Genomic DNA, 56,552 nt, shown 5'->3' with positions numbered 1-56,552 from the left:
CGCCGGCGTCGACGAGCCGGTTGACGTAGCTATAGGCCGTTCCCTGGGCAAGTTCGAGGTCGTCCATCACGTCTTGGACGGTCGCCTCCCGCTCCCGAGCGAGGTACGCGTATAGCTGAGCCAGTTGTGGCTCCTCAAGGAGGTCAGCGACCGAGAGGAAGTCCTGGACGATGTCGCCGTCGGCGCGATTTGAGGTACGTGACACGGGTGGTTCTTGATTACAGTTTACAGTGAAACAGTAAAGAGTGTTTGGGCCACTCCACCAGCGTCGCGACCAGATGCTCCTCGAGGTCCCGTGTCCAATACGTCGCGAGCCCGGATGGACTACAGCGGGCGCACTGTTGTAACGGGCCTTCCAGAAACCCGAGTTCGACCCGGAACCGGGCGAGTGCCGCGAGCGTGTCGACGACCAGCCCACAGTCGTCACAGACGAATTGATCGCGCCCCGACGACTATTGGAGAGACTGTAAGAGGGGAACTCGAGTGTTTGCTACTAGATACTCCCGCTGTCATTTCTACATTGTCTAATTAGTTGTACTGTATGATCATACTAACCAGTTGTACTGAACAGTACAACTAACCATACTAACTAATTTGTCTGACGCAAATTTATGACGAATGGGTCTAACAGGTAAAACATGCTCACGTACACGACATACAGCGAAGCCGGCGGCGTCGGGAAGACGACGCTCGCGTCGAATCTCGCTGACGCGCACGGCCAGCACGATCGCGATGTTCTCGTAATCGATCTTGACCCACAGAACGGCTCGTTAACGTACTTACTCGGCGTTGACGCTCCACGAGAAGATAGTAACGCAGACAACATCGCGCGCCACCTCATCGACCGACCAAAGGGCGCATTCGAGGACCTCATCCTTGAGACGCCATTTGGATTCGACCTTGTCCCCAGTCACAATATGCTAGAAAATCTCGCCGATCTCCTTGCTCGCGCTGCCTCAATGGCAGAAGACCTCGGCGAAGAGTTTGAGCGCCACGACCAACTACGACAAGTACTGCTCAACGCGGATATCCCCGAGAAGTACGATACGATCGTCGTCGATCCGCCGGCAACCGCTGGCCCCCATCTCTACAACGCCATTGGCGCAACCCGTTCGCTGGTGATCCCGCTGGAACCAACAGGGAAAGGGATGCAATCGATAGAGGGGCTACAAGATGTTGTTCAGGGCTTCGAAGAGACGGTGGGTGTCACCGTTGGCGTCCTTGCGGTTGTGCCGAACGGCGTTGGGCGGACGACGGACCAACAACGTTACCTGACGCGTATCCGCGAGCTGGGGTACGACGCGCCGGTCGCCATTGGTGAGCGATCGTCGCTCTTCGAAGGCTGTTGGGACAAGCAGACGACAGCATTCGCGTACGTCAATGAGTATCGATCTCGGAAACGCGATCATGAAATGGAGACGCTCGAGCAGTTACACGAGCTCGCCAGCCATCTTGAGGAGGTGAGTGCCTAATGCCGAACGGCATGAAGTCCGGGAGCGGCGATGATCCGTTCGCCGAGGATGACGATGTCGACGAGGAACCTGTCGACAATGTCGCAGATGCGGACACAGATGCTGGTGATCCGTTCGATGAGCAATCAACAACGCCAGAACCGGATCCGACGTCGACGACGCTACCAGGCATTCCTGATCATCCTGCTGACGAATCGTCTCGGCTGCCGTGGATCCACCGTCGCGATGGAGTGAAAGACGATCGGGACCACAAGACGATCCACTATACGGAACACACGGTAAAGAGGGAACGTCGGGAGCTCCGGCCTGCGCTTGAGGAACAACTTGGGGATGATGTCGAACTCACTGACGCCCGAGAGGCGGCATACCTCGTCGGAATGGACCATCTAGACGAGGTCGCCGACGTACTTCGAGAGTGGGGCTACGATATCGAGTGACCGGTATCGGTACGGCCCGTGCTATCCCTCAGAGGAACATCACCGAGCGCGCCCCAATTGGGGACGCCGAACAGTTCACCTCGCAGGGCTCACAAGGTGGAATGTCCCACCGGTGTGTCGTCGATCGGCTTGACAGCGAGCGTGTGCTCGGCGGACTGACAGTCCGAAAGGACGCGGGGCGCATGATCACGCCAGCGTATAGCGTCGGTGCCGCCGGAGCGCATAGCGGTAGGAACCATACGAAACGCCGCTCGTCAACAGCAGATACGTACCGAAGAGCACGCCGAATACAGGCGTCAACACGACGTTTCCGGTGACTGCGAACCACGTCACGAACAGCCCGAGAACCGTTCCGCCACCCACGACAAACAGGTACACCATCATGACGAGCGTCGACGGGACGACCGTTTCCGTCCCCCAGAACTCGCGCTCCTCGTAGATCGGGTACGCCGAGCCGATGCCGACCGCGAACATCGCCGCAGCGAGACACATCACAACTCCGACGGCGGCGGTCGCCACCGCCTGAAGCACCGTTATCCCGAAAAGGATCGAGACGAACGAGCTGAGAACGGCGACCGGCACTCCAATCGCAACGCCGGCGAGGAGCCGTCCACGGACGAGAGCCGCGGATGATGTCTCGGTGAGAAGGAGGAACGGTAGTTGCGGCCGCTCGTCACCGAGCGGGTTCAACCCGAAGGTAGCGCCTGAGAGGTATGTCGCGAGAACGACGCCCCCCCCAGTGATGAGGGGTCCGAGGGCGTCGCCCGAAAACTCGAGAAACATCGTCCCGAACGGTGGGATAAAAAAGGCGGCAATCAGGAGATGACTCAACTCCGCCGGATCACGGCGACCGCGCACGAGAATCCCCCACGCGATACGACCGGGTTTAGTCCATGCGAACGGTCGTGGGCCAGAGAATCCGCCGCTCGATCGCCGCACCTGCGTCGACGCGTTGTTGCCGACCTGATCGGTAAACCAGAGCGTAGAAACCTGCCTGGTCGAGACGGCGAGACCGACCGGCGTGAGAGCGATTAACGCCGCCAGCACCGCCACCGCCTCCGGAGAGGTCGGTCTGGAGACCGGTGTTCCGACGAACGCGAGCGCAACGTATTCCACGAGGGGATCGAACGCTACTGTCGACAACAGCCGTTGCACTGAGAGGTCGGATTCGACGATGAACTGCCCGGCGAACTGTGACGCGACGACGAGTCCGACCATCGCGAGGATACCGACCGCTTTCAGGAGACGGCGAAGGCTGGGGAGTTTCCGCAGGAGTCGCAGCACAGCAATTCCCCCGGCGTACCCCCAGACGGCGGCACAGCAAACGAGCGGCAGCGCGACCGCCCCGCCCGAAGCAACGAGCAGCGGCGAGCCCATTCCGAGTGCGAATGTGACCACCACTGCCCCGACCGGGATCCCGAACCACAGGGAGAGCCGTCCCACCTCCGCTGTGATAAGCCCGATAACGACTGCTCGCGGGTGAACCGCCAGCAGGACGAAATCCGCACCGTCGATATGTCCGAGCCGTTCGAGGGTCCGAAACACCGATATCGACAGGAGACTGAGAGGAACGAGCGTCGCAGCGGGCGCGAAGAACGGGACCGCCGTCACGGAGCGCGCGGTTTGCCCAAGCACATACGCTGTCGGCAGCGCGAACAGGAGCGCGCCGCCGAAGAACAGCGCCGTGAGCAGGAGTCCAAGGACTCGACGGGGGTTTCCGAGGTACCCACGGAGGCTTCGGACGAACTCCGCCCGCCCAATTCGGAGCCCGTGGCGAACGTCCTGTCGGACGCTCATTCTCTCCGAGAGGCCGCGTCCGTTTCGGGTTCGCTCGTGACGGCGAGGAACGCGTCTTCCAGGGATCCACTCTCGCCAGTCTCCGCACGGGCCTGTACTTCGGTGGGCGTCCCCTCGGTGACGAGTCTCCCGTCAAACAACACCCCGACCTCGTCAGCGACGGCTTCGACCACCGGAAGAATGTGTGTTGAGAGGAACACCGTGGTTCCTGCGTCGGCGAACGCGGTGATCGATTCTCGGATGGTGCGCGCCGCTCGGGGGTCAAGCCCCGATGTCGGTTCGTCTAAATACAGGACGTCCGGTTCGTGTAGGACGCTCTGTATGAACGCGGTCTTCTGTTTCATTCCCTTCGAATACCCGTCGATCCGCCTGTCTGCGTCACCAGCTAACCCGAATTGGTCGAGGTACTCGCCGATGCGCTCTCGGGCAACGGACCGCGAAATGTCGCGAAGGTCGGCGACGTATTCGAGCTGTTCGCGGGCGCTGAACTCGTCGTACAGCGGCGGCGTCTCAGGGAGATAGCCGACCCGACCGGCGATCGCACGCCGGTCGCTCGGGTCGACGCCACAGACGCGTACCGATCCGCTGTCCGGATCGCTGAGACCGGTAAGGAGCCGCATCGTCGTCGTCTTCCCCGCACCGTTCGGGCCGAGAAAGCCGTAGACGGTCCCGTGCGGGATGTCGAGTGTGAGACTGCCGAGAGCGACTTCTGAGCCGTAGCTCTTCCGGAGATCGGTCGCCAGAATGGCGGATTCGTCGTGGGTGGAGGGCATACGTAACGGATGTCATTTCCCGAACCGGTCGTCTATGCGTTTCGGAATCATCTTCGGGTCACACGTACGGGAGTGGTGCCGCATGGGTAGATAGCGACGCGAATAGACAGCGTGATCGCTCCGCCGAACTCTCATTTTGTATAGCGATATATGATACATTACTCTTGAGCATTCTCTGTCCGATAAGTTGCTTATTTCGCGTGTCTCCAACGGACACGCGCATAACCAATACTATTATACTACTGTCAAATAGACGCTACCCCATGAGATCACCACGCTTAGAATTACTACAGGGGGCAGCACGCGGGGTTCTCCCCCGGGATCTCCGTGAGTGAGCAAACCTACAATTGGTCAAGGAAATCACTCGACGAACTCGGCGATTTCTACGAGCGCGAAATCGCTCCTGAACGCCGGCAAGACGGATACGATCCAAACGAGATCCCCTCCTACCAGTGGCTCGTTGACCACGGCTTTAGCGGTCTCCAGTACACCGTTCGGGAACATCATGAAATGACACTCACCGAGTTCTTCGAACAGGCTGTTGGACTTGGTGACGACACCCCACCGGAGACTCGATCGTGGCCAATCGATAACGAGCAGATGATCGAGTACCTCGAACAGTACTTCCGGTCACAACAACGGGGGTCGGCTGCGGAGACCACCCTCCAGTCAAAGCGCTCGCGACTCGGTCAGTTCCTTCGCCATTACGATGACCTCCACGGGACGGCCGCCATCGTCTCTCGTATCACCGATGTCGCTGACCAACCTGAAGAGATTCAGCGCGTCACAGCGGTCTTCGATGTCCTTGATGAAGAGCTCGAGAGTAATGATTCGAAGCGTCGGTACCGGTCTGATATTGACGATCTCTACAGTTGGCTCGTCGATCGCGGCTATGGTGCGTTCAACCCTGTTCGATACGACCACGAGTGGGACGTTGCTAAGCGCGATAACCCCGCGCTTGCGCCCGCACAGGTTGGATCTCTTGCGGCTGCGGCTGAGAACATCGAAGAGCGATTGATCGTCTTAGGGCTGTGCGCCTGGGGCTTGCGACGGAGTGAATTAGCAACCCTCCACGTCGAGAATGTTGAACTCCAAACTGAGTCACCGTATCTCTCCTTCGACACGCGGAAGAATGGTCCCGGAACAGTGGCATTGATCTACGGCCAAGATGCCCTTGCGGACCGGATCTCACAGCTGTCGGATCGGCAGGGATGGGATGGCTATCTGTTCCCCTCGCCAGACGCTCGACGTGATCATGTGACCGGCGAGACGCTCAACCGGCGGTTCAAGTCGATCGCCACGCGTGCGGATGTGCGAGTTCGCGGTGAGCTTCCGACTTCGAAGATGGGACGTCGGTTTTGGTACAGCGCGTACGCTGACGCCGTCGAGATGGTGATAGAGCGCCTCCAGAGTGTCGCTCACGAACAGGGCAGCAGCGATCCGATGGTCGTGTTTCGGAACTATCTCTCCGAAGAGAAGCGTCGTGAGTATCTTCGCGACGCAATGTATGAGCGGCTTGCTGAGGCGTTCGAGGACGCTGCTACCCAATAGTCTGGAGTCACAATCTCCTACAGAAGAGCGTCGGACATAGATCACTCAGAAAATCAGTCGCTTCATCCTTCAATTCTAATCTGAACAGTGCGCCGGTATTCCCCCCCCCAAAAGACTCATTTAACCCGGTTGTGTCGAATTTTTTATCGTGGGTCAAGAAGACAATCATCCGAAAGACAGCCCTCCATCACCTGGAGGACCGACCGATCCAGACGAACCTTCTGAGGGACAGGAATCTCGCTTTAATGAGACTTCCGACAGTATTGTCGACAGCAGCTCATCGGCACCAGATGAAGAGACAAATGAACTATCCAACAAGCAGGAAGGTGCTCCCACTCCAGAGGTAGATCAAGGCGGCTTTGACCTCTTCGAAACCGGCCCTGATGAGGAATATGATGAAGACGATCTCAACATTCCTGCGGATTACGAATCCACAGTTGACCCGTCACTAAGCGGGACGCTAGACGCTGATGAGGCAGAGAACTTCATTGAAGAGATCCAGTCTGGACAAGAATACATTCGGATCACGCCTGTACGCGAGGAGGTAAACTCAGAGACCGTCACACGGGAGCTGTACGGACTCCATCGATCTGGCAACGGACGGAAGCTCCCACTCGATATGGATCTCCATATTCCCGGCATCGAATCCTCCCCTAACTTTGAGTTCATCATCTACAAGCCGGAGGATGAAGCTCAGTTCAAGTTTTTCATCGGACCGGGAGAGTACGGAGATGTCACCTGTGACCGTCTCGAAAGTACAACACGATCGCAGTATCCAGAGGACTTCGAGTTCGGTCGAGAAAACTTCGACATCACGGACATCTTCGATGACGTTCCTGATATGGTTCGTTGGGAAGGCGTCGAAGAAAAACGACGGGACTGGATGACGACGCTCTCGTCGTTCGACAACGAAGCGATTGAACGCTCACCACTCTCCAATCTCCTCGAAACCATCATCCAATCAGACGGCGCAGTCCTCTTTCAGGCAGTCTTCGGGCCACGCGCAGACTGGTCTCCGAAGGCCGAACGGCAGAAAGGAAACCTCAAGCAAGGCGTCCACACGACCGGCGGGCTCTTCCTTCGGACTCTTCTCGACGGGGTCCTCGGCGTCTCTGATGAGGAAAAACAGGAGCGCCACCGGAGCGACACGCCCCACGAAATCGGCGGCTCAATCCACGACTCACAGACCGCAGGCTACCGCTCAGGCACGGGACGGATGGGTCAGATCGACCTGAAAGATCCATCTCACACCTATAACGTCACCCTCCGAGCGGCCACCTCAGACACCGAGTGTGCCCGGAATCTCCAAGATTCACTCAACCAGCTCAGTGGGAAGTTCTACTCCATCGAGGGGAACTACCTCGGTACGAACGAACCTGAGTATAAGCGGATGCTCAGCCACGGCATCACCTACCCGAACGGGTTCGAATCCTTGACACGCCGAAAGCCGATCTTCGTCTGTAACATCAACGAGCTCTCAAACTTCATCACAGTTCCGTCAATCGACACGCTGCCGAAAGCGAGCCGAGGTGGGACCGGTGGGAGACCGACGGCGCAGTCGCCGCTCACCTCACCGAACGAAGAAGTATTCAAAGAGTTCTCGACCGGCATGACGATCGGTCACGCCGTCACCGCACTCCGAGATGACTCCGAGGAGCCAGACAAGATCAGCACCATCGAGAGCAAAAACGAGTGGTGGGACCACCTCGCGAAGCGGGAAGCATTGTCGCTGTCAGCAGACCATCTCACCCAGCACTACATCCGTGCGGCGACCACTGGGAGCGGGAAGACAGTCGCGACACTCAACGACATGCTCACCTCCCACCACAATCTCGAGGGGCCGACAATCCTCATCGATCCCAAGGACGGCGAGATGTGTGAGAACTATCTGCGGTGTCACCGGACGTTGTTCGGAAACCTCGCGGACGTCGAATACATCCAGATTCCGGAGGCGGACGGCAAGGTCCCAGGGATGCCATTCTTTGATCTCCGACCACTCACAGAGGGTGCGGGACGGACCCGAGAGACAGCCAAACAGGACATCATCGACCATTACTTCCAAGTTCTCTAGCACGAGTCAAGACATACGCAATCTATAGACATCTCTGCTCTGTTGAATCTGACGACGGCGGCCGGATCAGCGGACTAGCATCCAGCGTTCGAGCAGGAGTCAGCGACAGATAGTTGGTCTGATACGGTTTTCACTCTCCAAAATCACCCCATTGTTCGAAGTTTGCGGGTGAGAATCCGTCACTTCCAGAGTTTTGACGACCGTGTATTCAGACCCGATCCACACGCTGTCTGCGGATTCAACAGAGCAGAATGGGCGTATAGTTTTGGAGATCTATCGGTCAGAACCGTGTCCAAGATAAGCCACACCGAAGAACGTGGGTGCCTTCATCGGATCATCACTGTCTGACTGTGGATTTGTTACCGTCGTCGTCTCGCATTAGTTATGGTGAAGGTTTATCACCGCGGCCGGTAGTAGTAGTAAGTGAGCGCTGCGCGCCAGCGTGTTGAGCCCGTTCGACCATGTCCCTCGACGGACGTGGGGGCGGGAAATGGCGCTATTCCAACTTCAGCAGTTACAACTCTCGGAGTTTCTCAGCGAGGTCATCGTAGCCGTTCCGCTGGAGAGCGTTGACCACCCGCGTAACGGAGTCTGACATCGGCTCGTCCACACCCTCATGCGGCATGACGGCACCCTCGTACCAGCAATTGACTCGCTCTCGGACAGTGTTGCCTCGAAGCGCCGGGAGCGTCGGAGGGGTGTACTCAGGCGAGTTCCGATAGGTCGCGCTGATAGCCTGCCCCCAGTCCTGGCCACGATGGTGCTTCGCCCGTGGGGCCGGGATGACGAGCTCCCCTGCCCGCGGCATCGTGTCTGTGCTGTTAATCCGGTGGGCGAGGTGGTTCGAGACCAAGTCGGCGAGAAGTGCCGCCGGGTAGTAGAACTCCGACTTCTGGCAGTGAGCCACCAGCGGGCGATCGTCTCGCAGCCCTCCGAGTGCGGCGACGAACGGTTTGGCCTGCTGTTCGTTCCCATCGACGATTACCGCGGGGGGCTCGGCGACCGTGTTCAAGATGTCGTGGACGTGGATCGCGGAGTGGACCGCTTCGACCTGCTGGGTGTCCTCGTTCCCATCCAGGCTCTGGCGGTGGGAGAACACACGGATGTGCTCCGGAAATTCCTGCAGGACGGCTTCGGTGAAGTCTCGGCGGACGGCGTGTTCGTAGTCGTTCGCCTTGTTGTAGAACGGTTTGAATTCGATGCCACTCCCGTGGTCGTAGATCGCCTCCAGAATCGCCGGTTCGAGCTCCCGGGAGGCATACACGGCTGCCGTCACCGTCGTATCACCGACAGTGCTCGCGTCCATCGTCACAGACGTCGAGTAGGTGTCTGACTCGGTACGGAAGGGAAGGAGCGCCATTAGTGATTCAGTTGGTGCTGTATTCAGCCAGGTGGGCCTTCACATAAGTGTGTGTAGATTCCGCCATCATGCCTCCTCGAAATCGAGTTTCTCCTTCGCCGACCGGACCCGGTCGCTGACTGTCTGCGGGCTGGCCTTCCGATCATCAGCCCACGAAGACTGCCGAGTCGAGTAGAGCGTCTGCGTCATCCAGTAGTCCAAGGTCTCAGCGGGTGACTGGAGTTCGTTCGCCAGCACGGCGAGCTCGACCGCCGCAATCTGCCGGCCGATGTCGAGCGCGGTCAGCTCCTCTTGGTAGTCGTTGATCGCCCGCCAGCCGTCTTCGATCTTGAACTCCAAGTTGATGACGCACTTCCCATCCGCCCCGTAGACGAATCCCACATTCGCAAACCGTTCTCCGCCGATCCGGCGACGGGTGTGGATAGCGAAGTGAGGAACCGAGTCGTCTCGTACCTCCTCCAAAATGGGGTCGTCGTCGAACTTAGCCGCCAGGTCGCGGGCTTGGGTCCACGCACTCCAGAACTGCTCGTCCTCCTGGAAGATGGGGACGCCGTCGTCGCCCTCGGGCGCATACCGGCTGACCGGCGGAGTGTCGCACTCCAAGAGCTCAAGCCCGATCTCCCCGGCCTCACGGACCAGCTGAATTTTCTGATCTACTTCAGTCATACACGTAATATATAGCGGTAGGGGGATAAAAATTGGGTGTAAATACGCCTTTCACGTATCGACACCAGACGATTTGTGCGGGGATATATCGGGCCCAACGACGTACCCTCCGATGATGGCGAAAATCGTGCCCCCGACCATCCAACTACTCGGCGTGACTGGGTACTGAAGTTACGGGCGCTTCCAATAGGGATTAGTAGAGGTCTTGATGCTCTCTGAGCGCGTAGAGGTAGTATGACTCGTGAGGGTGCAAAGTTGGATGGTGTCGATCCGGAGCAGTTGCGCCAGCAACTGCGGAGGGAAACTGATGCGAAAGCGACCAAGCAACTGACGGTTGCGCTCCTCTACGATGCGGGCTTTTCTGCCTATGAAATTGAAAATCTGCTCGGTGTTCCTGCCCAAACTGGATACAATTGGTTGGAGGTAGTCGCCGAGCGCGACGTAACCGCGCTCGGCGACGCACCCAAGGCCGGGCGACCACCCCGGCTGTCCGCTGACCAGTGGACGGAACTGACGGCGACGCTACACGCGTCGCCGACAGAGGTCGGCTACGACGAGCTTGCGTGGTCACCTGAACTCCTCCGGTCGCACATCTTCGACACCTACGGCGTCGAGTACTCTCACGCGCACATGTACCGACTCCTCGAAAAGGCCGGGCTGTCACGGCAGACAGCCCGGCCGTACCACTACAAAGCCGATCCCGCTGAGAAAGCACGCTGGCGTGGTGAGTTCAAAAAAAGTGGTCGGCGCTGAAGGCTGACGGGTACACGATTGCGGTTATTGATCAGCATACGGAGGCGGTTTCGACGAATCAGAAACCGACGTGGTTTCCGGTGAACTCCCGCCCGAGACTGCCGGTCTCGGGCGGGCGAGCGGCGATCAATATGCTCGGTGTAGTTACTGACACTGGTGAGCACTTCGTCGCGCTGACGCCCGACTCGTTCACCGCTAAGGTCAGCAAGCACTTCTTGCGAGCGCTCCGTTATCGCTTCGGCAAGAAGCTCGTGATCGTCTTGGACAACGCGCCGTATTTCATCGCCAAGGATCTCAAGAAGCAGGCCGCTGGCGACGGCCTGCTTCTTGAATATCTACCACCGTATGCGCCTGAGCTGAATCCACTGGAGAACTGCTGGCTCCAGCTCAAAGCCGCTCGAAAGAACCTACTCTTTGAGACGATTGACGACGTGAAACGCTTCCTCACAGCAACAATCCCGAGACTCACTACACCAAAAGTGTATCACTACTTATGCTAATCCCTACAAGGCATCAAAGAGCGGTGACCTGGGGAATAGTGGTCACTCGGTGCCAGAACGAGAGGTTCTGTTTATCCATCATTCTGCCAAGCGGGGTACACTGAACTGCTCAGTTGAATCCAATGATGGCACGGGGATCACGATCTTTGAAGGACCGTTTACCAAAATTGAGGCGAGAATGCCCCTTCCTCCACGAGCGAGTATCGCGAGCGAGTAGGGAGGGGATGAATCGCCGCACACCAGTACAAACCATTAAATCGACATATCTCTAATCAAGAGACAGCGATGGAGTACAGTCACCGCTACCACGCCTACCCAACACAAGAGGTAGCGGAGCGGCTTGATTACCACATCGACGTTCATCGTCAAGCGTACAACTACACCCTGTACGAGTACGAAAACACAGACGCCGACGACATCGGCTCTGCGTACAAGCACCACTCTCGACTTCCCGACTGGAAAGACGAGTTTTCCATCTTCTCAGACGTCAATTCGAAGGCTCTCCAACGAACCGTCACTCGGTTTTATCAGAACCTCACCGGACTCTCCGAACAGAAACAGAACGGGAACACGGTCGGGAAGCTCACGTGGAAATCACCCAGAGACTACCAGAGCATGACGTACTCGCAGTCCGGCTTCGAGCTCAAAAACACGAGTGGCCGCACCGCGACACTCTGGCTCTCCAAAATCGGAGATATCGAGATTCGCTACCATCGCGAAATCCCCGACGAAGCAACCATCAAAGAAGTCACGGTGAAACAGGAAACGACCGGCGAGTGGTTCGTCTCCTTCGGCCTCGAAACTGACACGGCAGATCTGCCTGGAAAACCCGACGTGGAGACGCTCGATACGAGCAACAGTATCGGAATTGACCTCGGCATTCTGAACTACATCCACACGTCGGACGGCAACACCGTGGACTGGCTTGAGTTGGAAGACGAGTACGATCGTCTCCGTCGAGAGCAGCGAAAGCTCTCACGGAAGGAATACGGGTCAAACAACTACGAGAATCAGCGCCAAACAGTTGCGAAGGTCAAACGCCACATCCGTCAGAAGGTGCTGGACTACCAGCACAAGCTCACGGCGTGGCTCGTCACAGAGTACGATGCAGTGTTCGTAGAAGACCTGAACGTTACTGGGATGCTTCAAAGCGATGGGAACGCACGGAACAAGCAAGACGCTGCGTGGCGACAGTTCATCACCCTGCTCGAATACAAGGGTGAGCTGTACGGGACACACGTCGTACAAGTCGACGCAGCGGGAACGACAAAGGAGTGTGCGACGTGTGGTGTGGAAACAGCAAAACCCATCTGGGTACGAGACCACTCGTGTCCCAGTTGTGGATTTGAGTGTGACCGTGACGCGAACGCGGCGATAAACATCTTGCAGAGAGGGTTTTCTGAGCTAGGGCTGGGATGGCCCGAAGATACGTCTGTGGAGACTGCGCTCCCTACGGACACTATTTCGGTGTCTGCAAAGCGCGTCGTGGAAACAGGAAGCCCCACCCTCAACGAAGCCACGTATGTGGCTGAGTAGGGTGGGGTAGTTCACCTCGCTCTTCGTCGACGATGAATTGGATCGACCCACCAAGTGATCTCGATCCTCTCGCTCTCTCTCAAGACTCTATCTCCAAATTCACTCGGCAGCGGCTCTAAACCGAGCACAGAATGACCTGATACGGACGCCTTCTGAGGATTCAACAGAGCACAAAGTAGAGAATTCCATCAGAACTGGATCGGTAGTATCTCAAAACCTGAACACGAAAATTGTGATATGTACGACCTTACTGGGTTCCAGCGAGACCTGCTATACGTAGTTGCCGGCCTTGATGACCCTCACGGGCTCGCGATCAAAGACGAACTCGAGAACTACTACGAAAAGGAGATCCACCATGGTCGGCTCTATCCGAATCTCGACACGCTCGTTGAGAAGGGACTTGTCGAGAAAAGCCAGCGCGATCGACGAACCAACGAGTACACCATGACTCGTCGAGGCACCAGAGAAATCGAGGCGAGGGCTGAATGGGAAGCCGAGTATATTGATCACGACGGCTGACTGAACTGCCTCATACTGAGTCCCGCAAACTGACCGACGAGAATCCTACCAGTCTCAAGTGATGTTCTGAGCGCCGTGTAAGATACACAGCGCAAATACAGCGGCATCGGACCGCATCAAGGAGTCGTATATTCGTTAACAAGCTGTGTATAACTATATGTGGTAGCATAATGTTGCTAACATGGATATTAGCCAACAGGAAAGTCAGATGGCCGAAACCATGGTCAAGGAGCATCTCAAAGAGGCGTTGGATGAAGCTGATCCCCTAGAAAAAGATTATCACATTCGGTCGGCATTACAGCGCATAGTATCAGAAGAGATGAACGGTCCTAAGATGGGTTCTAACGGCTGTGTTGAATCGCTGTAAGGCGGAGGAATTCACTGTTTGACGAAGCGTTTGATGTTATAGACGACACACATCAGCGCGATTTCGCGGAACTCACGGAACCATGACCGCGCTCGCACGGCGAAGCCGAGCGAGCGCTTGACAGCCGAGTTCACGGTTTCAGTCATTGAGCGCTGATTGTAGCGGTTATCGTCGATTCTGGCGTTGTGCGCGTGGTCGTACGGTGCGAAGATGCGGTGCTTGATCAGCGGTCTGATCCCGAGCTCACGCAGACCTTCGCGGAGCGATTGCTTGTCGTAGCCCTTATCGGCCGCAAGAGACCGCAGATCGTCCGCGTTCCGGCGGGCGATCTGCTCTGCGAGGTCTGCGTCACTTCCTTCCCGATTTGTTGAGCAGTGAACGTCAAGGACGGCTTGCGACGCTGTATCGACGAGTTTCGTGACTTTCGACTTCTGAACGCGGTAGCTGATTCGCTGGCAGTAGTGGCGGCTTGCTGGTGAGCGGTCGTAGAATGTGGCGTCGATCGCAGCGTGTTCAGAGAGATCGTGCAGCTGCGCCGACTGACGCAGCAGCACTCGACAGACGCTCATGCTGATCCGGTCGAACGCCTTACACAACGTGGACGGCGCGGGGAGATCGGCCGCGCTGAGGCCGATCTCCCCCGTTATTTGTGGCATCTCTGTGAGCAGGTCGATTGTCATGCGGTATGACGTATCGAGGTAAATCCGGAGACAATGGAGGGAAACGAGTGCGTAGTCGGCGAATCCGCCGCCACCGTCCGGGGCGGCGGATTCGCCTCCATCGCCAGTAACTCTTTGAGCAACCGGCACAACTTCCCCGATGAAGCGGGAGATTTGTGTCATAGGCAACCGAGTCTTCCCGCTTCAACTCCTTTGATTTAGTGGCCTACCTCGCTGCCGTATGGCGATTCAACACAGCCGTTCTAACAGATAAATACTCTGTATCTTGTACGCCGCTACTGACATATTGTGGAAAGATCGGTGTCAGAGATCGGTACGTGAGTCGCCTGTACTGACCGAATCAAGCGATCCCTGATTTCGCTACCTCAACGTGCGATATTCGTGCCCTGTATCTTGCACGGTTACTGAAAACTATCACCAGCTGAGGATTTCAACAGATCCAATCTATCCTCTCTGAGAAAGCGAGTGAGTAGCTGTCATCCAACAAGTGATCAGATCGTACGGAAGTGGTCGTACTTCCGGAGAGTCGTCTGGAGGCTGGCGTGCCGGAGCCGGTTCCGGACAAAGTAGATATCGAAGTGGTTGTCATCCCGGTCGCGATCGTGGAGGAGCCGATAGGCGAGGCTGTGCCGGAAGACGTGAGGATGGACGTCGTCTGGGTCTCCCCGACCAAACTCGCCGCTCTCGTCGTACCTGAACGGCTGTATATCGGCCTCGTGCGCAAGCCGCTTGACGACGTTCCGGACAGAGCGGGTTGTCATCTGGTCGGACTGCCGTGAGGGGAAGAGGTAGGAACTGTCCTTCCAGCGGTTGTCGAGGTAGGTGTTGAGCGAACGCTGGGTGCCGATCGTGCCGTCGACGTCCAGATCGAGGTGGTGTGAGCGGGGCCAGTCGTCGCGACCGTTCCCTGGCTGTTTCTGGATATTTGTTGGGAGGTACAGCTCGCCGGCGTCGCGGAGGTACATCTCGGTGGTGAGTTGAGTCAGCACCTCGTTGCGGAGGCCGGTGTCGGCGAGGAGTGCGATGATGGTCTCGTTCCGAGCTCGGAGGTACTTGGCGCCGGTGTCGGTGGCGGCGTCTCGAATCGCGTCGACCTGCTCGGGCGTAAGGCAGACTCGGGCCTGCTCGCTTTGAGTTTCCGAATTCGTTGACTCGCTCATCTCTTTAAATGACTCGTAACGCTGATTGGGCCGCTTGGCCCTTTGAGTTCCCGATTTCATTACCAAAGTCAGAAACTCAAATTAGCACAGGTAGGACGATATCCACCGCCTTCAAAATGAAGACCCCGTTATCGAAATGAAATCAGATCTCTGATTGAAGCCGTTACCCTTGAGGACGAAGAAGAACTTGGGGTAGGTCACCTGTTTATTTGTTCGGTGGTCTGTCAGTTTGAATGTGTAACCGAAGGTGGACATTTCTTGAGAGGGTTACTATCGAGACCACCAATCGGAAACCATTCGTTATCCTCGATAATGCCACAAATTCGGAGACATCAACGATGTTGACCGATACAGAGTCGCTGGCTGTGCTGGACGTTTACTGCTGTATCAGGTGTGAAGATTGGATGGCTTTCACCCTGCCTCAGACGAGCGAGGGAGCATCTCACTCCTCATCTTCCCCCTCCTCTTGATTCGGTACGCACGTAACGCTGAGAGTACGATCAAGCGAGACGCTTGTTCCTGATCCGCTACCGGTCACCTCAAAGTTGAGTTCGACCACCTGTGTTGTAGAACAGGTCAGCGTAACGATGACGGTACCAGCGCTACCTCGATCGAGTTGATCGGGGGAATCGAAGGTTTTGATTGTGGGTCCAGACGAATCTGGGCGCGAAACGTCGACCTCCAATGTGTCGAGGTTAACACCGACTTGGTTGTGGTACTCTACGAGCGGTGTGGGTTCCCCTGCAGTAATATTCTCACCCCCGTCAACGAGCGGCAAATAGCCGAGATATGCATTGTCGTCCTCAGCTACGTTGATCCCAACTCCGCGGTCAGCATCCATAGTGGTGAACCCAGCGGTACCAAAAATAAGTCCGACTGCTGCTGTAAATGCGAGAAGAATGCTCAAGAGACGGAATTTCCCCACACGAATCGGCGACGTCCGACTAGGTGCTCTCATTCTCACTGATAGAGTTCAGGTGGTTTCTCCCTATTACCAAGACGGGTGCGGAGGCCGATGATGTGGTGGACAACTGACGATATTCCGAAGGCGGTGACTGTAAAAATACCCACTTCAAGCGGCTTGAGTGCTCCAAATATCGGTGCTTCAACTGTGACCGCGAGTAGGAGTGTGAGCGCGACACCTGCGAGCCCGACGTAGTAAAGGCTCCACGGGATCTCCTTGCTGCTGACAGCCTCGACATAAATATCAAGACTTTCTAGTTGAGGTGTGGGACGAACCACATTCTCTTCTTTGTCGATGGTTACGATGTTGTTCTCTTCGAGATTTGGCAAGTGGGTACGCTTGAGCGTACTGTACACGCTTCGGTGATCCTCGTACTCGACCTCGTCCGGATCTTTACCGGTTTCCCAGGCAGTGATGTGCGCCGAAAGTTCAGAGATATCGACCGGTCCTTGCTTGCGTTTGAGCGCGTGGATCACAAATCGTCGTCGTCGGTTCGATAGAACACCATAAATATCGTCTTCGGACAGTTCATTCCCATTTGAGTTTGATTCGTTTGCCGGTGTAGTGATTGGTGGCATTGGATCGACCCCCTTGTCCGCCGGCCAAGGTATCCCAGTCCCAAGCCGCCGAGTGTCAGTTGATATTTGTGAGGGTAGATATTGTAAACTACTAGCATATTTCATCTGTTATTATTTTCTATTTTATGTTATCAGGGCTTCCTTGTCAGTTGTGATAGGACTGATTGAAATGACACAGGGTCCACTCTTGGGTCTTCAAGCTCTTCTCGATTTGTCCAAAACGATACCCTGAAATCCGCGATATATGTGGATTTCAACTTCAAGCACTGCTTGATGCGAACAACGAGACGTGCTTGAACTGAATCGAGTTGGCCATTCGATTCATCGAGTGCTCCACGATGTAGCCTCGAGGATCTCATAACGAAGTAGATCCCCCAACATGCTTCATTCGAGCGCTTCCGGCCCGAACGGTCGGGTTCGGGGGTGCCAGAACACAGGTGAAATCCAACATGCAACGGCGCAAATTTGTCGTCGGACTAGGTGCATTGGCTTCAGGAAGCGCAGCTGCCGTAGGGACAGGCGCGTTCACGAGTGTGGAAGCGGATCGGAACGTGGACGTTGAGGTTGCAGGCGACGACGCAGCGTACCTCGGGCTGCGGAAGGCGGCAGGCCCGAACACTGATCCGGGTGCGAACTCGGATGCGTACTTAGATACGAGCGGTGCTGAGGTTTCCTTGGACTTCAGTAGTAGCAACGGAACTACTGATCTCGGTGATGGTTTCAACCCTAACTCCGTGACCGAGATCGACGACTTGATCGAGGTTCAGAACCAAGGAACCCAGTCGGCATACCTCAGTGTCGACCTAGCAGATCTTGATCTCACCGACGACACCGGTACTCCCGAGGGTACTGCCTATGTCGGACTAGCGGTCCGGGAAGACGAGACTACGTCATCCAACCTGAACGATAATATCGCGTTCGACAGTTCGGGCGATCCCGATCCCTGGAACGGTTCCACCGTGCCTGATCCGAGCAACGATGGTGCGTATGAACTCACTCAGGGAGAATCCGTCCACCTCGATCTCACGGTCGATACGACGGACTTCGAGGCTGCAGACGTCTCAACGAGTGGGAGTATAACGTTCATCGCCGATCAGGACAGTTCACTCTAACAAAGGTGATATGACATGAAACGTAGAGGTCTCATCGCAGGTATTGGAGCCGCCGTGGCTGGGGCAGGCGGGATGCTCGGTACTGGGGCTTTCACGAGTGTCAATGCGGATCGGATGGCAACCGTTGCTGTTGCTGACGAATCTGACTCATTCCTCGCGATCTTCCCAAGTGGTAGTCAACCAAATGCCACCTTCGCGACGGCAGATTCAGGAGATGGTGAGATCGCATTAGATTTCAATAATGCAAATGATACTTGGCAGGGGACCCCAACATCGAGTCAAGGGGTCGGCGTAGATTCGACATACATTTTCGACGACGTGTTCCGGATTGAAAATCAGGGAACCCAGGATGTCTATGTGGATATCACGTCGTTGATTGACGTCCCGCTGCAAAATGGAAGTGGAAATCCGGGCGATGTTACGTTGGAATTCATCGCGAAAGACGGAAGCGGCAACCGTACCGTGATTGATGGTACCACCGCAGACCTGACAGTTCCGGTCGGTGGACAGCGACCCGTTGGTGTACGAATTGTTACTGACGACGAATCCACCTACGGAAACGTCAACAACCCGACCGATAACAACACTACCCAAGGCGAGATGACCACGATCGTTGCCGACACCGACGATAGTGGAACGACAATCGATCCTGGAACACCTAACCTGATCGTTAATCCCTGAGTTGTCTCATCGGATGGGACGTTCCCATCTATTTGATTTTCAACCCACGCTGGTGTTTGACGGCGGTTCGATTCCGCCGGTGGGTTTCCCCCGTCAGGGGAGGCATACAGCATGAAACGACGCAACGTGTTGGCGGCGCTTGGCATGATCAGCGGTGGAGCAGCGATCGCGAGTGGAACGGGCGCGTTCACCAGCGTGGAGGCCGATCGCGACGTGGCGGTCCAAGTGGCGAACGACTCGAGTGCGTTTCTCGCGTTGAACGCTATCGGTCCGAACGCTCCGTACATGAGCACGAGCAACGGACAGTTAGGAATCGATCTCACCGGGAGTAACACGTCGGGGATATCTGGCGGGCAGGGTGTCAACACCAGCGCAGTCACGGTGTTTGAGGACATGTTCGAGGTACAGAATCAGGGTACCCAAGACGTCGAGGTGGAGATCACACCGCTCACCTTCGTTGAGACGGACTCAGGGAACACCCTGATCGTATTGATTGTCCCGGAAACCGGCTTCCCGTCAGTGACAGTCTCGCCCGGAGACGGAGAGACGTATAGCCTCGTCGTGGACGTGTTCCCTAGCGGAACGAGTCCGAATCTCGAACTCGACGATACCATGACCGTCACTGGGGAGGCACCGTAATGCCAGACAGACATGGCCCGATGAGGGTGGTTTATGAGGAGCAAGGAGAGGGAATCCCAAGTACGACCTGGTCCGACTTTGAGGGAAACGCACCGAACGATGTCCTTGATCGGATCACTAGGGGGATCCTGAATATCGATCCGGCGTGGTTGGGTTCACCCCCACTGACTTCGGGAGAAGTTACTGCGGTAGAGGAGGCGTTCGGCGTGACGATCGGCCCGCCCGACGACGGCGGTGAGCCCGAACTGCCATCTACTCGATTCCGCATCGAACAGTTTCAGGGATCGGGCAGTCCTGTCGAAGGGGGAATAATGAACCTCTTCTACAAAGTGACAGTTTCCGACGGCGACGACGACGACGATGTTACCGGATTTCGGCTCGAAGCGACCAGTGCGGACGAAAAGAACGACTCCTTCGAGAATCTCCCGGACGGACCGGACACTGGAGCAGCCGAGCGTTCGAACCCCGAAGTCGGGTTGTTCACCGAGCAAGCCGTCGAAACACCGGTCTCCGTGACTCTAAGTGCCGCCGACGAGGATTCGTCGGGCGAGTTCGTGGAACTAACCACCCAACCGTATCCAGAGGAATCCGGGACATGAACGACGTTTCGACGAACCATTCCGAATTCAGCGTGATGAACGAGAGGCTATCTAATCCATGCTAGCAATCTTCGCCTCTGGTTCGGAGGCGACGAGCGGCGGTTCGACTCCGCCGGTGGGCCTACCCGAGAAGGTGTGATGTCAGCATGAGGAGGCGACGGATCCGGACGCGCGGTCAGAGCAGGTCGAGGACGAACGGTCTCGTCGTGAACACCTCTCACGACCGAACGGACACACGAACCAGCGAAACGATTACCGACAACGAGGTGGCTTCATAGATGGCACTCACTATCGCCGACTTCATCGAACAGGAGGAGGGACTGACCGTCGACGACGTTCCACCGGAGGTACAGGAGCGCGTCAACGACGCGCTCGCGGAACTGACTGGCGGACCGGGCGGTGGCACTGCGCCACAGAACCCCGATGCGATCATCGTCAGCAAGAACCTTGACGGCCGAGCCGGATTCACGAGCATCCAGGATGCCATCGACGGTACCGGCGGACAGAACGGAGCCAGCGGTGCCACGTCCGGAGACACCATCTTCGTCGAACCCGGAACCTACGAGGAGACGGTCGTCGTCAACAAGGAGGGACTCACCCTCCAGTCGGCCCAGGGTCGCGATCAGACGTCCATCGGCGATCCGTCCGGACCGTCGCTGTCCGGACCGATCCTTCGGATCAACGCTCCCGATGTCGTCGTCGACGGCTTCGAGATCGCCGGTGCCAGCGGTGGTGGAGAGACCGGACAGGGCGTCGACGTTAACGGCAACGCCCACGACACCGACGGCACCGAACTCAAAAATCTGGCGGTACGGAACAACGACGATCGCGGACTCGTCGTCGACTTCTCCAGTGACGTCCTGATCGAGGACACGCTGGTCGAGGACAACTACGATCGCGGCGAGATGGGCGGCGATCCGCCCGAGGACGGCTTCGGCAGCGCCGGTGACGCCGACGGGATCACGCTGTGGTTCACGGACGACAGCACCCTACGGAGGGTCACCTCCCGAAACAACGGCGACAACGGTATTTACGTCAAGGGTGACGACAACACGCTCGAGGACATCACCGTCGGCGGCAACGGCGACGAAGGACTCGACCTCAGTAGCGACGACGCGGCTGGGGAAAGCGTCGACGGAGGTGCGACAGTAACGAACCTCACGACCAACGGGAACAACGCTCAGGAGGTCGAGATCGAAGGACACTCGAACGACGTCACCATTCAAGACTCGGACATTACCATCGACACGAACGGTACCCCTGAGGGGCTCGGACCGGCCGGCATCGCGGTCCCTGAGATGGACGGCGGGTCCGTGTCGATCTCCCGAACCTCGTTCGACTACGGCGACGGGCCCACGCTGCCGTACGTCCGTGACGATGCCGGTGCGGTCGATCTCGTGGCGACCATCGAGAGCAACGTCTTCGAGTTCGTCGCCGTCCAGGGTGACCTCGACGATGACGGAACCGACGAGGTGCTCGTCCCGTCGAAGTTCGTCACCGAGGGCATGAACCAGTTCGATTTCAGCGACGATGACGAGTTCGACACCGATGTCGTGGCCGCATCGCCGACAGGCGGTGAGACCACGTCCGCACACATCACGTCGGCTGGGACGCAGACGACCGACTACGCGACGACGGCGATCTCGCTTGCCCAAAGACCTGAATCGCTGACGCTCGGTGAGCTGGCCGGCGGGACGAACCTTACTTACGAGTACTACGCAGGTCCGGACAACGAAGACGCCGCACCCGACGAAGTGTATCTCCTCGTCGAGGAGACCGATGGGACGCGTCACGTTCTCTATCGGACCTCCGAAGATGGATCGCCCGCGGCAGAGGAGTGGAAAACTCGGAACGTCCACAAGGAGATCAGCGGTAATCCTGACAACAACCAGGGCTACAACTGGTTCGAGATCACCGCCACTGGTGCCACGGTCAATCTCGGTGACGGGGGGAGTACCTCCGATCTCAGCAGCGTGTACAGCGACGATGCTGAACTGCTCGCGATAGCCGCCGGTCGGGGGACGATCGGCGGTAGCGGGTCGACTGCTGACGTCTACTACAGAGACCTCCGGATTGGTTTGCTAGTGGTCGGATCGTTCCCGCCTGTCTCCGAGACGTCTCCGCCGAGCTGATAGAACCATGAAACGACGAAAACTGCTGTTCAGTATCGGAACCGTGGCGGGAACGGGCGGCATCGTCGGAACCGGCGCGTTCACGAGCGTCAGCGCCGATCGGGACGTGACCGTCGCCGTCGCCGACGACGCGAGCGGTTACCTCGGACTGGCTCCGAGTGGCGGACCCAACGGAACGTTCGCGACGACGACGGCCGACGACACGCTGGCGCTCGACTTCTCGTCGACGACCGCCGGCGGCGACGGACTGGGCACCGATTCGATCTACGACTTCGACGACGTGTTCGAGGTGACTAACCAGGGAACCCAGCCGATCTACGTCTGGGCGACCTTCGCCGGAGGGGCCGGAGGGTTCCAAGCTGGCGGGACCGATACGGACGTCTGGCTGTATCCGAACGGCGACTCTGGCGACAAACTCCGGGACAGCGACGACGACGCGCTCTACCTCGGCGTCGGGAAGTCCGCGAACGTCGGCGTCCACGTCGACACGGACGACCTCGACGAGGATCAGGCCCTGACGATGACTGTCAACGCCGACGTGGCGAATCCTGCGGGCGGGAATGTCGTCGACGGGAGCGGGACGACGATTCCAGGCCCGACTGACGGACTGGTAAGTTACTGGCCGCTGGATAGCGTCGGGACAGGGACGGTCAAGGACGTCACCGGCTCCAACGACGGGACGCCGAACGGTGTGTCGGCCACCACCGGGCAGGTTGATAATGCGGCGTCTTTTGATGGAGACAACGACTACGTCGAGGTACCGGACGACCCGAGCCTTGATCTGACAGACACGCTTAGTCTCGTAGCGTGGGTACGACCGGCATCCTCGCAGGACGATTATGCTCGGATCATTTCTCGCGAGCAGTCAGGAGCGGGAAATCGGCAGTACAATCTCGGACTAGACCCTTCCGCGACCAAACCACGGACTGTCGTTGATACGGCATCGTCGAACGGTGTCGAAGTGTCTGGGACAATACCGATCGCTGACGACAGCTGGCATCACGTCGCGATGACGTTCGATCGGAACGATGCGGTTCGGCTCTATGTTGACGGGGTAGAAGCCGCCAATACGTCCGTAAGCGACTCCCTCGTTAGCCGCCCGTCACCAGTCGTTCTGGGTTCTCCTGCCCATCTTCCCGGGAAAGATCTGTTCACGGGTCGTATTGATGACGCTCGAGTTTATGACCGAGTTCTCTCCGCACAGGAGGTAACCGACCTTTATGATACAACGAAGTAGCGCCAATTCGGTCGACGCCGGATCCCTATTGCTACCCACTTGGAGCACAGCGGTTCGACTCCGCTGGTGGGACTCCCCGAGAGGGAATAATATTGGAATGAGTACAGAACAGAGTTGGGAACTCGACCGTAGTAGGTCGAAGACGAGTAGTTTCGCCGTGAGTGCCTCTCACGACGATAGAAACGTACAGAGGAGCAAAACAGACACCGAGATAAGCTCATAAATGGCCCTCACAATCACCGATTTTGTCGAAGAGGAGGATAGTTTGACGATTGACGACATTCCGCCGGAGATGCAGAACCGGATCAACGACGCGCTGGCTGACCTAACCGGGGACCCACCTGCCAGCGGCCCCACAAAGGGAAGTCCAACGGGAATCGGGGACTGGAACGATCTTGATGAGGTTCGTGATAATCCGGGTGCTACCTACACGTTACTAAATGATCTAGATAGTAGTACTGCCGGATACGATAGCGTGGTTGATCCCGCAGGAGGTGGTTTCACTCCGATAACCCCGTTCTACGGCACCTTCGACGGCAACGGTCACGTAATTAGGGATCTAGTGGTTGATACCGACGGATTTGGTGGCCTATTTGGTCAAACTGGGGCAAGCGGATCGCCTGGTGAAATCACAGACCTCGGCCTCGAAAACGTGGATATATCGGGCGAAGGTTCGGTTGGTGCGCTTGTCGGGTCTAACTCTGCGACTATTACAAGGGTATACGTTACTGGTGACGTCCAAGGCGGAGACGGAACGCTACCTACAACAGGCGGGCTTGTCGGGACGACCGATGGCAATATCAGCAAATCGTTCTCTGCTGCTACTGTTGAAGGCCCTGACAACGTCGGTGGGCTCGTTGGGAAAAACGAGGAGGCGACAATCGAGAAGTCATACGCTACCGGTGACGTCGATGTGACTGGTGAGTATGCTTTTGGTGGTGCCCTCGTCGGAAATAATAACTTCTCTGGTTCGGTCGTTACCAACGCATATGCGACTGGAAAGGTTAGTGCTGGTCTTGGTGGTGGTGGCCTTATTGGAAACGCGGCTAACGGTGAGCTCAAAGATTCCTACTGGGATAAGGGAACGACGAATCAGGACGGCGCAGTCGGACCCGGTGGCAGTTCCGGCAGTGGTTTCGTAGGATTCGGTAGCACCAGTAACACAGAGCCTGCGAACGAGATGACTGGGGACGACGCACCCAACAATATGCGAGCGTTGGACTTCACCAATACGTGGGACACGGTTTCCGGTGATTACCCAATCCTACAATCGATTGACCAGGGTGCCCAATAAATATCACACAGAAGACCCTGCCGCTAACTGACTATATTTTTCTTATCGGCGAGCCAGCCTACCTACAACTGTCGCTAACTGGCTCAACGATAGAACCAGTCATCTCTGCTCGAGATTATCAAAAAAAGAGTAGTGTCTTTCCGTGAAAACAGGCTCCCAACGCGCCGATTCACTGACTGATGTCTGTGCCGCCAGCCGGTTCAGGCACACCTCGATACGGTCATGTGCGGCGATTTCTTATATACTAACGACAATAAGTATGGGGCGATGAGATGGCAGCGTGGGTCGACCACCCTACTCATCACAATCTCGTTAGGAGCAGTCGTCCTGCTCGTTGTCTCCAGCAGCGCAGTTGTTCTCGATCAACCGAGCGATCCGCTCAACGATGAGGTCGCACTCCAACCCGGCGACAACCCCTACGCATACCTCGATGAGAACGACGAACTCGCAGTTGATATCACTGAGAACAATCCGAACCTCGATAATGAGGGCGTAAACCCAGACGCATTCGCGGCTCAAGAAACACTCTTCTACATCACCTACGACGGAAACGAGTCCGCAGAAGCATGGATTGACCACGAGGGGACAGGCGTCACGTTTGTCATTGACGGTGAACCGATCGAGAGTGAGTCGAATGCTGTACAGTTGACTTCAGAAAACGACGCGGTTCCAGTCGGCGTCGAAGTTGACACCCGTGTGGCTGAAGTCGCCCCCGGCGATCGACTTATCGATGAAATTTCGGTCCACGCCCGTCCTGCCGGTTCAGAGGCGATTGGTGACGCAGATAACGATGGCAACAGTGACGATGATGACGATCCGGGCACAGTTACGACGGTAGAGTCACCCGACTCAACCGCCCGGAAAGTCGAAATTCTCTCGCTCGCTGCTGAGGTAGAGACTGAAATCAATCTCCGACAGCTCCATGTCGGTGACCCAGCGGTCCGACTCACCGACCTGACGTTCGTCAGTAAGGATTCCGGAAACGTCGAGTTCGAAGTAAGAGGTACTACCGACCCGCCGCCAGAAACTTCCTCCGTGCCGCTTGGTGTGGACGCGCTCGGCTACTATACAGTCGAGTTTGCGACAGCTGACCAGCCAATCAACGAGGCGACCACTGAGCTCGTTGTGGATCGTGATTATCTCGCGGAAACGGACGTTGACCCCGAACAACTCGCCGTCTACCATGAGACGGAGGCAGGCTGGAAGCGAACGAAGACGACGGTCGTCAACACGAACGATGAGACAGTCCGACTCCGAATTACCTCCACGGGGTTCTCTGCGTTCGCGGTCGCAGCCGAGCGCCCAGTATTAGTCCCGGTTGAGGCGACCCTCTCGGCCGATCAAGTCGTGGCTGGGGAGACGCTGACCGTTACTGTTAATCTCGATAACAACGGGCGGGCCCCCGCGAATGACGTGAAGGTCCAAATTGTAACCGCTGATGAAAGGGAGTTGGTGAGTGACGAGGCAGCCACAGTCAACGCTGAGGTTGGCGAGACGACGACCGAATCAATAGTTGTCCGCCTCAACTCCCCTGGAGAGTACAACCTCGTCTTGACAGGTCCAGCCCTCGAAGCTGGATCGGGCGGTTCCGGAATAGGTACCGATCAAATAATCACGCAGTCTGTTACCGTGACCGAACAACCCGATGGTGAGACGGTTGCCGAGACCAGAGGTGCTTCCAGTATTAACACTCCAAATGATGGCTCTGCCGATACGGGTGTCTCAGGCGAGACAGAAGTGGGAGATGACAGGGAAGAAGCAGTAACTGAACGTTCTGGCATCGATCTTACTGATCTTGGAGGGATTGCGTTGCTCATCGGAATTGTCCTCACAACTCTGTTCCTGTTTCGACGCGCGCCGCGATGATTACGAGCAAAAAGTCGAAGAGATAATGCTTAATGCCCGGTTTCATCAATAATCCGGACGATCGTGTGACCGTACTCGTACTCCTCGACAACCGTTTCGTCGTCACTCAGTAGTAGTCGCCTCGAGTTCCTCGCGAACAACAGATTGAATCCGCTCGTCGAGATCTTCTGCCGACCCACCTCAAAGATCATCGAGCGGTCGTAGGTTCTCTACAGATAGTAAGGCCGAGTGCCTCGGGGCTTGACCCCGAGGCAGTTCACGACGGCATTAACATCTTCATCCGGCGATGAATCTCAATGCTTAGGTGGGTGTGAGCGTCTGACGCAGTATTAAGACTCTTCGACATCTCTGCGCTCTTTGAGGGCAAAGACATCTATGAGAATTGGAGTTACCAACCAGAAGGGGGGTGCTGGGAAGACGACCACGACGCTGAACGTCGCCGGCGCGCTGAACCAGCACGGCCACGACGTGCTCGTCATCGACCTCGACCCGCAAGGCCACGCGACCGAGGGGCTCGGTTTCGAGGATCGCTATGACGATCCCGACCGCGACTCGCTGTTCGACGTCCTCCCAGATATCGACCGGATGGACGACCTCGAGCGGCTGGTCGTCGAGCATCAAGAGGTCGATGTCGTCCCGAGCCACGAGCGGATGATCAACGCCGAGGACGAACTCGCGAACGTGATGAAACGCGAGGAGCGACTTGACATGCTCCTCAACGAGAGCGACGCCGACCAGCGCTGGGACTATATCCTCGTTGACTGCCCGCCGAACCTCGGTGTCCTCACCGACAACGCGATCGTCGCAACGGGGAACGCCCTGATCCCCGCTCAGGCGAAGTCAACCAGCATCCGCGCGATCGAACTCTTGTTCAAGCAACTCCGGAGCATCGAGTCCGCGTTTGGCGAGGTCGACGAGATCGCACTTGTTGCGAACGAGGTCGGCGTCGACGGCGAAGCTGAGGAGATGATGGCATGGTTCAAAGATGTCTTTGAGGACAAAGAAAGCTGTGAGGTCTTTGAGATCAGAAAGCGTGTCGCACTCCAGCGCGCATGGAACGCTGGCGTCTCCATCTTCGAGCATGATGAGAGCTGCGACATGGAGGAGGTCTATCTGGATGTCGCCGAGCACTTGGAGGGTTACGCCGATGACTGATGGTGACGGGAAGCGGGACCGAAACCCGTGGGACGATCGCTACGACCGCGATGAAGACGATCGGGACGATGCCGCCATCGAAAGTGAGGCATCCTCAGAGACTACGGAGATGTCGGAAGCATCGAATACATCAAAGACCTCAAAGAGACAAAAGACAACAAAAATGTCTAAGAGCGAAAAGACAGCAGAGAGCGAAGAGAGCAGCGGGACCGTCCGTGAGCGGAAGAACGTGAACATGTATCTCCCAGAGGGTCTCGTCGATGACCTCCAGATGCGGTATTCGGAGTTGAATGTCGAGTGGCGACGTCGGCACGGCGAGGACATGCCGAAGAACGATGAGTTCTACCCGGCGGCGATCCGGGCGGCGCTGGGTGAGTCATCGATTGAGGAAGAGCTCGGTCTTGGCGAGTAGACGCCGAATTTCTATTGCGGTATACACTATACAAACAGACGAAATGAGGTGTCTCCCGCAAACACTCCACTATCGAAGTGTATCTTCGGCGGTCTGACCCCCTGATTCAGGACGGCAAGAACGGCTTCTCGAAGGTGTAAGCGTGGTGTATATTGGGTTTCCAGTGGTAGTATGATCAGATTCCGGGATAACTCACGCTATCTAGAACACTGACCCTATCACCCCTACCGTCCTGCGGTTTCGATCTTAACCAACGACCAGCCATCGGATTACCGACTGTTGGTTAAGACTGAGCGGAGCGGCTTTCCCGGACCACACGGATCGGTGTGTATGGGCGATATCTTCCGCGTCAACTGCCCGGGCTGTGGACAGGAGAAGGGCCCGATCACGACGCATCCCGGCACCGTTGGCATCCACTGTTCGTGCGGGGTCACCGCAACCGTCGACATCGGCGCACAAGAAATAGACGAATGGTGGGAACGGGAGGACTGACCTACCGGAGGTCGACACCTACGTTTATCCTTCACGCCGGGTAGAACGTGGTATGAGCCGTGAACTCTCCGACGCCGACATGATCTCGGACGAGGAGCTCACCGAGCTGCTCGCCGATGCTGAGGGGACGACGCCCTAGGAGATCGAGCGCGGCGCTGCTAAACTTGAGATCGCACCGCCTGAAAGGGCGACCATCGTCGATGTCGACAGGTAGCACTACTATTTCGATTTGTTTTCAGCACCACTGAGCAACAGCTACAGCTGGATTCACTGATTGGCGGTTCTATGCTCAAAAACAACTCAGATCGGCCAGATAGCGGTCACCGATGACAGTCACTTCCTTGGAGATTCACACTTTAGTGTTGGATAAGACTGTCACCGCGGAGTTCTCGTAGACATCTACCTACTGGCCATCGTACCAGGGGGGCGCACCGAACGCCTCAGCGTAGCAGTCCGGGTGGCAGGGCTCTTTTCGGTTGTCAGGCCACGCTTCATCGAGGGGAACCTGCTCTCCACACAACCCACATTCAGCACTGTGGCCGGCCTGACGGGCATCCGGCGAGAGGTTCTTCGCCTCGGTGTAGAGCTCGTGTAAGGCCCACGGAGTGAGGCGAACAGCGACACGCTCAGCAGCTGTTGGATCCCCTTCCGACGTCGCGGCCGAGAGCGTTAGAACCCAATTGTCGCCCGGCTCCCCGTCGGTCGCAGGCCCGAGTGCGATCGTTGACGCCAACTCGTCGTCGACGTAGAACCAGTCGGCATCTCGATCCACGTGATAGTGCCCATCGGGCCGGGGATTCTCAGGGTCGACATCATCAACCATTTTTTCAGTACTCAGGCGTTCGCCCTGCTCTCCCGTCCTGACGCCGATGTGAGCGGGAGGTCCGCATCGATCTCGTCGTACCACACGACAGGGCGCTTTGCGCTGCCGTTTTCTTCGAACTCGAGGAGCCCGTAGTCGGCGAGCTCGTTCACGTTGTCGAAGACCTCTGGTGGGTTCCGGTCGACAAGGCGAGCGAGTTCACGGATGCTCTCTGGCTCGTGCTCAACGATGGCTTCGAGCAGTTCGAGGTTGGTCGACCGAAAGATGCGACCGAACGTTTCGAGATCTTCGATCGACAGCGTTGGCTCGCTGGGTTCGACATCGTCGCCGGCGTCGATCGCTTCGAGCCTCTCCTCGAGGCCGCTTCGATCCGCGGACTTGATCTGGACGTGTAGTGTTCGGGTCATGATGTTGTGGGGTTGGGCTGGGGTTGTGATGATGCGTCGGTCAGCGTACTCGGGGGTCACTAGTCGGTTTATTTCTCAGTAGGAGTGCCCGCCACGCCGGGAAGGTTTGGGCGAGTCCGAGGTAGTCGATCTCGAGCCTCTCATCGGATTCATTGCTGAGAACTCATTGATGAATCTTGGGCGGGTCGAGAAACACTCCTTTTGGCTCATATTCATGATGGACGGTCCCGTCCATCTGGTATACCCACAAAAGGTAGTCGTCGATCCCCGTTTTTCCTGAGCGACTCCAATTAGTGTATTCAAATCCAACTTGCATGGCAGCCTCCCACGTTTCTGCCCCTTGCCGAATGAGATGTGCTGCTAAACTTGGTCTAAGGTTGGAGTCAAGACGATTTCGCTGGCGGTCTATTCCTGATTTTTCAGCTATTTTGTGGATATGTCTTGTCACACCTCCTCTGCCCATTGTATCGATGTCAGATATTTTTGATTTGTCATGCCACTTTAATAGTCCTTCAAGTGGAAGTTCGTGCGCTCCGTCAGAGCTAGGTGGATGCCATCTCTTCGGAATCTGGAGGACCCAGTCCTCGGTAGTTGCTATGTGTTCGGACGGCACGATAATTAGTGTGTCATGTTTATCACTATACAACCGATCGACCCACTCTGTACTGAATTCTCCCAGTAATGCTGTCGTTAGACCGGTGAAAGCAGAGAGAAGACTGATAATTTTGGTGATTGGGTTTTCATATTGAACAGCGGTTTCAACGAATGCACTGTACTCTCGCTCTTTGAGTGGCACCCTCATGTGTGGTATTAGACCTGCCCGGACGCATGCTTGCCACCACCCGAACCTGTCCTGATAACAGTGATGAGAGTACTTTCCAGAGACCTCTACTTCTCTGGGTGTTGGTGCTCTATGTCCGTTCGCAAGGCGCTGGAGGTCACGGAGTAACTGCTCATCCGAGTAATGATGGTAGGATGGGGGCTCACAGTCCGCAGCTTTGACTGCATTAGACCAAGTCCCATATCGGTTTACAATCGTTTTTACAGCGTATTTTCCTCTCTCATCGTAGCTCGGAGAGGTTGGTGCACGCCCTCGTCCGTCTGAGTGTTTGCGGATGTCAGATAGAAGGTCTGAACTAGGAATGTCTCGGAATAGATTCGGTTCATAGCCAGCTGTTCTAAGTGCGCTGTTGTAGCTCCCGAACCGTCTGTAGAGTGTGTCCGCGTGGTAGGCCCCATACTCATTATACTGCATCACAGTTGGTGTCTCTCCAACCTTTTTTTGAACTTTCTTGAGATCTTTCAGTAACACTTCGTCTGCAATATTTACTTCACGAACGGGTGTGTAGCCAGCTGCTCTGATACTCTCGTTGTAGCTCCCAAAGTGATATGTTAATGTACTAATAGAGAACCTGCCGTGAGTTCCGTATTGGTCATACGTAGGTGGGCCTCCGATCACCTTTGCAACTCTCTGAATGTCAAGTATCAGTTCAGTGTCCGAGACAGGCTGTTTTCGATTCGGCTCGTATCCGATTTCCTTCAAAGCGGTGCCGAAACTCCCGAAACGATTCCCAAGCGTACTCCCATGAAAATCTCCGTGTTCGTTGTATTGATCTCGTGTTGGTGTTTCACCGAGATTATCAGCAACCTCCGCAAGATCAGCTAACAGTTTCTCTACTGGAATATCTATCCGCGAGTTAACATCGATATCAGCGGATTTGAGGGCGTTATTGTATGTTCCAAATACATTAGTGAGACGGCCGAGGCTGTGCTCTCCGTATTCATCGTATTGATCACTGGTCGGGGTCTTACCAAGCTTTGATTCGACATGCTGCAGATCAGCGAGTAACTCATCTTTTGAGGCAGCAGTATGCCTGTTGAGATCATACTCAGCAGCTCTAAGTGCGTTGTTGTAACTTCCGAACTCACGGACAAGCGTATTTGCTGCGTGGTCTCCAAGTTTTTCGTACTGGTGTTGTGTCGGTGACTCTTTGACAAGCTCAGCAACTCTTCGAAGATCGTCAATTAATTGATTTTTTGAGATATTTAATATAGAATCACTTGGATCTGCCACCTGCTGGTTTGGTTCAAGTCCAACAGTCCTAATTGCATCGTTGTAGGACCCAAAACGGCTCAGGATAGTATTCAGACTATGATTACCGTGCTTTTGATATTCTGTCGTCGTGGGTGTTTTTTCGAGTTGATCAGCGACTCTCTGGAGATCAGAGAGCAATTGTCTCTTGGGTATTTTACGGCCCGGCATCTGTGTTAGAACATGGACTTATCTTTATTTTTATCAAGCTCATTGCGCGCGAAATTCACGTACCGGTAGAAGGTTTCCTCAAGTTTGTGGCCGGTCTTGGTCATTGCGTACGCCGTTCTTACGTCGTTCCGTGCCAGTTGTGTACAATAGCTTGCTCTCATATCGTGTGCCACTATATCGGGGATCTTATCACCTTCTTTATTTGTCCCAAATTTTCGAATTTTATCGTTTGGCACACCTTCCTGTATAAGTCGTTTCTTCCGTAATGTGGGATTTATATCTGATTTAGCGCCGACTGCGCGAACGGCTTTATTTGCAAACGCAGCGGAAAAGCCATCTTTGCCATCTGCTTGAATCATGTCAAATCCGTATTCACTCCCAGTTGGCGCAGCTGGTTCGTCGAATGCAAAATAGCGTTCGCAACGATCTTTCAATCCGAAGTATTCCACCTCTCCAGTTACATGGTTCTTGTAAGAATTTGGAATAAGCAGCTGACGGCCAGCAGATGTGGGCGTTTTCGGTGTGTATCCACCATCACCTGATCCCTCACAAGAGCCGCATATATTTTCGTTGCTGTTAGGCCCCTTTCGAGCTTTGTCAATCTCTTTGCGGCAGTTGTCGAAGTCAGGGATATCGAGATACAATTCGTCTCCCCGGTAAGTGAACCAAGATTTGTGCGTGTGGCCACAAGTATCATTTCTTATACCGGTGCCGAGAAGGAGGTGTGATGTCATCGCCTTGTGAGGATCAACGAGATCTTCATCGGCTGTGAGCACATCGACGAACATTTCTTGCCGGTTCTTATGGAGTGGAATCGTGTTACGTCGAGACATTTGTTCTTATTACGAGAAGTTAAGCGTCGGAGTATGAAACCCTTTGGGGTAAACTATCGGAATAAAATTTTCAGAGATCTGCCGTTAGAGATTTCCTTTCATTTTTATATGCCCAATATTTTCTCTATTCCAATACTTAGCCAGGTTGTATTGGAATGAAAACACACACATAACAGAATTATTATATTCTATTCTTGGTCTATTTTCTGTCGAGTTTACCAAAACAAAGACACTTTGAACTCCGTCATGGGAAGTACGTTGTTGGTGAATGAAAAGACAGTGCGAACAAACATTTGCTATGTCCTCGCCCAGCTGGAGCCTGGACAACTCCTCCATGGGTTCGACGGCCGGCAGACTACGCCCCGCAAGCTTGTCTCGACGCTCCTCGAGGCTGACCGTCCGGTGACCAGTGCTGAACTCGATGAGCGAGCCGGAATCTCCAGCCGATCGCGACGAGATCACCTCTCCGATCTCATTGAGGTTGGTCTCATCGTGCCTTGTTGAACACAAGACTGTATCGGGGTAGGGGCGATCATTCACGCTTTCACGGTGTCAAAACCGATTCTTGAACTCAAAAGATACAGTATCCGCAGCTGCCGTCGGTAGCTGAATGTTCAGAACTATGGTATCCAACGTCCTTGCTTCAGTGATGAAGGCGATCCCTCTCCTAGATACGTCCGGAGAAAGAGAGCAGGCCGCGAGCCCTTAATTCGCCGCCTGCGTTGGGTTATGGATAGTACACTTCCGAGTCAGCTCCCGGAGCTGGCACGGCCAGTTCCGGGAGCACAGCTTCTCGCCGTCGTCTTCCTTCAACTGCGAGAAGCCCATTTCACTCATCTCTAGATTAATCAGAGCTCGTCAGGATCGAGATCTCCGGCAAGATACTGCTCACCAGTCTCGGTGACCCTATAGTAGCCTCGCTTGACGCGCTCGACGAGGCCATGATCGACAAGCACTGAGAGTCGACGGTTTACTTCGCTTCGTGCCTTGTCGATGTTGAACGCAATAACGGATGGAGACAGGACCAGCCCAGATGTTGCTAGTGCCTCAAGAATGCGGTCGTCAATGGGCATTTGCATCCACGGGGCTGGCTCTCTCACGGTTCTCCTCTATGCTACATCACTTCTTCAACCGATATATCAAGTTTGATAACTATTTGATGAAAATAACCTCACTAATAGGTGAGGTTTTTATACCTATTCTACATATACTAGCTCGTGAGCCATGGCATCACATAGTGAGCCTCTGACCCGAGAAGTAGCCTGGAATGGACTCATTCAACAGATGGGTTCAGCGGCTGTTGAACTACCTGATGAACAACCCCTTATCGGGGCTAGCTCCAGGTCGATAGCGAGGTGTGAGCGATGACAGAGAACTGCTCTCCAAATCCCGATGTAATCAATCCCGAGATGAAATTAGAAGATATTCGCTACAGGGTAAATGCCAATACCTGTGACGGACATGGACGGTCAACTGCATCTGGACGAGGATACAACGCTGAACGCCTCTTTAATGCCATATTTGACGAGTCTGGCACCGCTTTCCGCGGGACAATTGATTCACATATTGATAGTTATGTCCCTGGTGAGATAGCCTACGACGTTGAGGTCAAATCCTGTGTCGCTCGCTATCAGAGTAGTACTAGCAAGCCTGGCCGATATGGACAGTTCCGAATCTGGAAGCATCATCACGACCAGTTGATAGCTGAAACCTCACAGTTCGATTCACGCGCACCGATTTACTTTTTTGTCGTATATTCAGTCAGATATGGGATCGAAGAAGAGGTAGGGAAATTACTCGTACCTGCTGGGGTAGTTGACGATGTGCTTGATAACTGGTCTCTTGAAGAGCACGTGACGATGGGCGAACAGAGGACCCGTCAGATCTCGTGGCACCTCCTACTGAAGCGATTAGGCGTTTCGGTAGATCGATTCAAATCGGAGGACCTTATCGACCTCACAGATGAGTGACTCACGACTCACTCCAGTTGCGTTCGACATCGAGACCTCCGGATTCGATGCGGACGCTGTCATCACCGTTGCTGGGTTCGCGCACGGTCTCGGTGAATCGCTTATTCTCAATACTGGCGGCCACAGCGAGGTTGATCGCAACACACTGGTGAGGGCGCTTGATGAGGAGTCAACTGGGACAGCCCAACTCGACGTCGTTGCTGACGAGGGCGAACTCCTCGAGGCGGTCGCGTCGTTTGTTACGAACCAACTCGATGGTGACACCCACTACGTGACCGCATTCAACGGTGAGACGTGGAACGGTGGGTTCGATCTTCCCTTCTGTCGAACGCGATTTCTCCAACATGGACTACGATGGCCCTTTGGCGATATTGCGTACGCCGATATGATACAGGTTGTTGACCGGTTCAATACCCATGGCCACAGTGACCTCGTTGGTGTGTATGATGTTCTTGTTGGTGACGAGACGTGCGACCCGTTCGACGATAGCGCTGAAGCCGTTGACGCGTTCCAGACAGGTGACTGGCTCTCGCTCTGTCAGCACAATCTGGCCGATATCCAGCGGACTCGAAAGTTAGCCGAACTCGCCGGGCAGTTTGTTGCCCGGTCGGATTTCAAGATGAAGAACCTACAGCCACCATCTCGATGAGGAGTTCACAATGGGAGAGATGGGCCACGAGATGCGGAACGACATACCGATGGTGAGGACAGCTATAGTTGTCGTTAGAACTTTCTGCTCAGAGAGTAGTACAGTACCTAATGGATCATCTCGACAAGATCTCCGTCAAAGAACTCCAAGACGCACTTGACAACGTTGACGGAAACAAACCGACGCAACGGTTGTTAGCTGCGATCGCGTACAAAAACGGCGTCACGCAGACTGAACTTGCCGAGTGGCACAATACCGGCCGAAGAACGATCTACAGTTGGCTCAAACGGCTCGATACGGACGAGCCGCTTGAACAGGCCGTTACTGATGCTCATCGATCTGGTCGAAAGCGAAAACTCTCAGAAAAACAGCAGCAAGAGTTTGAACAGACAGTCCACGAATCACCCGAAGAGATCGGCTTTGACGCGCCGGCGTGGACGCCGCCGCTTGTGAAAGAATTTCTCGAAGAAACGTACGGCGTCAAGTATTCACTCCCGAGCTGTCGGCGGTTGTTGAAAGAGGCGGGATTGAGCTATCAAAAACCACGCCGTTCAGCTGCTGAATCCGACGAAGACGACCAAGAAGCGTTTCACGACGAGATCAAAAAAAGCGGCGAGAGATGGACGCCACAGTAGTCTGTATCGATCAAACCAAGAAATCTGTCCAAGTCGAGCCGCGTGCCGCGTGGTTTCCGCGCGGCACGCGGCCTTCCGTCGAATTATCCGGTCAACGGGACTGGACGTGCTTGTTAGGCGCGATCACCGAGGACGGAGATCGCTTTTTCTCTCGTCTCACCGAGTATATTACCGCCGATCACGCGAGACATTTCATTTTAGCACTATGTGAAGAATTTGAAAAGGATTTGATCATCGTGCTCGATGGAGCACCGTATTTTCAGGCATCGGCCGTCACGGACCTCGCGGCCCGTGACGACCTCGCCTTTGTAACGCTCCCGTCATATTCGCCGGAGTTGAACCCTGTCGAGGAATGCTGGAGACAGCTCCAAGCAGCGCTCAGCAACCGCTTCTTCGACTCACTCGATGAACTGACAACAGCGATCGACACCGCTCTTGATCAACTCTCCATCCCAAATGTGAGTAATTATTTCTAATGGCTACTATAGGTATCTAACATATCGTCACTAGAAATCGTAGCTGCGTAGTGGCCACTCGCGAACCGTGGTCATGTAGCCGTCCTAGAGAAGTACTTTCACTCCGCTCGCCCGAAGTATAAGTTATAGAGCGTGTGATTTTGAGGTGAGGGAGCAGAGCAGGGTCGGTCCCACCGACCGGACCAGCTCCAAGACAGAGTCACACGCTCCCTCTCCCCCTCGAAGTAGCTCGTGAACTCGTGAGAATGAGCCCTGATGACCCAGAGACAGTCCGTGGCGACTGCTCGTTCTGCGGCGAGACAGTCACGAGTCGGCACGCAATCATCCACTATGAGACCGCTGGCGGTGACCCTGGCGTATGGGCCGAATGCCCCGGCTGTGGCGAGATCGTTGACCCCACCCATGCTTAGTAAACAGTTCATCCGGCAGATCGTCAGTCTCGAGCCGTCATCGACAACGCACCACGAGTGCCGTTACTGTGGGTACACCGTGGAGAAGGACGTCGATGAATGTCCACAGTGTGGCTCTGCCGAGATTGCGGCCTACGATCTCAAGTAATTGCGGAGGTGGTCACGGTTGGGAGAGAGGGTTTAGTGCCTTATGTAGCATCTGAACGCTAACATGGCTCCGGTTGTTACATAAGGTATGGAGCAGCCGTCACCACCCACCTCGCTCCCGAAGTATCTCGCTGAGGGGCTCCCCAAACAGGACACGGAAACACTCCATGAGATACGGAACTACGGCGAGGCGCTCATCGAGTATCGCGACCAGCCACTCAACACTGACGAGCTTCCCGAGACTGCTGAGCCCGTCGACGAGTCCGATAGCGCAGAAAGCGGGACCGTCGTCAAAGAGAAAGTCACCTGTGGCGACGATAGCTGTAAGTGCGCTAGCGGAGATCCCGCGGATATGCACGGCCCGTATCTCTATCGCTACTATCGTGAAAACGGGACGATGAAATCGGAGTACATCGGGAAGCCAGGAAGCGAGTAGGGTGGATCAGGATAGTCAGGGTTCCAACGATCCCAGTCAAATAGACAGTTGCCAGTAAAACGACGTTACAGCACCCGTGAGTCTGGTTCGACGATGCTGGCAAACGCGACGTTCTCTTTGACTTGCTCGATCTCGACCGACGGCTCATCACCTGGTTGTCCGCCGGGGACGATCACGACGTAGCCGCGTTCAACCTTCGCAATGCCGTCACCTTGATCACCAGTCGTCTCGATCGTCACGTCGCGGACTTCACCTTCGTCTACGGGAGGACCGTCCGACGTCGGAGTTGGTTCTTGAGCAGCCGATTGGGGTTGCTCTTCCTGAGTCTTCTTGCTTGTCGAGGATTCTGATTTCAAGATCGCGACGCGATACGTTTCGTCGGCAGCAAGCGCGTCGTGTTCGATTTCACTCGCGGGGATATCCACAATATACGATCCGTCACGTTCTTCGATTTGAGCACTAAACACAGAGCGAAGCGAATCAGAAATCTCAATCATCAGGTATCAAGAGTTTTAGCTAGTCAACATATCTAAATCTCCCGTTTTGCGCTACTCTGAGGTGGTAATCTAGTGTATGCTGAAGAGAACACGCAGATCCCGAACAGAAACTCCTCGAAAGACTAGCAGGCCAGATCAGTCAATACTGGTGAGATATGTGACGTCCATCTCAAGGGTACCAGACCGCATTCCCCGGGGTGTGATGGACCCAAGTGTCGTCGTCGAGGATCTGTGGGTCGTGCCAGCGGAAGCGACCGTTCCCAATGTAGGAGAAGGGCAAGGACTCGTCCTCAACGTGGATTTCCATCCGAGTACAGCCCGTAAATGACTCGCGAGTCGCTGCGGTCTGGGGGATAAACGTGTGGTCGACGTTCGCCCCACCGTTCTCGGTGGAGACGATGGTGTGGGCGATCGAGAGTCCGTTTGCGTCGGTCGTACCAGGCCCGACCGTGTCGACGAAATTGTCAAAATCGGCGACAAGGCGGACCTGTTCCGGCCGATACGCGCCGTCGTCTCCCGTCGTGGATCCGCCGTAAATCGTCGCCTCCATATCCAGGAAGAACGAAGTGGGTTCATCGTTGGAGACAGTGCGAACGCGGTCCCAGCGATCGAACCCACCGGCATCGTTCACTCCACGAATGCGAGACGTACCGACGAACACACCGTCATCCGGGATCGATGGCGCTTCGACCGGGACAGTACAGTCCTTCAGTAGAGGGTCGAACAGTTCGCCCAGAGCCCACGGCAGGTCGCGCGGGAGGTCCGCACCGACGAACAGATGCGTATCCAGCCGGTCGTCGTTGGGAACGGCTGCTGCGATGCGGGTGTTAGCTCCCCAGCTGTCCCGGACGAAGCCGTAGGACCGATCGGTCTCATCGCAGGCCTGCATCACGATCCACTGGGCGTCCCTGCCAGCGACGACAACAGGCATATCGTCGGCGAGCACGCCAGTGATTCCCTTGATCTGGTCGTCACTGGACGGGAATACGGCAACATCAGCATCGTCCGGGTCGTTGACGAGCGAGACGTCGTCCGTGTTGGGAAAATCGGCACCGCTTGCGACAAAGATACGCCGTCCACCGATACCGTGGACGGGCGGAGCAGCCGCCGACGGCGAACTGTTCAGTACGGATCCGCAGCCAGCGACAGAGCCGACGATACCGGTTGCGACTGTCGCGAGGAGGGCGCGACGGGAACGCGGGGGCATATCGCCTATGTCACGAACACAACATCATCAAGCTGTTGAATCAACTGACCAGTACTTCCGACTGGTGACCGATACAGAAGCAAGCGCGTTCTATCGGCTGATTCGGCTGTAAATTCACGAAATAAATATCGTGACAACTCTTCTATGACACCTAGGAACAGCATGGGTGGCCCAACAATCTCGTCAAGAAATATGATGGCGAGAACAGTATACCAAGCCCCCACAAATCACCGGTGACAGACGCCTTAATCCCTATAGAACTCATCCGACAAGCTCCCCAGTAGTCGCTTCTTGAAGGCTCAGCTGACGCGGGCGTCTCCCCATTATCTCAGTCTCACGTTCAACAAGGGCACCACCAGCGACAGCAGCATCCTCCCGATAACACGCTCTCGCAGTCACTGCCCACAGCGCTGGCAGCACCTCATCGAGTAACGGCCATGGTTCTGTAAGTTCTAGCAAGACGTCGCCAGCGAACCCGACTTCCTCTGATGAGACAGGTCCATCTGGCCCGTGATGCTCCCGAGCTGTCCGTAACGCTCCGGCCGCAGCGTGGACATCGTTGCTGACGGTCGGATCGCTCACCCAGTGCGGGTAGATATCTTGGTATCGCTCAGGAAGTTCTCCGTCGTCCCGGTCCGTTTCCGCAAACGACAGCTGGAGTCGGTAGCCAGCATCTGTCATCGCGACGATTCCAGCATCAACGAGGTCAGGGAGATGGTCACGAAGCGAGCGAGCCGACACGCCGGCTCGCTCGGCGAGTGTAGACTGCGTCAGGAATTCTTCAGCACCGGCGAGTGCCACAAAGGCCTTTCGCGGCGTTGACGACGCATCTCGGAGTACCTGCTCTGGGGACAGTGCTGCGATGATGTGTCGGAGTTCTACAGAGCGGATGTGTCGTATCTCGGCTTCAGGCTCTAGCGCTCGGGCGACCCCGTTCGCGATTGCTAGCGGTGACCGACACAGTCCGTGAAGCACCGATACTGCCTCTGGAGTTGTGAGCAGATTCTTCGCCTCGAGAGCTTCCTCAAGCAGATCCCGGTACTGCTCCCGACTCGTCGATGTCTGGACGGGGACGCGGACACCGATCTCGGGGGCGTCATCCCGGATGCCTCTCGGCGAGACGTTTGATCGAAGCTTCTCAGCAAACACTTCCTGGCGGTCACCGTAATCAGCAAACAGACACCACGAGCCGATGAGTTCACCGAACGGCTCTGCGGCGTTGACATCGACATCCAGTGACCAACGGAGGACCTCGTCACGGTCCTCAAAGAGTTGCCGAAACACGGACGCCATCCCGTATTTCGACGCAATTGCCGAGTTGATTCCAACGAACTTCGCGATAGCTGAGAGCTTCTTGTCGGCAAAATCGTTCTTGAACCGAGGCATCCGACCAATTCGGAGGATGTCCACGCCGGCGAAGTCCAGTAACCGGGTCATTACGCCAATCACGCCGAGTGACTCAGTGAGAATCTTCGTCCGAAACGCCGTTCGAGAGTTGTACTCGCGGTACTCGCCGTGAGTCATGTCCCGCGTCATCTCGCAAATCTCCTCGAGAACAGCTTGTATGCGGTCGCCAAACTCATCGACATCGTCGACGAGTTCGTCTTCTTCAGCAATCCACCCGAGGCAAGCACTGTTCTGTAGGATATTGGGTGCCTCTTGGAGCAGTCGGCGGAAATCACCATTCTCGTCGAGTCGCTCGTCAGTTAGCAGATTGTCCCAGACAAACCCGTCACCCAACGAACGAGCAGTACAGACTGCCCACTGCATCGGATTGTCGACTTCGGCGGCCACAGCGAGCCGATCATTTTCCCAGTCCATGTAGCGCCGAGGAGCTGCTCGATCGTCCCACCCGAAGACCGCCGCATCGACTGTTGCGATGCCGTTCTCGGGGGTCGTCGCGACGGCAGCTTGGTAGGTAGAACGGGGAAGCGGCTGGATGGTGTGGAGTGCGGGAAGGCGGTCGCGGCTCCACCCGGTCGCCCCCTCACGTGTGTGTGCGGGTCTAGACTCCAAATTGTCGTCGGATTTTCCGGCCCGACTCACAAATTTTTGAAGGGGCTTCTGTTGCATCTCGGATCGTCCGATCTCCTCCAGTAGCCGCATCCCAGCTGGGCGAATCGCTACCTTGCTCCCATCACTAGTCCCGATCCGATCGGTCACCAGTTCGTGTTCGCGAAGCTGTCGGAGGTGGTACGCAACATTGTTCCGTGACTGGTCGGGCTCGTCGTACGGGGCAGCCCGGTAGAGCGCCTCGTAGGACGCAGTCTGTCCGGCTTCTACACCGATACGTTCGAGCGTCGCGACGACCTCACCATCCGTATCGAGTGCCTCCAGAGCCGCAGCTACGTGGTCGTCAACGGCACCGGAAGCGCGCTGGCCTGTGTTGCATTGCTGACTCACATCGAACGCTGCCACGTCCGGCACGTTGCCGTCAAGCTCGTCGATATCGATCTCCGGATCGTAGGTCCACGCAAAGCGGCGCATCCAGATTGGTGATTCAAACACAACTCGAACATCCACACCGTGCCCGAGCCAACTGAGCAGCTGGACCATCCGCCGGCGCTGGTCAGCATGGTCGATCTCTCGGAACGACTCGTCGATACGCACGGTGATCGTCGGCGTATGAACCGAGGCCGAGAGTAACGGCTTCACAATACGCCGGATGTCTTCGATCTCGCCGTTGAACCCAATACCTAGTGGGCTGAAGTCGGTATCACCGAGGCTAGAAAGAAACTCCACTGCCTGCTGGTGTTGCTCGGAGCCGACGTCCTTACACAGGCTGAGCAACGTCGACGTGGCAATTGACCCACGAAGGTTCTCGGCATCCTCGAGGGCGCCCCGATCGACCATGCCAAGCTGGTCGTCGACGATCGCCTCGAGTGCCTGCCACGCGACCCCGTCGCCGGCGCCGCCAACGAGCTCACGAACGGCAAGCGCGATATCCTCCTGAAGGACATCAACAAGACGCTGCCACAGCTCACCCGGCCGGCTGTCCTCGTTGAGACGTACCGTCCCTGACGACTCCGCTGGATACTGTTGGACCAGCCACAGACCAGAGTCCCCATGGTGACGGAGATCTTCGAGGGAACGGTAATCGGGCTCATCGCCGGCTTCTTCATCCATCTCGTCGCCGTCCAGATGGTGATCATTCGAGAACTCACCAGTGACCACCTGGACGCCGAGCGGGTCGTCGACGAGCTCGCGGTTCCACTCGTCTTCAAGCTCAGCATAGTGATCGACGTCGGCGAACTCATCGCCAGCGCTGCGCTTGTTCGCGAGCAGTACCGACCGTTTCTCGACGGCGTCCACCCACGTCTCTGCTCTCTCTTTGCGGCGTAACTTCTCGTCTGTATGGCGTGTTCCACACTGCGGACACTCGTGTTGGTCCGCAGGTCGCACGCCGACTACATCCTCGATGACCCAGTGTTCCGTACATTCGGCACATCCGACGACAGCGAAGCGACTCATCGGGAGGGCTCACCTCGATCTGATCCGGTTGCGTGCATACTGCGCTCTCGCACGCTATCTGACGCCAAACATCGCGTAAATCACCGAATTCACGCGGGAGAGGAGCAGCAGGGCCTAGTTCCGGTGAAACACAGATGCCACTCTGAGCACCGGAATGATTAAGTTCATCTCGGGAGAACGTGGGAGTACGCTTGTCTCACTGGGCTGCCAAGCCCTGTGGTCTCCCGGGATGACCCCCTGCTGCCACCAGGGGGGATGACCCCCTGATTCTACGTCATCTAGCTGTGCATATTAGATGGCGATGTAACGACTCTTCTTAATCCCATCGGTCAGATAGATCAACTGGCGGTACAGTCCGACGTTTTTGGACTATCTGTCACAGCCCATATTATCGCTGTAGAAACAATCGTATGACAACAACTCCACAGCCGGGTGAAATTCACTCGTTGTAGTAGATGTGGAGGTCGGCAAAGTTCTGCCAATTCTGTAGAAGATAGTCTCGCATCCGCTGATAGGAGTAACCATCATCAAGCCACACCTTCTTATCCTCATCACTGTCGGGTGGCAGATACTCCTTGTCGAGGTGAGGTTGGTTGTGGCGAGTATCCATCCCTACGATTTCGTCGTTTTCGTCGAGTGGAGACTCGGCTTTCTGAACGAGTGACCACCCATAGTTCTCGGCATCTTCTGCAGGGTCGTAGTCGTCGAAGCCGTCGGGATCTGGTTCGACATACCCGACGATAAAGTAGTTATCACCTCGGTACTCTCCGAGGTCAATATTGTCAAAACACCTTTGACTGTTGTGGTTCTAACAACGGTCAAGGAGTAATGAATATGCCTGAATTCGAAGAATCCCCAACATCGGTGCCTGATCCGAACGACTTCGAGAGTGAGGACGCAGAGTTTGATGAGCGTTTAGAACTCCGAGCTGCGTTCTCGGAGACGCTTACCCAGCACGGGTTCCCGGACACGCTCGTTCTTACCCGGGAGCGTGCTGGTGATATCTTCCATGACCGGCGTCTCGATCTACTCGATTATTTGAAAGACCACGATCCTGACTCGGTTCGATCCCTTGCGAATGAGCTGGGCTACGATAAAGGAGTCGTCAGCCGGGATCTCCAGAAGCTTGCCCGTATCGACGTCATCGAATATGTAGAAGAAGGTCGTGCGAAAGCGCCACGGCTCAAGCACAATCACATCGCTATTGAACCGGTCGTCTAATCCGTTTTATTAGAAACAACTTCAGCCTCTCTCGATGTGCGTCTGACTTAATCTTAAGCTTAGGGATATCCTTAGGGATAACCGTATCATGGCTGATCAATTCACGGCGGCACTCGATGACGCCGAAGAGGCCCATGCTCGGTATGCCGAGCAGTTAGGGCTCATCGAGGACCGCACACCGTTCGCGGCGGAATCACTTCCTGACACGCGGGTCGCCGTACGAGTCAACGATGACCTTCTCCAAGAGGTTGCCTCACACATCCTCACCCGTGCCGGGCACGTCTCGGTGGTCGACAAGCGAGGTGCTGGGAAGACCCACTTCCGAGAGCTTGTGTACAACGCGCTGAGCGAGGGCCCTCGCAGCGACGAGTTCGCAATCGCCCGCATTCGTGAGGTCGAGAGCATCACCACACGCCGGCTTTACACGCGGCTGCTTGACGAACTCGATGCGTACGATGAGTTGGACATCCCCGAGACTTACCCGCGGGCAACCGACGAGGTCCGCCAAGTCGTTGAGGAGGTCGCCGAGCAGTTGGAGGCGGCAGACCTCACGTGTATTGTCCAAGTGGATCAGCTTGAGGACGCGGCGCGGAACACGCGTACCTTTGAGCAGCTGCTCGCCGGGCTTCAGAGCATCGGCGACCTCGGCGAGACCGGGCCTGCCTTCATCCTCTTCCTGTTCGGGACACCCGAGGCCGGCGACCGACTCGACGAACTGCGGGAGACGTTGTCGTCGCGGCTGGTCGCCAAGGACCGGTCGCTCGAACGCTTCGAGTTCGCCGAGACTGAGGAGCTGATCGCTCGGTGGCTGGCGTGGGCCCGCGACGAGGAGTACACTGAGGGGTATCTCTCCGATCCGTACACAGCCTCGGCGATCCGGACGATCGTCGAGCGTTCGGATGGGACGCCGCGCTCGGTGCGGCAGGAGTGCTATCACGCCTACCGTGCTGGCGCCCAGCAGTTCGCCGCCGGTGACGGCGTCGAGATCACTGACGAGACAATCGAGACATGCGCCTAACCTTAAGCTTAAGATTAAAACTATGAGTGATAACCCGATGACGGACGCATTCGACGCAGCGGAAGACGAACAGAACGAGACGAACAAGGGCGACGCCGGGGACAACTTCGATGTCGACCGGTACCTCGACGCGCTGAACAGCGACAGCGCACCGAAGGATAAGACGGTCGGGGTCGCGGTGACGACCGAGACACACGCGTTCTACCATGAACTTCAGAACGCCGATGAGGTCGAGGTGAACCCAGCCCAGTCAGTCCGGGACCATTTGGAGAAGCTGGCGCACCGGCATCCGAAGGTCTTCGAGCGGGCGATGCGGAAGCTCGAAATCGAGCGGGAGTTCTGACGCTGTGTGTCAGCAAATTAACCAACATTCCGATAGAGATGCGTTCGAGTGTTGGTTAACACCAACCCCGCTACAGTCAAATCGTCTCGAAGTGGTCGTACTCGCGCTCAGTCGTGAGAAGGGAGGCGTGACGGAGGCGGTTTCGAACGTCGTAGAGCGTGTTTCCCTCTTCGATCCGTAGCATCCGCCAGGCGACGCTGTGGCGGAGTGTGTGGGCGGAGACATCTTCGGGCCGGCCTCGCCCCGAGAAGCAGTACGGGCGAACGCTAGCGCGACGAGCGGCCCGTTGGACGACGTCGTTGATCCCCTTCCCGGTCATCCGACCAGCCTTCTGGCTAGGGACTAGGGCGAGATCGTCGTCGACGCGGGCCTCGAGGAACTCTCGAAGCGTTGCGACGGTCCGCAGCGAGCCGTCCCGATCGAGTTCAAAGGTAACGGGCGGCGGGGTACTGTCGTTTGGGTAGTCCTTTTGGACTGACGTCGGAAGTCGGAGCAGCCCGTCCTCAAGATCGAGCATCTCACGGTCCACATGGGCGAGTTCGCTGCGACGGAGCCCAGTGTCGTAGAGGAGGGTGATGATCGCGTCGTCACGCTTGGGGTGATGCCCCGCACGAGCGCCATCTCGCATCGCCTCGACCTGATCGGGTTTCACCCAGTGCTTCTCGTCACCCATCTGTGAACCATGCCTCTCTGGGAGCGGTCTAATAATGTTCGATTCCGTTGGTAGAATCGAACATTTCTGTATCCGCGACACCTTCAACCCGCTACAGTCTGGTGGTTTTGCCACGTGGAAGGCGGTCTTCAAGATGCCAACCCAGGGGTAGCGTGCCGAGCATCGGTGGTAAAACGCCCAGCGATAAACTTGTAAATGCTATATATCCTCTCTGGCGCCGCTTCGCACAGTCTCGGAGGATGAGCTAGTTTTGGGTTGAATCGCCATCTATTCATGGTTATTCTCACCACTCAAGGACCGTTTTTGAATCTCTGAGTTTGAACTACCGGACAAGCGTACGAAATTGTATGGATTTTAGCGCTCCTGAATAGAGTTGCCACTCCCGAACGGCAGACTCAGCGAGATCTTAGCGGGTTAGTCGTGTGGAATCAATGCTGAGGCAACGAGCTCAACACACTCACCCGCAGTAACCACAGGTGCGTAGTCCATCTCACCGCCCACGCCCGCTTTCAGCAAGAAGTCGGTGAGCCGCCAGATATTGTACAAGAGGACCGCGAACACGAAGTAGAACAAGCGAACGCGGTAGTCTTTCGAGGAGGTCTTCGCGAGAAAGTCACCTTTGATCGATTTGTACTCGCTCTCGATCTGCCACCGACGGCTGTAGCGCCGACAGAACGCCTCGGCCTCATCGGGCCCCACTCGGAGATTCGTCGCGAAGACGGCTGTCCCCTCCCCACCCGTCGACGGCACGTACAGGAGCCGCATTGGATGCGATCCAGATTCCACATGGACAGAAGCCGACTCAACAGGCACCTCTTGCTCGTCTTCCTCCATTTGTTCAAATACATCCCGTTCGGAACTGGAGGCCCGCTTGGGTATGAGGTAGTTCACATCGAGGTTTGAGAGTGTCTGAAACACTTGTATCGAGTCAAACTCTCGATCACACAGCACTGTCTCGATTGGAACATGCTCTTTCACTCGTCGAACGAGCCGTCGCACAGTACGATGGATCTGATTCGACGGGTTCTCATCCCACTCAGAGCTCTCTCGAACCGGCTCGACAGCCAAAATCAGCGGGATGTTTTGCCCGATGATCGAAAGCGTCGCAAATTTGAACGCTCGACCGTCTCTATCCTTCGTCCCGCTGACCATCGACATCTCCTCGACATCCCCGTAGTAGGGAATGGTCGTGATATCGATCGCAGCGAACGAGGCGATCGGCGACGAGACTGGTGTCGACTACGGGAGCGTCTGCGGCGCCGACGACGGCTGCTGTTAGGGGAGATCACAAAAGTCGTTCCGGCTGACGACCCTACCAATCGTCACTCCGCGGACGGAGTTTGCGACAGGAGTTCGTCGAACAGCGAGACGACACGTTCTTCGATCTCGTCACGGATCTCACGAACCTGCTCGATCGGACGCTCGTGGGGGTCGTCGAGCCCCCAATCGCAATTCTCGCCGTTCCACGTCGCCGGGCACACGTTCGATGCCGAACGTCCCATCCTGACGACGAGATCGACCGCCTGGAGCTCGTCTGGCGTCACCTCTCGTGGCGTTCGGTCGCTGAGATCGATGTCTTGCTCTCTCATTGCTCTGACGACAAATCCTGCGGGCGGCCTCCCAGTCCACTCTTTTGGCTTTTACTACGGGAATCATTCATCTCGTGGCGACGACACGGGCCATTGAGATGAGCGTTGTACTGGCGGTCCTCTTCGTGCTCAACGGACTAGGTTTCCTCGGCGGAGCAGCACTGTATTTCACCCGGTTCTGGCGATAGATTTGCCCGTTCCTTCCGAAAGATGTCCCAATAAGCCACCGCAGTCACCCTATTTCTTGTTTAACTGAAGGCAGATGGTGTGTGCTGTGGGTCCTGCGTGACAATGGGGCGATCTTCTTCCAGCAGACGCCGGTCGCCGGTGAGATGCTCTGAGATAGGCTCGTTAAGATTGAGGGTGTAGTGGTAGTTAACGACCTACCTAGCAGATCTGTATCTAGCTCACCGTCGCGACGGCCAACATTCGAATGGATGCCGAACAGATCGTCGGCGCCAACGCGGTGGTATCCACGTTCAATTTTTGTATCCCTCACCCTCGATCGGACCGCTAAACACGCCATAGAGGAATTTGAAGTACCACAGTACAAGGAGAAGCGCCGGAAATCCGAGAATCGTCACGAGATTCAGGGCTAACGGTGAGACAACCGCTTCTCGAACCGTCAAGCCAGTTGGCGGATAGATCGTCGGATACAGCAGGAGCGCGACCAGCAGGCTCAACAGCGCAGGAAGCCCGAGTGCGCTCACCAGCCAAGCACGGTACTTGCCGCGCAGGGCAAGAACACTTCCCCCTCCTCCCGCAACAACCGACAAGACGACAATCGCACCTACGGGGAGCGAAAGAACCATTTCGGCAGCACCTCCGGCATCAGTTACGACAACGGTCGTCAGCAGAGCGACAACTCCGATCAAGTACGCCAGCGTCGCAATAATTCCGTACGTGCGCAGGTCTGACGCTAGCCGTGGCTTGGTTTTAGCCGTCAGAAAGGCCGCCCCGGTGGCGACCGAGACGGTTACGAGGCCGACACCAGTCAGCAGTGCCGGCAGCGACAGCGTCGGCGCGTCGAAGATCCACCGACCAGCGAGAGTACCGAACAGCAGCGGTGCGAGAAAGCTTCCTCCGATAAAGGAGTAATCCCAGTACCGCTTCCAGCGCTCGTTGTCGCGCTGTTCGCGCATTTCTGGACCGAGCCCGCGGAACAGCAGCGCGAGCACGAACCCGAGCGCGAGCAGGTAGTGGTCGGCCAAGACTCGCGAGTACACCGGCGGGAACGCCGCTAGCAGCATCGTTCCGAAGGCGACAACCCACACCTCGTTTGCGTCCCAAACCGGACCGAACGCCGTCAAGAATGTCTCCTTCTCGTGTTCGTCGTCGCGAGTCGCGTACAGCATTCCGATTCCGAAGTCGAACCCGTCGAGGACTACGTACATCGCCAGCGCAAACATGACGGCACCGAACCAGATCTCGGGGAGTGCGTCGACAAGATACGCGTCGACGAGCAACACAAGGTCAGTCATCGTCGCTCACCTTCGGGACCGGACCGTACCAGCGATCGTCGTCCGATACCTTCACTCCGAGTTCCCGGAGCTCGTCTTCGACCAGCCACCGCAGCACATGAAGAGCTACCAAGATCAATCCGATATAGATAACGACGAAGCCAACGAGCGTCAGAGTCGCTTCGGATCCGCTCAATGTCGAGGAAACGGCCTCACTAGTTCTGAGTTCATCCTGGATGACCCACGGTTGTCGACCGATCTCTGTGACGTACCACCCCGTGAGAAGCGCCGCATAGCCGAGCGGCGACGCAGCGATCATCGTCTTCAGGAATCGACTGCTCTCCGAGAGGCGTCTGTTGTAGATGAGATACCCGCCCCATAGTGCCAGCCCGATGAACAGGAATCCGAGTCCGACCATGAACCGGAACGACCAGAACACTATCGCTACGGGCGGGTTCTCCTCATACTCGTTTAATCCAAGCACTTCGGCGTCAAAGTCACCACCGGTAGCGAGGAACGACCCGACCCCCGGAAGACTCACAGTAAGGAGGTTCTCGGCTTTCGGATCGGTGATTGCGTCAATGCTCTTTGGGAACGCGAGCAGGTGTAAGTCCGCCGTGCCGGTATCGTAGTGAGCTTCCATGGCTGCGAACTTCTGTGGCTGTGTATCTGCGACGTGACGCCCATACGCGTCACCATGGACTGCCTGCAGAGGAGCGGTGACGAGCAGGATGATAACCGCGAGTTTCAACGCGGTGTTCCACGCAGCGGCATCGCGCTTCTTCCAGACGATGTACGCCGAGACCCCGGCGACCAGCAGCGCGACAGAAATAACCGACGCATTGACCATGTGTACATACATCCACGGCATCCGGGGCGTGAAGAACGCAGCCAGCGGGTCGGTTAGCTTTGCGACCTCCATACCGTTACGCGTGATCATCTCGAAGCCCTGTGGAGTCTGCATCCAAGCGTTGACGATCAGGATCCAGAAGGCCGACAGCCAAGCCCCGACTCCCACCAGTACCGACGAGAGAATGTAGGTCCGATCGCTGACGCGTTCCTGACCGAACAGCAATACCCCGAGGAAAACAGCCTCAAGGAAGAACGCCATCTTCGCTTCGAATGCGAGCGGCCCACCGATCAGCTCTCCAGCCACCTCGGCGAACTGCGGGAAGTTCGTCCCGAATTGGAAGCTCATCGGGATGCCAGTGACCGTTCCCATGACGAATCCGGCGGCGAACACCTTTACCCAGAATGATCGCAGCCGTGTGAACCGCTCTTCGTCGGTCCGAACGTCCTTCCAAGTGAAGTAGACGATGAACGGCGCCAGCCCGACCGAGAGCGAGGCGAAAATTATGTGAACGCTGATCGTCCAGCCGAACTGCGCACGGCTCGCAAGCTCCGGCGAGAGCTGTAGCGCCCATCCCTGAATCAAGACGTCGGGAAGCGCCGTCAGGAACATACCTCTATTTGCTCACGGAACTAAAAGAGAAGCTGTGTTATTCCCCCTTTCGAGAACTGTACTACGATGGTTTATATCCGCAGAGCCGTAGCTTCTGTAGTCAATCCGAGATGGTCACCGGCAGTGCCGAGGATCGGAGCTCAGAACACTTTTTATATCCTTGATGTTGGGACTTTTTCAGTAGCTGTACACTTTGTTGAGCATCACCAGGCACCTTAATCGGTTGCCAACACCCTGGTGTATATAAAGAACTGACTGGCTAGACCCGCCCGGATTGGACGGGAGTGGCGCATTCGAAGGTCACACCAGATACCTCAAGACCGCGGGACCGATACGCGAACGTATGGACCGACGGAGTTTCTGTAAAAGGGCCGGCGTCGCGGGAGTCACCGCCAGCACTGCCGGCTGTCTTGGTGTTCTTGGCAGTAGTGGCGCCGAAGGAACTGTTCTCGGACCGCCGGAGCGAGACCTCAGCGAGGCATCGTTTCCGAGCTACGGTGACGACATGCCTGAGTTCACCGTCCCCGACCCGATTCACGGCGAGGAGATATCGACAGGCCAGTTCGAGGGCGAGCGCGCGGTGCTGTGGACGTCATTTTACACCAACTGTCCGGACGGGGTGTGTCCCGCACTTATTCTCCGGCTCCGTCGCGGACAGGAAGCCGCTGCCGAGGAAGGGTATAGCGACCAGGTCACGTTTCTCCCCATCACGTTCGATCCAGAGCGCGACACCGCCGAGACGCTTCGTGAGTACGCTGGCCAGCAGGGGGTCAACCTCGATGCGGGTAACTGGCACTACCTCCGCCCAGAGACCTACGAGCGGGCCCAAGAGATACACGATGAGCACTTCGGTCTGAAGATTGAGAAGCAACCGGCAGATGATATCGAGAACCTAGAGTATCGCTTCCCGCACTATGGGCTCATCATCCTCGCCAATAAGCAAGGGATTATCGAGCGGGCGTACCCACGGGGCCCGCAAACCGACATCGAACGTCTCGTCGACGAGCTTGAACGAGTGGCCACCGCGTGACGGGTTGTGGGTTCCGGGAGGCCAGCTACTGTCGTTTTCCGCATCGTAGTTGTTGACTGGAGCCCGTCGCCGATATCGAGCCAGCGAAAAGTGTCTAGTGCTCTGTCAGTGCCTCATTGCGCCCCCAAGAGGCTGATAATGCGGGAACATCGGGTGTGGAAGGTGAACACCGAGTGCCATCAATCCGTGTGCGAACAACACGTATCCCAGCACAACGAACACCACGCCAAGCAACCGATGGACGCGACGGCGGTGGGCGACATCGATCGACTGGATAATGGTTCCATAGAGAAAGACAGCCGGAATCGTTCCAATACCGAGGGCACCGAGAGCGATTCCTCCAGTGGTGGGGGAGCCGCTCGCGAAGGCGAACAGATAGGCGGGATACAGCATCGGGCAGGGAAGAAACGCGTGGACGGCGCCGAGACCGACAATACTCGGGCTGTTCACGTGTCGGTGAACTCTCGCCGCGAGCCACGACGTAACGCGCTGGACGCCGGGTATTCGAATATCACCTCCGCTTCCTCCAATGACATATCGAACGCCGGTCGCTACAATGAACCCTCCGACCGCAAGACCGACAACACCTCGCAGGAGGTCAGCGATCGGTGTCAACTGGTCAGCGGTGACGAACACGACGCTTCCGAGCGCGCCGAAGACGGCCCCGTGAATCGCGTACGTCGTCGCCCGGCCGACGTTGAACAGGAAGTGTTGGCGAACCTCGTAGGTCGTGAGATGACCGGAACGCCCGTCGTTGGCCGTCACCGCCCCGCCGTCAGGTTGCGGCGTCATCTGCTTCGAGTACATCGTCACTAACGGCCCACACATCCCGATACAGTGTGCGCCGCCCAGCACGCCGATGAGAACGAAGAGTACGACGTCAATCCGGAGGAGCGACTCGATCATAGTCGTTCTTGGCTTCGTATGGATTTGTGTCGTCTGGTGTATCTCTCGAACGAAACTGGGCAGTACTGAGGACGTGTTACTGTAGAGCAACGAAGGGGCGTACTGGGGTGAGGCGTTCTCGAGTACCTGGAGTGTAGCTAGGGGCAACAATGAAAATAGAAATTAACAGGCAGTATGTGACTAAAATACGCATATTATTTTGTACATATGAATGGCGAATAGAAGGCACACATCAAATCCATCCTCCGAGGTTGTGGGCGCGAGCGGTATGGTGAGGTCGTTGACTTACCGGATACTCATCTCACACGCCGCGCGAGGAGGGTGGCCCCAATGAAGAGGGGAACGTTATTGTATCTCTTCTAACACCTCTGGCCCCCTCAGTATCCGGAAGAACTGCTCGTACTCCGTCTCACTGACTACCTGGGATAGTGCGCGCTCTGCGTTCCTGTCGTCGATGATCAGCCCCACGGAATCGTGACCCTCAGACACCCGGATTTGAACAAGATTACCGGCGAATTTGGCGTCCGTTTTCGGGAGTTCATCTTCTCGCTCCTGTTCGAGCTTGGCTAATTCTCTGTGTGCTTCGTCAACCATCTCGCTCACGGTAGGGCCGTCACGGATTCGCGCACCGTAATCCGGCTCTGGAAGGGCAACAATCCAGTCCTCGTTACGTATTGGATCAAGCCAATCATTGACACCGTAGGGACCAGCCCATTCCTTGTCCAACTCCTCGACTACTCCAGTGGAGACGTACAACTGCCTATCAGTCGACTGAATGTAGTTGATTAGCTGTCGCCGTTCTGGAGTAGATCGCCCGATTCCACCCAAGACGCTCGAGTCAACGAGGAGCGCATCCGGGAGTGGGTAGAGAGGTGAAGAGTCAACTAATTTCGGCCGATCGCTCATTCCTGCTCAAACACGTACGGAGTATCTCGAATCTTCCGATCATGTACGTCGTGTTCGAAGGAATCATCGATGAGCCCTGCTTTGACAAACAGGGCGATGATCGGCTCCAGCGCCTGCGTGATGCTGATAGCCTCGATCTCATCAACATTGAGGCGGTCTGCTGCTCCACGACGTGTCACCTCGCCACTGAGATATGCCCGTGTCTGCTCAACCGCCATCAGCAGCTTCGCCTTGCCGTGCCGATCAAGGAAGAGTTCGATCTCACTGACCTCGCCGCTTGCACCGTAAGCGGCGATCGTAAGCGGGTCAAACAGTATCCGCGTCTCTCCCTCCCCAACGGGGAGAAATAGTGAATCAGTCTGGAGCTGGCTCTCTTTCCCGCTACTGACATCCTCGACAATGTCTAAGTTTTTGAGCTTTCCAACCCGCATTGAGGTTGTACTTCCGGCAAGGTCGAGTCTACGCTCGATACTGCTGTTCGTAGTAGGCTGATTCAGCAGGATGTCAGTATAGACTCTGGCGATGTCGGGATTCACCAGTATCTCTGAGGCTGCGATAAAGGAGCGTGCGGTGCCCTCTTTCGAGCCGTTCTCGTCCGCAGCCGGGGCGTTTGTTACCACCATCGTAATTCATGATACGTGAACCGAGAACTAATATCTTGTGGCAGTTGTTTCGGACTGTATGGAGGCTCCTAGAAATTGTTCTTAGATAACTGATTTGTAGATACTGGCATTCGTATTCACGTCTTAAGAGAGTATTTCACTTAAACGAATTAATCTTAATCTTAACCTTAAGGTTGGTCTGACAGCTTTTTCCGGACAAACGGCTGCTAGCCGGGTACTAGGGCGGTGTCGGTGTTTCGTGGTCACCACCCAGTGGCCATGTCCCAGAGGAGGGCGACGTCAACGACACCGAGGATAACTCCAGCTAGTAGCCACGCATCAAGCAACGATGTGAGGTCCAAGATCGGGCCAGAAACTGCGAGTTCGAAGGCCGACGCCAAACTCGCCACCTCAAACAAGAGTACCCCCGAGATGACCCAGATCACAGTCGCACTAGCAGCGATGAGAAGCTTGTTCCCGCTCATCTGTGACGCTCTAGCGACACCAAGCTACTGTCCATCGTACCAAGGCGGCGCACCGAACGCGTCGGTGTAGCAGTCCGGGTGACACGGTCGTTTGCGGTTGTCCGGCCACGCCCGGTCGAGCGCAACCTGCTCACCACAGAGCCCACACTCGGCGGTGTGGCCTGCCTGGCGAGCGTCTGGTGAGAGATTCCGTGCCTCGATGTAGAGCTCGTGGAGCGCCCATGGCGTGAGGCGAACGGCGACACGCTTAGCCGGCTCGGGATCGCCATCTGGCGTCGCAGCTGAAAGCGTAAGCACCCAGTCGTCACCTGGCTCACCGTCGGTCGCTGGCCCGAGGGCAACCGTCCCTGCGAGGTCGTCGTCGACGTAGTACCACTTTGCGTTGCGGTCGACATGGTAGTGACCATCGGGGCGCGGATCCTCGGGATCGACGTCGTCGCCCATCGTGTGTCCTCGTTGGGTCAGGCGTTCGCCTTCGGGCCCTGTCCGGACTTAGTCGTGAGCGGGAGGTCCGCGTCGATCTCGTCGTACCACACGACAGGCCGCTTTGCCCGGCCATTCTCCTCGAGTTCGACGAGGCCGTAGTCAGCCAGTTCGTTCACGTTCTCGAGGACCTCTGGTGGGTTCCGATCAACGAGGCGAGCGAGCTCGCGGATGCTCTCCGGTTCGTGTTCGACGATCGCCTCCAAGAGCTCAAGGTTGGTTGAGCGGAAGACGCGGCCGAACGTTTCGAGGTTCTCGATCGACAGCGTCGGCTCGCTGGGGTCGACGTCTTCGCCGGCGTCAATCGCTTTGAGGCGATCTTCGAGGTCGCTGCGGTCGGCGGACTTGATCTGAACGTGGAGTGTCTGGGTCATGGGTGGGTGTGGGGTTGTGGATCGGAATTGGTCGCGGGTCTGTACGTCAGTCACCATATTTGAACGGGCTACCAGTCGTCGCGCTTCTCTTCTGGGAGCGCCGCCCGCCAGGCGCGGAGGATCTTCTCAAGGCCGGGGTAGTCGATCTCGAAGATCTCACCGCCGAGGTGGAGTTCGTGGACGCCGTGGTGGTTGTCGAATCGGTGATCGGATCGTCTGCGCCGGCTTCGCTGTAGTGGTAGGCGTACTTGATCCCGTCTTCGAACCGGTCTGAGGTCGGGACCGAAAGCACGCGTACCCGCGCAACGGTGACGTCGGCGTAGGCTTCAATCTCGTCTTCGAGTACGGTGACATCATCGCTCATCCACACACGTGTCGACGCACCCTGTTCCGATATGTGTTAGGGTAAAACCTAACAAAGGCAAAGAAACAGATAGCATCCATGACGGCAACATCGAGCGTGGCTAATGCGGTACTACTCGTCGTCGGAGTCGTCATCGACGAGACCTAGAAAACTGTCCGTTGCCTGTCTGAGCTACTGCCCGGCTGATGCCCTTCTCGAACAGATTCCAAGTATAGCTCGGCAATTGGAACGATGCGAGTTAATCTTAATCTTAAGCATAATATTAATCTAAAACTCTTTCTACGATGTCTAGTGATGCTAAGTGGATCTCACTCGAGAAGAGCACGAAATACTAGAGTCAAACAGTCCTCGAACACAGCGGTTCGATCACCCGTCGTGGTCAATATACCCGGCTTCCCATTCAGTCCGAGCTTCGATTTCTCTAGTGCCCCGGCGAGTAGTGCTGTACTCGTTGGTCCGTCGATCCCGCTGACTTTTTTCGATGAGTCCCTTCTCAACGAGCGTGTCGAGGTTGGGATAGAGCCGACCGTGGTGGATCTCTTTTTCGTAGTAGTCTTCGAGCTCGTCTTTGATCGCGAGTCCGTGGGGGTCATCAAGTCCGGCAACTAC

At 56.3% G+C, this 56,552-nt stretch carries 56 protein-coding genes and 6 pseudogenes (2 of these 62 cut by a window edge); 30 read left to right on the top strand and 32 right to left on the bottom strand.

Annotated elements, in window-relative coordinates; translation table 11 throughout:
- On the bottom strand, positions 1-205 hold the start of the coding sequence (locus tag F3H10_RS07355) for a DUF7437 domain-containing protein (protein ID WP_149784130.1). The gene continues 392 nt to the left of window position 1, outside the view; only the first 205 of its 597 coding nucleotides appear in the window; it begins with the start codon at positions 203-205; its stop codon lies off the left edge, out of view.
- Between the two features lie 13 nt (positions 206-218).
- Positions 219-440 (bottom strand): annotated as a pseudogene (locus tag F3H10_RS16325) (DUF7558 family protein); the annotation flags it as partial.
- Between the two features lie 198 nt (positions 441-638).
- On the opposite strand from F3H10_RS16325, the gene F3H10_RS07345 reads away from it, so the two are divergent.
- Positions 639-1,472 carry a ParA family protein gene (locus tag F3H10_RS07345; RefSeq protein WP_149784129.1) on the top strand — a complete coding sequence of 278 codons (834 nt, stop codon included), beginning with the start codon at positions 639-641 and terminating at the stop codon, positions 1,470-1,472.
- Complete coding sequence (locus tag F3H10_RS07340; RefSeq protein ID WP_223174252.1) at positions 1,472-1,909, top strand: hypothetical protein; 438 nt, start codon at positions 1,472-1,474, stop codon at positions 1,907-1,909. Before F3H10_RS07345 ends, F3H10_RS07340 begins: the two co-directional genes overlap by 1 nt.
- A 186-nt stretch (positions 1,910-2,095) precedes the next feature.
- Here the strand turns inward: F3H10_RS07340 and F3H10_RS07335 are convergent, their stop codons facing one another.
- Positions 2,096-3,706: a hypothetical protein gene (locus F3H10_RS07335; protein ID WP_149784128.1), complete on the bottom strand. Its 1,611-nt coding sequence runs from the start codon at positions 3,704-3,706 to the stop codon at positions 2,096-2,098.
- Positions 3,703-4,479, bottom strand: a complete 777-nt coding sequence (locus F3H10_RS07330) for an ABC transporter ATP-binding protein (RefSeq protein WP_149784127.1) — start codon at positions 4,477-4,479, stop codon at positions 3,703-3,705. The genes F3H10_RS07335 and F3H10_RS07330 overlap by 4 nt, the downstream gene beginning before the upstream one ends.
- A gap of 327 nt (positions 4,480-4,806) precedes the next feature.
- Between F3H10_RS07330 and F3H10_RS07325 the strand changes: the two genes are divergently transcribed.
- Both F3H10_RS07325 and F3H10_RS16320 read left to right on the top strand, forming a co-directional pair.
- Positions 4,807-6,030 (top strand): tyrosine-type recombinase/integrase, encoded by a 1,224-nt coding sequence (locus F3H10_RS07325; RefSeq protein ID WP_149784126.1) that lies wholly within the window; start codon positions 4,807-4,809, stop codon positions 6,028-6,030.
- 148 nt (positions 6,031-6,178) lie between these two features.
- Complete coding sequence (locus F3H10_RS16320; RefSeq protein ID WP_223174251.1) at positions 6,179-8,101, top strand: hypothetical protein; 1,923 nt, start codon at positions 6,179-6,181, stop codon at positions 8,099-8,101.
- Between the two features lie 514 nt (positions 8,102-8,615).
- Here F3H10_RS16320 and F3H10_RS07315 read toward each other — a convergent pair.
- Together F3H10_RS07315 and F3H10_RS07310 are read right to left on the bottom strand one after the other, a co-directional pair.
- Complete coding sequence (locus F3H10_RS07315; protein WP_149784125.1) at positions 8,616-9,407, bottom strand: hypothetical protein; 792 nt, start codon at positions 9,405-9,407, stop codon at positions 8,616-8,618.
- Positions 9,408-9,527: 120 nt separating this feature from the next.
- Positions 9,528-10,127 carry a hypothetical protein gene (locus tag F3H10_RS07310; protein WP_149784124.1) on the bottom strand — a complete coding sequence of 200 codons (600 nt, stop codon included), beginning with the start codon at positions 10,125-10,127 and terminating at the stop codon, positions 9,528-9,530.
- A gap of 234 nt (positions 10,128-10,361) precedes the next feature.
- Here F3H10_RS07310 and F3H10_RS07305 point away from each other — a divergent pair, with 234 nt between their 5' ends.
- From F3H10_RS07305 to F3H10_RS07290, 4 genes are all read left to right on the top strand, one after another.
- Positions 10,362-10,880, top strand: a complete 519-nt coding sequence (locus F3H10_RS07305) for a winged helix-turn-helix domain-containing protein (protein WP_149784123.1) — start codon at positions 10,362-10,364, stop codon at positions 10,878-10,880.
- Positions 10,877-11,380 (top strand): IS630 family transposase, encoded by a 504-nt coding sequence (locus F3H10_RS07300; protein WP_149784122.1) that lies wholly within the window; start codon positions 10,877-10,879, stop codon positions 11,378-11,380. The genes F3H10_RS07305 and F3H10_RS07300 overlap by 4 nt, the downstream gene beginning before the upstream one ends.
- 285 nt (positions 11,381-11,665) lie before the next feature.
- Positions 11,666-12,916 carry an RNA-guided endonuclease InsQ/TnpB family protein gene (locus F3H10_RS07295; protein ID WP_149784121.1) on the top strand — a complete coding sequence of 417 codons (1,251 nt, stop codon included), beginning with the start codon at positions 11,666-11,668 and terminating at the stop codon, positions 12,914-12,916.
- 237 nt (positions 12,917-13,153) lie between these two features.
- On the top strand, positions 13,154-13,435 hold the full coding sequence (locus F3H10_RS07290; protein ID WP_149784120.1) for a helix-turn-helix transcriptional regulator: 282 nt from the start codon (positions 13,154-13,156) through the stop codon (positions 13,433-13,435).
- Positions 13,436-13,813: 378 nt separating this feature from the next.
- Here F3H10_RS07290 and F3H10_RS07280 read toward each other — a convergent pair whose 3' ends face one another.
- From F3H10_RS07280 to F3H10_RS07265, 4 genes are all read right to left on the bottom strand, one after another.
- Entirely contained in the window at positions 13,814-14,644 is an 831-nt protein-coding gene (locus tag F3H10_RS07280) for an IS5 family transposase (protein ID WP_149784118.1), read from the bottom strand.
- 329 nt (positions 14,645-14,973) lie between these two features.
- On the bottom strand, positions 14,974-15,642 hold the full coding sequence (locus F3H10_RS07275) for a tyrosine-type recombinase/integrase (RefSeq protein ID WP_149784188.1): 669 nt from the start codon (positions 15,640-15,642) through the stop codon (positions 14,974-14,976).
- Between the two features lie 442 nt (positions 15,643-16,084).
- On the bottom strand, positions 16,085-16,483 hold the full coding sequence (locus F3H10_RS07270) for a hypothetical protein (RefSeq protein WP_149784117.1): 399 nt from the start codon (positions 16,481-16,483) through the stop codon (positions 16,085-16,087).
- Positions 16,484-16,602: 119 nt separating this feature from the next.
- On the bottom strand, positions 16,603-17,184 hold the full coding sequence (locus tag F3H10_RS07265; RefSeq protein ID WP_149784116.1) for a DUF7344 domain-containing protein: 582 nt from the start codon (positions 17,182-17,184) through the stop codon (positions 16,603-16,605).
- A 449-nt stretch (positions 17,185-17,633) separates the two neighbouring features.
- On the opposite strand from F3H10_RS07265, the gene F3H10_RS07260 reads away from it, so the two are divergent.
- The 11 genes from F3H10_RS07260 to F3H10_RS16025 all read left to right on the top strand — a co-directional run bounded on the left by F3H10_RS07260 (position 17,634) and on the right by F3H10_RS16025 (position 28,803).
- On the top strand, positions 17,634-18,296 hold the full coding sequence (locus F3H10_RS07260; RefSeq protein WP_223174250.1) for a hypothetical protein: 663 nt from the start codon (positions 17,634-17,636) through the stop codon (positions 18,294-18,296).
- A gap of 15 nt (positions 18,297-18,311) precedes the next feature.
- Entirely contained in the window at positions 18,312-18,977 is a 666-nt protein-coding gene (locus tag F3H10_RS07255) for a DUF1102 domain-containing protein (RefSeq protein ID WP_149784115.1), read from the top strand.
- Between the two features lie 111 nt (positions 18,978-19,088).
- Positions 19,089-19,616 carry a DUF1102 domain-containing protein gene (locus F3H10_RS07250; protein WP_149784114.1) on the top strand — a complete coding sequence of 176 codons (528 nt, stop codon included), beginning with the start codon at positions 19,089-19,091 and terminating at the stop codon, positions 19,614-19,616.
- Entirely contained in the window at positions 19,616-20,215 is a 600-nt protein-coding gene (locus F3H10_RS07245) for a hypothetical protein (RefSeq protein WP_149784113.1), read from the top strand. Before F3H10_RS07250 ends, F3H10_RS07245 begins: the two co-directional genes overlap by 1 nt.
- A gap of 278 nt (positions 20,216-20,493) precedes the next feature.
- Positions 20,494-22,347, top strand: coding sequence for a right-handed parallel beta-helix repeat-containing protein (locus tag F3H10_RS07240; protein WP_149784112.1), 1,854 nt, complete (start codon positions 20,494-20,496; stop codon positions 22,345-22,347).
- A 7-nt stretch (positions 22,348-22,354) separates the two neighbouring features.
- Positions 22,355-23,584, top strand: coding sequence for a LamG-like jellyroll fold domain-containing protein (locus tag F3H10_RS07235; RefSeq protein ID WP_149784111.1), 1,230 nt, complete (start codon positions 22,355-22,357; stop codon positions 23,582-23,584).
- A 223-nt stretch (positions 23,585-23,807) separates the two neighbouring features.
- Positions 23,808-24,878 (top strand): GLUG motif-containing protein, encoded by a 1,071-nt coding sequence (locus F3H10_RS07230; protein WP_149784110.1) that lies wholly within the window; start codon positions 23,808-23,810, stop codon positions 24,876-24,878.
- Between the two features lie 267 nt (positions 24,879-25,145).
- On the top strand, positions 25,146-26,744 hold the full coding sequence (locus F3H10_RS07225; RefSeq protein WP_188127894.1) for a PGF-pre-PGF domain-containing protein: 1,599 nt from the start codon (positions 25,146-25,148) through the stop codon (positions 26,742-26,744).
- Between the two features lie 375 nt (positions 26,745-27,119).
- Entirely contained in the window at positions 27,120-27,899 is a 780-nt protein-coding gene (locus tag F3H10_RS07220) for a ParA family protein (protein ID WP_149784108.1), read from the top strand.
- Positions 27,892-28,311 carry a hypothetical protein gene (locus F3H10_RS16030; RefSeq protein ID WP_188127893.1) on the top strand — a complete coding sequence of 140 codons (420 nt, stop codon included), beginning with the start codon at positions 27,892-27,894 and terminating at the stop codon, positions 28,309-28,311. Before F3H10_RS07220 ends, F3H10_RS16030 begins: the two co-directional genes overlap by 8 nt.
- Positions 28,312-28,641: 330 nt before the next feature.
- Positions 28,642-28,803, top strand: coding sequence for a hypothetical protein (locus F3H10_RS16025; protein ID WP_188127892.1), 162 nt, complete (start codon positions 28,642-28,644; stop codon positions 28,801-28,803).
- Positions 28,804-29,206: 403 nt separating this feature from the next.
- Here the strand turns inward: F3H10_RS16025 and F3H10_RS16315 are convergent, their stop codons facing one another.
- From F3H10_RS16315 to F3H10_RS07180, 6 genes and pseudogenes are all read right to left on the bottom strand, one after another.
- A complete protein-coding gene (locus tag F3H10_RS16315; RefSeq protein WP_149784107.1) occupies positions 29,207-29,626 on the bottom strand; it encodes a hypothetical protein in 420 nt (139 codons plus the stop codon).
- Positions 29,627-29,637: 11 nt separating this feature from the next.
- Positions 29,638-30,033 (bottom strand): HVO_A0114 family putative DNA-binding protein, encoded by a 396-nt coding sequence (locus tag F3H10_RS07200; protein ID WP_149784185.1) that lies wholly within the window; start codon positions 30,031-30,033, stop codon positions 29,638-29,640.
- 163 nt (positions 30,034-30,196) lie between these two features.
- Complete coding sequence (locus F3H10_RS07195) at positions 30,197-32,296, bottom strand: homing endonuclease associated repeat-containing protein (protein ID WP_149784106.1); 2,100 nt, start codon at positions 32,294-32,296, stop codon at positions 30,197-30,199.
- A 5-nt stretch (positions 32,297-32,301) separates the two neighbouring features.
- Positions 32,302-33,072, bottom strand: coding sequence for a site-specific integrase (locus F3H10_RS07190; RefSeq protein WP_149784105.1), 771 nt, complete (start codon positions 33,070-33,072; stop codon positions 32,302-32,304).
- 762 nt (positions 33,073-33,834) lie between these two features.
- Positions 33,835-33,966 (bottom strand): annotated as a pseudogene (locus tag F3H10_RS07185) (IS5/IS1182 family transposase); the annotation flags it as partial.
- Positions 33,967-33,977: 11 nt separating this feature from the next.
- On the bottom strand, positions 33,978-34,208 hold the full coding sequence (locus F3H10_RS07180; RefSeq protein WP_223174267.1) for a winged helix-turn-helix domain-containing protein: 231 nt from the start codon (positions 34,206-34,208) through the stop codon (positions 33,978-33,980).
- Positions 34,209-34,493: 285 nt separating this feature from the next.
- Here F3H10_RS07180 and F3H10_RS07175 point away from each other — a divergent pair, with 285 nt between their 5' ends.
- From F3H10_RS07175 to F3H10_RS07160, 5 genes are all read left to right on the top strand, one after another.
- The gene (locus F3H10_RS07175; protein WP_149784103.1) at positions 34,494-35,099 is read left to right on the top strand and encodes a hypothetical protein; all 606 of its coding nucleotides are present in this window, start codon (positions 34,494-34,496) and stop codon (positions 35,097-35,099) included.
- On the top strand, positions 35,092-35,748 hold the full coding sequence (locus F3H10_RS07170) for a hypothetical protein (protein ID WP_149784102.1): 657 nt from the start codon (positions 35,092-35,094) through the stop codon (positions 35,746-35,748). The genes F3H10_RS07175 and F3H10_RS07170 overlap by 8 nt, the downstream gene beginning before the upstream one ends.
- Positions 35,749-35,858: 110 nt before the next feature.
- Positions 35,859-36,859 (top strand): IS630 family transposase gene (locus F3H10_RS07165; RefSeq protein WP_149784101.1). Its coding sequence is split into 2 segments (ribosomal slippage): positions 35,859-36,351 and positions 36,351-36,859, totalling 1,002 coding nucleotides; the frame shifts between segments, so codons are not numbered across the junction.
- A 245-nt stretch (positions 36,860-37,104) separates the two neighbouring features.
- Complete coding sequence (locus F3H10_RS16625; RefSeq protein ID WP_455325376.1) at positions 37,105-37,269, top strand: DUF7837 family putative zinc-binding protein; 165 nt, start codon at positions 37,105-37,107, stop codon at positions 37,267-37,269.
- 235 nt (positions 37,270-37,504) lie between these two features.
- Positions 37,505-37,852: a DUF6788 family protein gene (locus tag F3H10_RS07160; protein ID WP_149784100.1), complete on the top strand. Its 348-nt coding sequence runs from the start codon at positions 37,505-37,507 to the stop codon at positions 37,850-37,852.
- A 65-nt stretch (positions 37,853-37,917) separates the two neighbouring features.
- On the opposite strand, the gene F3H10_RS07155 is transcribed toward F3H10_RS07160, so the two are convergent.
- The 3 genes from F3H10_RS07155 to F3H10_RS07145 form a co-directional block, all read right to left on the bottom strand.
- Positions 37,918-38,349 carry a TRAM domain-containing protein gene (locus tag F3H10_RS07155; RefSeq protein WP_149784099.1) on the bottom strand — a complete coding sequence of 144 codons (432 nt, stop codon included), beginning with the start codon at positions 38,347-38,349 and terminating at the stop codon, positions 37,918-37,920.
- Between the two features lie 169 nt (positions 38,350-38,518).
- Entirely contained in the window at positions 38,519-39,556 is a 1,038-nt protein-coding gene (locus F3H10_RS07150) for a hypothetical protein (protein ID WP_149784098.1), read from the bottom strand.
- A 261-nt stretch (positions 39,557-39,817) separates the two neighbouring features.
- Positions 39,818-43,027: a DUF5817 domain-containing protein gene (locus F3H10_RS07145; protein WP_223174248.1), complete on the bottom strand. Its 3,210-nt coding sequence runs from the start codon at positions 43,025-43,027 to the stop codon at positions 39,818-39,820.
- A gap of 834 nt (positions 43,028-43,861) precedes the next feature.
- Between F3H10_RS07145 and F3H10_RS07140 the strand changes: the two genes are divergently transcribed.
- The 3 genes from F3H10_RS07140 to F3H10_RS07130 all read left to right on the top strand — a co-directional run bounded on the left by F3H10_RS07140 (position 43,862) and on the right by F3H10_RS07130 (position 45,609).
- Positions 43,862-44,248, top strand: coding sequence for an HVO_A0114 family putative DNA-binding protein (locus tag F3H10_RS07140; RefSeq protein WP_223174247.1), 387 nt, complete (start codon positions 43,862-43,864; stop codon positions 44,246-44,248).
- 88 nt (positions 44,249-44,336) lie between these two features.
- Positions 44,337-45,266 (top strand): hypothetical protein, encoded by a 930-nt coding sequence (locus F3H10_RS07135; protein ID WP_149784096.1) that lies wholly within the window; start codon positions 44,337-44,339, stop codon positions 45,264-45,266.
- A gap of 37 nt (positions 45,267-45,303) precedes the next feature.
- On the top strand, positions 45,304-45,609 hold the full coding sequence (locus F3H10_RS07130; protein WP_149784095.1) for a hypothetical protein: 306 nt from the start codon (positions 45,304-45,306) through the stop codon (positions 45,607-45,609).
- Between the two features lie 76 nt (positions 45,610-45,685).
- Here F3H10_RS07130 and F3H10_RS07125 read toward each other — a convergent pair whose 3' ends face one another.
- Both F3H10_RS07125 and F3H10_RS07120 read right to left on the bottom strand, forming a co-directional pair.
- Positions 45,686-46,282, bottom strand: coding sequence for a tyrosine-type recombinase/integrase (locus F3H10_RS07125; RefSeq protein ID WP_149784094.1), 597 nt, complete (start codon positions 46,280-46,282; stop codon positions 45,686-45,688).
- Between the two features lie 414 nt (positions 46,283-46,696).
- Positions 46,697-47,488: pseudogene (locus F3H10_RS07120) on the bottom strand (transposase); the annotation flags it as partial.
- A gap of 1 nt (position 47,489) precedes the next feature.
- Here F3H10_RS07120 and F3H10_RS16620 point away from each other — a divergent pair.
- Positions 47,490-47,561 (top strand): annotated as a pseudogene (locus F3H10_RS16620) (halo-CC-star protein HcsS); the annotation flags it as partial.
- 43 nt (positions 47,562-47,604) lie between these two features.
- Here the strand turns inward: F3H10_RS16620 and F3H10_RS07115 are convergent.
- Positions 47,605-47,898, bottom strand: a pseudogene (locus tag F3H10_RS07115) (arsenate-mycothiol transferase ArsC); the annotation flags it as partial.
- 17 nt (positions 47,899-47,915) lie between these two features.
- Here F3H10_RS07115 and F3H10_RS16615 point away from each other — a divergent pair.
- Positions 47,916-48,059 carry a DUF7475 family protein gene (locus F3H10_RS16615; protein ID WP_425545172.1) on the top strand — a complete coding sequence of 48 codons (144 nt, stop codon included), beginning with the start codon at positions 47,916-47,918 and terminating at the stop codon, positions 48,057-48,059.
- Positions 48,060-48,350: 291 nt separating this feature from the next.
- On the opposite strand, the gene F3H10_RS07110 is transcribed toward F3H10_RS16615, so the two are convergent.
- Complete coding sequence (locus F3H10_RS07110; RefSeq protein WP_050033791.1) at positions 48,351-49,352, bottom strand: cytochrome d ubiquinol oxidase subunit II; 1,002 nt, start codon at positions 49,350-49,352, stop codon at positions 48,351-48,353.
- Positions 49,345-50,793 carry a cytochrome ubiquinol oxidase subunit I gene (locus tag F3H10_RS07105; protein ID WP_050033790.1) on the bottom strand — a complete coding sequence of 483 codons (1,449 nt, stop codon included), beginning with the start codon at positions 50,791-50,793 and terminating at the stop codon, positions 49,345-49,347. Before F3H10_RS07105 ends, F3H10_RS07110 begins: the two co-directional genes overlap by 8 nt.
- A gap of 343 nt (positions 50,794-51,136) precedes the next feature.
- Here F3H10_RS07105 and F3H10_RS07100 point away from each other — a divergent pair, with 343 nt between their 5' ends.
- Positions 51,137-51,823 (top strand): SCO family protein, encoded by a 687-nt coding sequence (locus tag F3H10_RS07100; RefSeq protein ID WP_050033789.1) that lies wholly within the window; start codon positions 51,137-51,139, stop codon positions 51,821-51,823.
- A 105-nt stretch (positions 51,824-51,928) separates the two neighbouring features.
- Here the strand turns inward: F3H10_RS07100 and F3H10_RS07095 are convergent, their stop codons facing one another.
- The 8 genes and pseudogenes from F3H10_RS07095 to F3H10_RS07060 all read right to left on the bottom strand — a co-directional run.
- Positions 51,929-52,729 carry a sulfite exporter TauE/SafE family protein gene (locus tag F3H10_RS07095; protein WP_149784093.1) on the bottom strand — a complete coding sequence of 267 codons (801 nt, stop codon included), beginning with the start codon at positions 52,727-52,729 and terminating at the stop codon, positions 51,929-51,931.
- A 345-nt stretch (positions 52,730-53,074) separates the two neighbouring features.
- Positions 53,075-53,635 carry a hypothetical protein gene (locus F3H10_RS16310; RefSeq protein WP_223174246.1) on the bottom strand — a complete coding sequence of 187 codons (561 nt, stop codon included), beginning with the start codon at positions 53,633-53,635 and terminating at the stop codon, positions 53,075-53,077.
- Positions 53,632-54,258 (bottom strand): DUF7437 domain-containing protein, encoded by a 627-nt coding sequence (locus F3H10_RS07085; RefSeq protein ID WP_050034075.1) that lies wholly within the window; start codon positions 54,256-54,258, stop codon positions 53,632-53,634. Before F3H10_RS07085 ends, F3H10_RS16310 begins: the two co-directional genes overlap by 4 nt.
- A gap of 242 nt (positions 54,259-54,500) precedes the next feature.
- The gene (locus tag F3H10_RS07080; protein WP_050034076.1) at positions 54,501-54,722 is read right to left on the bottom strand and encodes a hypothetical protein; all 222 of its coding nucleotides are present in this window, start codon (positions 54,720-54,722) and stop codon (positions 54,501-54,503) included.
- Between the two features lie 24 nt (positions 54,723-54,746).
- Complete coding sequence (locus F3H10_RS07075; RefSeq protein WP_050034077.1) at positions 54,747-55,166, bottom strand: hypothetical protein; 420 nt, start codon at positions 55,164-55,166, stop codon at positions 54,747-54,749.
- A 17-nt stretch (positions 55,167-55,183) separates the two neighbouring features.
- Positions 55,184-55,579: an HVO_A0114 family putative DNA-binding protein gene (locus F3H10_RS07070; protein WP_050034078.1), complete on the bottom strand. Its 396-nt coding sequence runs from the start codon at positions 55,577-55,579 to the stop codon at positions 55,184-55,186.
- A 68-nt stretch (positions 55,580-55,647) separates the two neighbouring features.
- Positions 55,648-55,943: pseudogene (locus F3H10_RS07065) on the bottom strand (toxin-antitoxin system TumE family protein).
- A 366-nt stretch (positions 55,944-56,309) separates the two neighbouring features.
- Positions 56,310-56,552, bottom strand: partial view of a helix-turn-helix transcriptional regulator gene (locus F3H10_RS07060; protein WP_004599500.1) — the 3' portion only. It continues 39 nt past the right edge of the window; the window shows 243 of its 282 coding nt (coding positions 40-282); the start codon falls outside the window, past its right edge; it ends in the stop codon at positions 56,310-56,312.

Source organism: Halorubrum aquaticum, from assembly GCF_900113615.1.
GTDB classification, from domain to species: Archaea; Halobacteriota; Halobacteria; order Halobacteriales; family Haloferacaceae; genus Halorubrum; species Halorubrum aquaticum.
The sequence above is the reverse complement of the archived record's forward strand: the minus strand, read 5'-3'. Positions and strand labels throughout refer to the sequence as shown.

What these genes read in the sequence shown, in the direction of transcription:
- F3H10_RS07130 (WP_149784095.1), top strand. Translation starts at nt 45,304, where the DNA reads ATGACGGACGCATTCGACGCAGCGGAAGACGAACAGAACGAGACGAAC.
- F3H10_RS07295 (WP_149784121.1), top strand. Translation starts at nt 11,666, where the DNA reads ATGGAGTACAGTCACCGCTACCACGCCTACCCAACACAAGAGGTAGCG.
- F3H10_RS07195 (WP_149784106.1), bottom strand. Translation starts at nt 32,296, where the DNA reads ATGCCGGGCCGTAAAATACCCAAGAGACAATTGCTCTCTGATCTCCAG.
- F3H10_RS07335 (WP_149784128.1), bottom strand. Translation starts at nt 3,706, where the DNA reads ATGAGCGTCCGACAGGACGTTCGCCACGGGCTCCGAATTGGGCGGGCG.
- F3H10_RS07080 (WP_050034076.1), bottom strand. Translation starts at nt 54,722, where the DNA reads ATGAGCGGGAACAAGCTTCTCATCGCTGCTAGTGCGACTGTGATCTGG.
- F3H10_RS07140 (WP_223174247.1), top strand. Translation starts at nt 43,862, where the DNA reads ATGCCTGAATTCGAAGAATCCCCAACATCGGTGCCTGATCCGAACGAC.
- F3H10_RS07175 (WP_149784103.1), top strand. Translation starts at nt 34,494, where the DNA reads ATGACAGAGAACTGCTCTCCAAATCCCGATGTAATCAATCCCGAGATG.
- F3H10_RS07250 (WP_149784114.1), top strand. Translation starts at nt 19,089, where the DNA reads ATGAAACGACGCAACGTGTTGGCGGCGCTTGGCATGATCAGCGGTGGA.
- F3H10_RS07085 (WP_050034075.1), bottom strand. Translation starts at nt 54,258, where the DNA reads ATGGTGGTAACAAACGCCCCGGCTGCGGACGAGAACGGCTCGAAAGAG.
- F3H10_RS07125 (WP_149784094.1), bottom strand. Translation starts at nt 46,282, where the DNA reads ATGGGTGACGAGAAGCACTGGGTGAAACCCGATCAGGTCGAGGCGATG.
- F3H10_RS07265 (WP_149784116.1), bottom strand. Translation starts at nt 17,184, where the DNA reads ATGCCACCAATCACTACACCGGCAAACGAATCAAACTCAAATGGGAAT.
- F3H10_RS07345 (WP_149784129.1), top strand. Translation starts at nt 639, where the DNA reads ATGCTCACGTACACGACATACAGCGAAGCCGGCGGCGTCGGGAAGACG.
- F3H10_RS07260 (WP_223174250.1), top strand. Translation starts at nt 17,634, where the DNA reads ATGCAACGGCGCAAATTTGTCGTCGGACTAGGTGCATTGGCTTCAGGA.
- F3H10_RS07155 (WP_149784099.1), bottom strand. Translation starts at nt 38,349, where the DNA reads ATGATTGAGATTTCTGATTCGCTTCGCTCTGTGTTTAGTGCTCAAATC.
- F3H10_RS07245 (WP_149784113.1), top strand. Translation starts at nt 19,616, where the DNA reads ATGCCAGACAGACATGGCCCGATGAGGGTGGTTTATGAGGAGCAAGGA.
- F3H10_RS07160 (WP_149784100.1), top strand. Translation starts at nt 37,505, where the DNA reads ATGGAGCAGCCGTCACCACCCACCTCGCTCCCGAAGTATCTCGCTGAG.
- F3H10_RS07280 (WP_149784118.1), bottom strand. Translation starts at nt 14,644, where the DNA reads ATGACACAAATCTCCCGCTTCATCGGGGAAGTTGTGCCGGTTGCTCAA.
- F3H10_RS07220 (WP_149784108.1), top strand. Translation starts at nt 27,120, where the DNA reads ATGAGAATTGGAGTTACCAACCAGAAGGGGGGTGCTGGGAAGACGACC.
- F3H10_RS07145 (WP_223174248.1), bottom strand. Translation starts at nt 43,027, where the DNA reads ATGAGTCGCTTCGCTGTCGTCGGATGTGCCGAATGTACGGAACACTGG.
- F3H10_RS07095 (WP_149784093.1), bottom strand. Translation starts at nt 52,729, where the DNA reads ATGATCGAGTCGCTCCTCCGGATTGACGTCGTACTCTTCGTTCTCATC.
- F3H10_RS07305 (WP_149784123.1), top strand. Translation starts at nt 10,362, where the DNA reads ATGACTCGTGAGGGTGCAAAGTTGGATGGTGTCGATCCGGAGCAGTTG.
- F3H10_RS07180 (WP_223174267.1), bottom strand. Translation starts at nt 34,208, where the DNA reads ATGCAAATGCCCATTGACGACCGCATTCTTGAGGCACTAGCAACATCT.
- F3H10_RS07075 (WP_050034077.1), bottom strand. Translation starts at nt 55,166, where the DNA reads ATGGGCGACGACGTCGATCCCGAGGATCCGCGCCCCGATGGTCACTAC.
- F3H10_RS16315 (WP_149784107.1), bottom strand. Translation starts at nt 29,626, where the DNA reads ATGGTTGATGATGTCGACCCTGAGAATCCCCGGCCCGATGGGCACTAT.
- F3H10_RS07290 (WP_149784120.1), top strand. Translation starts at nt 13,154, where the DNA reads ATGTACGACCTTACTGGGTTCCAGCGAGACCTGCTATACGTAGTTGCC.
- F3H10_RS07150 (WP_149784098.1), bottom strand. Translation starts at nt 39,556, where the DNA reads ATGCCCCCGCGTTCCCGTCGCGCCCTCCTCGCGACAGTCGCAACCGGT.
- F3H10_RS16030 (WP_188127893.1), top strand. Translation starts at nt 27,892, where the DNA reads ATGACTGATGGTGACGGGAAGCGGGACCGAAACCCGTGGGACGATCGC.
- F3H10_RS07100 (WP_050033789.1), top strand. Translation starts at nt 51,137, where the DNA reads ATGGACCGACGGAGTTTCTGTAAAAGGGCCGGCGTCGCGGGAGTCACC.
- F3H10_RS07340 (WP_223174252.1), top strand. Translation starts at nt 1,472, where the DNA reads ATGCCGAACGGCATGAAGTCCGGGAGCGGCGATGATCCGTTCGCCGAG.
- F3H10_RS16025 (WP_188127892.1), top strand. Translation starts at nt 28,642, where the DNA reads ATGGGCGATATCTTCCGCGTCAACTGCCCGGGCTGTGGACAGGAGAAG.
- F3H10_RS07230 (WP_149784110.1), top strand. Translation starts at nt 23,808, where the DNA reads ATGGCCCTCACAATCACCGATTTTGTCGAAGAGGAGGATAGTTTGACG.
- F3H10_RS07315 (WP_149784125.1), bottom strand. Translation starts at nt 9,407, where the DNA reads ATGGACGCGAGCACTGTCGGTGATACGACGGTGACGGCAGCCGTGTAT.
- F3H10_RS07200 (WP_149784185.1), bottom strand. Translation starts at nt 30,033, where the DNA reads ATGACCCGAACACTACACGTCCAGATCAAGTCCGCGGATCGAAGCGGC.
- F3H10_RS07170 (WP_149784102.1), top strand. Translation starts at nt 35,092, where the DNA reads ATGAGTGACTCACGACTCACTCCAGTTGCGTTCGACATCGAGACCTCC.
- F3H10_RS07330 (WP_149784127.1), bottom strand. Translation starts at nt 4,479, where the DNA reads ATGCCCTCCACCCACGACGAATCCGCCATTCTGGCGACCGATCTCCGG.
- F3H10_RS07255 (WP_149784115.1), top strand. Translation starts at nt 18,312, where the DNA reads ATGAAACGTAGAGGTCTCATCGCAGGTATTGGAGCCGCCGTGGCTGGG.
- F3H10_RS16625 (WP_455325376.1), top strand. Translation starts at nt 37,105, where the DNA reads ATGAGCCCTGATGACCCAGAGACAGTCCGTGGCGACTGCTCGTTCTGC.
- F3H10_RS07225 (WP_188127894.1), top strand. Translation starts at nt 25,146, where the DNA reads ATGAGATGGCAGCGTGGGTCGACCACCCTACTCATCACAATCTCGTTA.
- F3H10_RS07070 (WP_050034078.1), bottom strand. Translation starts at nt 55,579, where the DNA reads ATGACCCAGACACTCCACGTTCAGATCAAGTCCGCCGACCGCAGCGAC.
- F3H10_RS07110 (WP_050033791.1), bottom strand. Translation starts at nt 49,352, where the DNA reads ATGACTGACCTTGTGTTGCTCGTCGACGCGTATCTTGTCGACGCACTC.
- F3H10_RS07135 (WP_149784096.1), top strand. Translation starts at nt 44,337, where the DNA reads ATGGCTGATCAATTCACGGCGGCACTCGATGACGCCGAAGAGGCCCAT.
- F3H10_RS07310 (WP_149784124.1), bottom strand. Translation starts at nt 10,127, where the DNA reads ATGACTGAAGTAGATCAGAAAATTCAGCTGGTCCGTGAGGCCGGGGAG.
- F3H10_RS07105 (WP_050033790.1), bottom strand. Translation starts at nt 50,793, where the DNA reads ATGTTCCTGACGGCGCTTCCCGACGTCTTGATTCAGGGATGGGCGCTA.
- F3H10_RS07275 (WP_149784188.1), bottom strand. Translation starts at nt 15,642, where the DNA reads ATGAGCGAGTCAACGAATTCGGAAACTCAAAGCGAGCAGGCCCGAGTC.
- F3H10_RS07240 (WP_149784112.1), top strand. Translation starts at nt 20,494, where the DNA reads ATGGCACTCACTATCGCCGACTTCATCGAACAGGAGGAGGGACTGACC.
- F3H10_RS07270 (WP_149784117.1), bottom strand. Translation starts at nt 16,483, where the DNA reads ATGGATGCTGACCGCGGAGTTGGGATCAACGTAGCTGAGGACGACAAT.
- F3H10_RS16310 (WP_223174246.1), bottom strand. Translation starts at nt 53,635, where the DNA reads ATGAGCGATCGGCCGAAATTAGTTGACTCTTCACCTCTCTACCCACTC.
- F3H10_RS07235 (WP_149784111.1), top strand. Translation starts at nt 22,355, where the DNA reads ATGAAACGACGAAAACTGCTGTTCAGTATCGGAACCGTGGCGGGAACG.